Annotated in this window: 53 protein-coding genes and 1 riboswitch (1 of these 54 only partly in view); of the genes, 16 read left to right on the top strand and 37 right to left on the bottom strand. The window is 43.2% G+C overall.

Features of this window, described 5'->3' with window-relative positions; all coding sequences use genetic code 11:
• Positions 1–87: 87 nt before the first annotated feature.
• Both ACZ43I_RS00250 and ACZ43I_RS00255 read right to left on the bottom strand, forming a co-directional pair.
• Positions 88–861: an SDR family NAD(P)-dependent oxidoreductase gene (locus tag ACZ43I_RS00250; protein ID WP_344700692.1), complete on the bottom strand. Its 774-nt coding sequence runs from the start codon at positions 859–861 to the stop codon at positions 88–90.
• Between the two features lie 130 nt (positions 862–991).
• A complete protein-coding gene (locus tag ACZ43I_RS00255; RefSeq protein ID WP_344700693.1) occupies positions 992–2,071 on the bottom strand; it encodes an aldo/keto reductase in 1,080 nt (359 codons plus the stop codon).
• A gap of 178 nt (positions 2,072–2,249) precedes the next feature.
• Between ACZ43I_RS00255 and ACZ43I_RS00260 the strand changes: the two genes are divergently transcribed.
• On the top strand, positions 2,250–4,508 hold the full coding sequence (locus tag ACZ43I_RS00260) for an excinuclease ABC subunit UvrA (protein ID WP_344700694.1): 2,259 nt from the start codon (positions 2,250–2,252) through the stop codon (positions 4,506–4,508).
• 156 nt (positions 4,509–4,664) lie between these two features.
• On the opposite strand, the gene ACZ43I_RS00265 is transcribed toward ACZ43I_RS00260, so the two are convergent.
• The 3 genes from ACZ43I_RS00265 to ACZ43I_RS00275 all read right to left on the bottom strand — a co-directional run bounded on the left by ACZ43I_RS00265 (position 4,665) and on the right by ACZ43I_RS00275 (position 8,103).
• Complete coding sequence (locus ACZ43I_RS00265) at positions 4,665–5,711, bottom strand: C45 family peptidase (protein WP_344700695.1); 1,047 nt, start codon at positions 5,709–5,711, stop codon at positions 4,665–4,667.
• 196 nt (positions 5,712–5,907) lie between these two features.
• Positions 5,908–6,264, bottom strand: coding sequence for a SpoIIAA family protein (locus tag ACZ43I_RS00270; RefSeq protein WP_344700696.1), 357 nt, complete (start codon positions 6,262–6,264; stop codon positions 5,908–5,910).
• A gap of 348 nt (positions 6,265–6,612) precedes the next feature.
• Positions 6,613–8,103, bottom strand: a complete 1,491-nt coding sequence (locus ACZ43I_RS00275) for a peptide MFS transporter (protein WP_344700697.1) — start codon at positions 8,101–8,103, stop codon at positions 6,613–6,615.
• Between the two features lie 305 nt (positions 8,104–8,408).
• Here ACZ43I_RS00275 and ACZ43I_RS00280 point away from each other — a divergent pair, with 305 nt between their 5' ends.
• The 3 genes from ACZ43I_RS00280 (at position 8,409) to ACZ43I_RS00290 (ending at position 11,346) form a co-directional block, all read left to right on the top strand.
• On the top strand, positions 8,409–9,299 hold the full coding sequence (locus ACZ43I_RS00280) for an RluA family pseudouridine synthase (RefSeq protein ID WP_344700698.1): 891 nt from the start codon (positions 8,409–8,411) through the stop codon (positions 9,297–9,299).
• Positions 9,300–9,449: 150 nt separating this feature from the next.
• On the top strand, positions 9,450–10,139 hold the full coding sequence (locus ACZ43I_RS00285) for a FadR/GntR family transcriptional regulator (protein ID WP_344700699.1): 690 nt from the start codon (positions 9,450–9,452) through the stop codon (positions 10,137–10,139).
• Between the two features lie 4 nt (positions 10,140–10,143).
• A complete protein-coding gene (locus ACZ43I_RS00290) occupies positions 10,144–11,346 on the top strand; it encodes a CynX/NimT family MFS transporter (protein WP_344700700.1) in 1,203 nt (400 codons plus the stop codon).
• Positions 11,347–11,445: 99 nt separating this feature from the next.
• On the opposite strand, the gene ACZ43I_RS00295 is transcribed toward ACZ43I_RS00290, so the two are convergent.
• The gene (locus ACZ43I_RS00295) at positions 11,446–12,570 is read right to left on the bottom strand and encodes a tyramine oxidase subunit B (RefSeq protein ID WP_344700701.1); all 1,125 of its coding nucleotides are present in this window, start codon (positions 12,568–12,570) and stop codon (positions 11,446–11,448) included.
• A gap of 54 nt (positions 12,571–12,624) precedes the next feature.
• Entirely contained in the window at positions 12,625–13,086 is a 462-nt protein-coding gene (locus tag ACZ43I_RS00300) for a GNAT family N-acetyltransferase (RefSeq protein ID WP_344700702.1), read from the bottom strand.
• 219 nt (positions 13,087–13,305) lie between these two features.
• Here ACZ43I_RS00300 and ACZ43I_RS00305 point away from each other — a divergent pair, with 219 nt between their 5' ends.
• The gene (locus ACZ43I_RS00305; RefSeq protein ID WP_344700703.1) at positions 13,306–13,644 is read left to right on the top strand and encodes a PadR family transcriptional regulator; all 339 of its coding nucleotides are present in this window, start codon (positions 13,306–13,308) and stop codon (positions 13,642–13,644) included.
• Positions 13,634–14,413, top strand: a complete 780-nt coding sequence (locus tag ACZ43I_RS00310; protein WP_344700704.1) for a hypothetical protein — start codon at positions 13,634–13,636, stop codon at positions 14,411–14,413. Before ACZ43I_RS00305 ends, ACZ43I_RS00310 begins: the two co-directional genes overlap by 11 nt.
• A 119-nt stretch (positions 14,414–14,532) precedes the next feature.
• Here the strand turns inward: ACZ43I_RS00310 and ACZ43I_RS00315 are convergent, their stop codons facing one another.
• From ACZ43I_RS00315 to ACZ43I_RS00330, 4 genes are all read right to left on the bottom strand, one after another.
• Complete coding sequence (locus ACZ43I_RS00315) at positions 14,533–15,420, bottom strand: glycine betaine ABC transporter substrate-binding protein (RefSeq protein ID WP_344700705.1); 888 nt, start codon at positions 15,418–15,420, stop codon at positions 14,533–14,535.
• Positions 15,421–15,441: 21 nt separating this feature from the next.
• Positions 15,442–16,272, bottom strand: a complete 831-nt coding sequence (locus tag ACZ43I_RS00320) for an ABC transporter permease (RefSeq protein WP_344700706.1) — start codon at positions 16,270–16,272, stop codon at positions 15,442–15,444.
• Entirely contained in the window at positions 16,262–17,302 is a 1,041-nt protein-coding gene (locus ACZ43I_RS00325; RefSeq protein WP_344700707.1) for a quaternary amine ABC transporter ATP-binding protein, read from the bottom strand. Before ACZ43I_RS00325 ends, ACZ43I_RS00320 begins: the two co-directional genes overlap by 11 nt.
• A gap of 275 nt (positions 17,303–17,577) precedes the next feature.
• Positions 17,578–19,035 carry a flotillin family protein gene (locus tag ACZ43I_RS00330; RefSeq protein ID WP_344700708.1) on the bottom strand — a complete coding sequence of 486 codons (1,458 nt, stop codon included), beginning with the start codon at positions 19,033–19,035 and terminating at the stop codon, positions 17,578–17,580.
• Between the two features lie 401 nt (positions 19,036–19,436).
• On the opposite strand from ACZ43I_RS00330, the gene brnQ reads away from it, so the two are divergent.
• Positions 19,437–20,783: a branched-chain amino acid transport system II carrier protein gene (gene brnQ / locus ACZ43I_RS00335; RefSeq protein WP_344700709.1), complete on the top strand. Its 1,347-nt coding sequence runs from the start codon at positions 19,437–19,439 to the stop codon at positions 20,781–20,783.
• Between the two features lie 40 nt (positions 20,784–20,823).
• Here brnQ and thiE read toward each other — a convergent pair whose 3' ends face one another.
• From thiE to ACZ43I_RS00375, 8 genes are all read right to left on the bottom strand, one after another.
• Positions 20,824–21,444, bottom strand: a complete 621-nt coding sequence (thiE, locus tag ACZ43I_RS00340) for a thiamine phosphate synthase (RefSeq protein WP_344700710.1) — start codon at positions 21,442–21,444, stop codon at positions 20,824–20,826.
• The gene (gene thiM / locus ACZ43I_RS00345; RefSeq protein ID WP_344700711.1) at positions 21,441–22,226 is read right to left on the bottom strand and encodes a hydroxyethylthiazole kinase; all 786 of its coding nucleotides are present in this window, start codon (positions 22,224–22,226) and stop codon (positions 21,441–21,443) included. The genes thiE and thiM overlap by 4 nt, the downstream gene beginning before the upstream one ends.
• A 3-nt stretch (positions 22,227–22,229) precedes the next feature.
• Entirely contained in the window at positions 22,230–23,024 is a 795-nt protein-coding gene (gene thiD / locus ACZ43I_RS00350) for a bifunctional hydroxymethylpyrimidine kinase/phosphomethylpyrimidine kinase (RefSeq protein WP_344700712.1), read from the bottom strand.
• Positions 23,017–23,703, bottom strand: coding sequence for a thiaminase II (gene tenA / locus ACZ43I_RS00355; RefSeq protein WP_344700713.1), 687 nt, complete (start codon positions 23,701–23,703; stop codon positions 23,017–23,019). The genes thiD and tenA overlap by 8 nt, the downstream gene beginning before the upstream one ends.
• A gap of 70 nt (positions 23,704–23,773) precedes the next feature.
• Positions 23,774–23,873: riboswitch (TPP riboswitch) on the bottom strand.
• Between the two features lie 178 nt (positions 23,874–24,051).
• On the bottom strand, positions 24,052–24,999 hold the full coding sequence (locus ACZ43I_RS00360) for a metal ABC transporter solute-binding protein, Zn/Mn family (RefSeq protein ID WP_344700714.1): 948 nt from the start codon (positions 24,997–24,999) through the stop codon (positions 24,052–24,054).
• 37 nt (positions 25,000–25,036) lie between these two features.
• Positions 25,037–25,882, bottom strand: a complete 846-nt coding sequence (locus tag ACZ43I_RS00365; RefSeq protein WP_344700715.1) for a metal ABC transporter permease — start codon at positions 25,880–25,882, stop codon at positions 25,037–25,039.
• Positions 25,879–26,625, bottom strand: coding sequence for a metal ABC transporter ATP-binding protein (locus tag ACZ43I_RS00370; RefSeq protein WP_344700716.1), 747 nt, complete (start codon positions 26,623–26,625; stop codon positions 25,879–25,881). Before ACZ43I_RS00370 ends, ACZ43I_RS00365 begins: the two co-directional genes overlap by 4 nt.
• Before the next feature lie 202 nt (positions 26,626–26,827).
• Positions 26,828–28,480: a YhgE/Pip domain-containing protein gene (locus ACZ43I_RS00375; protein ID WP_344700717.1), complete on the bottom strand. Its 1,653-nt coding sequence runs from the start codon at positions 28,478–28,480 to the stop codon at positions 26,828–26,830.
• A gap of 149 nt (positions 28,481–28,629) precedes the next feature.
• Here ACZ43I_RS00375 and ACZ43I_RS00380 point away from each other — a divergent pair, with 149 nt between their 5' ends.
• On the top strand, positions 28,630–29,220 hold the full coding sequence (locus ACZ43I_RS00380; protein ID WP_344700718.1) for a TetR/AcrR family transcriptional regulator: 591 nt from the start codon (positions 28,630–28,632) through the stop codon (positions 29,218–29,220).
• Between the two features lie 92 nt (positions 29,221–29,312).
• Entirely contained in the window at positions 29,313–30,731 is a 1,419-nt protein-coding gene (locus ACZ43I_RS00385) for a polysaccharide deacetylase family protein (protein WP_344700719.1), read from the top strand.
• Positions 30,732–30,809: 78 nt separating this feature from the next.
• On the opposite strand, the gene ACZ43I_RS00390 is transcribed toward ACZ43I_RS00385, so the two are convergent.
• The 4 genes from ACZ43I_RS00390 to ACZ43I_RS00405 form a co-directional block, all read right to left on the bottom strand.
• Positions 30,810–31,469, bottom strand: coding sequence for a metal-dependent transcriptional regulator (locus ACZ43I_RS00390; RefSeq protein ID WP_344700720.1), 660 nt, complete (start codon positions 31,467–31,469; stop codon positions 30,810–30,812).
• A 201-nt stretch (positions 31,470–31,670) separates the two neighbouring features.
• Positions 31,671–32,381 (bottom strand): aggregation-promoting factor C-terminal-like domain-containing protein, encoded by a 711-nt coding sequence (locus ACZ43I_RS00395; RefSeq protein ID WP_344700721.1) that lies wholly within the window; start codon positions 32,379–32,381, stop codon positions 31,671–31,673.
• 384 nt (positions 32,382–32,765) lie between these two features.
• Complete coding sequence (locus tag ACZ43I_RS00400) at positions 32,766–34,517, bottom strand: GMC family oxidoreductase (protein WP_344700722.1); 1,752 nt, start codon at positions 34,515–34,517, stop codon at positions 32,766–32,768.
• Complete coding sequence (locus ACZ43I_RS00405; RefSeq protein ID WP_344700723.1) at positions 34,518–35,300, bottom strand: gluconate 2-dehydrogenase subunit 3 family protein; 783 nt, start codon at positions 35,298–35,300, stop codon at positions 34,518–34,520. It abuts the gene before it with no gap.
• A gap of 288 nt (positions 35,301–35,588) precedes the next feature.
• On the opposite strand from ACZ43I_RS00405, the gene ACZ43I_RS00410 reads away from it, so the two are divergent.
• Together ACZ43I_RS00410 and ACZ43I_RS00415 are read left to right on the top strand one after the other, a co-directional pair.
• Entirely contained in the window at positions 35,589–35,900 is a 312-nt protein-coding gene (locus ACZ43I_RS00410) for a rhodanese-like domain-containing protein (protein WP_344700724.1), read from the top strand.
• 178 nt (positions 35,901–36,078) lie between these two features.
• Entirely contained in the window at positions 36,079–36,750 is a 672-nt protein-coding gene (locus ACZ43I_RS00415; RefSeq protein WP_344700725.1) for an RluA family pseudouridine synthase, read from the top strand.
• A 119-nt stretch (positions 36,751–36,869) separates the two neighbouring features.
• Here ACZ43I_RS00415 and ACZ43I_RS00420 read toward each other — a convergent pair whose 3' ends face one another.
• The 11 genes from ACZ43I_RS00420 to ACZ43I_RS00470 all read right to left on the bottom strand — a co-directional run bounded on the left by ACZ43I_RS00420 (position 36,870) and on the right by ACZ43I_RS00470 (position 50,567).
• Positions 36,870–38,423, bottom strand: coding sequence for a BCCT family transporter (locus ACZ43I_RS00420; protein WP_344700726.1), 1,554 nt, complete (start codon positions 38,421–38,423; stop codon positions 36,870–36,872).
• Between the two features lie 101 nt (positions 38,424–38,524).
• Positions 38,525–40,039 (bottom strand): ABC transporter permease/substrate-binding protein, encoded by a 1,515-nt coding sequence (locus ACZ43I_RS00425; RefSeq protein WP_344700727.1) that lies wholly within the window; start codon positions 40,037–40,039, stop codon positions 38,525–38,527.
• Positions 40,039–40,989: an ABC transporter ATP-binding protein gene (locus tag ACZ43I_RS00430; protein WP_344700728.1), complete on the bottom strand. Its 951-nt coding sequence runs from the start codon at positions 40,987–40,989 to the stop codon at positions 40,039–40,041. The genes ACZ43I_RS00425 and ACZ43I_RS00430 overlap by 1 nt, the downstream gene beginning before the upstream one ends.
• 51 nt (positions 40,990–41,040) lie before the next feature.
• Complete coding sequence (locus tag ACZ43I_RS00435) at positions 41,041–41,589, bottom strand: DUF488 domain-containing protein (RefSeq protein ID WP_344700729.1); 549 nt, start codon at positions 41,587–41,589, stop codon at positions 41,041–41,043.
• A 69-nt stretch (positions 41,590–41,658) separates the two neighbouring features.
• Complete coding sequence (locus ACZ43I_RS00440) at positions 41,659–42,273, bottom strand: helical membrane plugin domain-containing protein (RefSeq protein ID WP_344700730.1); 615 nt, start codon at positions 42,271–42,273, stop codon at positions 41,659–41,661.
• Positions 42,273–45,221, bottom strand: a complete 2,949-nt coding sequence (fdhF, locus tag ACZ43I_RS00445) for a formate dehydrogenase subunit alpha (protein ID WP_344700731.1) — start codon at positions 45,219–45,221, stop codon at positions 42,273–42,275. The genes ACZ43I_RS00440 and fdhF overlap by 1 nt, the downstream gene beginning before the upstream one ends.
• Positions 45,222–45,706: 485 nt before the next feature.
• Positions 45,707–46,201, bottom strand: coding sequence for a CHAP domain-containing protein (locus ACZ43I_RS00450; RefSeq protein ID WP_344700732.1), 495 nt, complete (start codon positions 46,199–46,201; stop codon positions 45,707–45,709).
• Between the two features lie 100 nt (positions 46,202–46,301).
• Entirely contained in the window at positions 46,302–46,652 is a 351-nt protein-coding gene (locus tag ACZ43I_RS00455) for a hypothetical protein (protein ID WP_344700733.1), read from the bottom strand.
• An 80-nt stretch (positions 46,653–46,732) separates the two neighbouring features.
• A complete protein-coding gene (locus ACZ43I_RS00460; RefSeq protein WP_344700744.1) occupies positions 46,733–48,664 on the bottom strand; it encodes a fructose-1,6-bisphosphatase in 1,932 nt (643 codons plus the stop codon).
• 385 nt (positions 48,665–49,049) lie between these two features.
• Positions 49,050–50,000 (bottom strand): TDT family transporter, encoded by a 951-nt coding sequence (locus tag ACZ43I_RS00465; RefSeq protein ID WP_344700734.1) that lies wholly within the window; start codon positions 49,998–50,000, stop codon positions 49,050–49,052.
• 132 nt (positions 50,001–50,132) lie between these two features.
• On the bottom strand, positions 50,133–50,567 hold the full coding sequence (locus tag ACZ43I_RS00470; RefSeq protein ID WP_344700735.1) for an antibiotic biosynthesis monooxygenase family protein: 435 nt from the start codon (positions 50,565–50,567) through the stop codon (positions 50,133–50,135).
• A 187-nt stretch (positions 50,568–50,754) separates the two neighbouring features.
• On the opposite strand from ACZ43I_RS00470, the gene ACZ43I_RS00475 reads away from it, so the two are divergent.
• Positions 50,755–51,078, top strand: a complete 324-nt coding sequence (locus tag ACZ43I_RS00475; RefSeq protein WP_344700736.1) for an antibiotic biosynthesis monooxygenase — start codon at positions 50,755–50,757, stop codon at positions 51,076–51,078.
• A 91-nt stretch (positions 51,079–51,169) separates the two neighbouring features.
• Here ACZ43I_RS00475 and ACZ43I_RS00480 read toward each other — a convergent pair whose 3' ends face one another.
• Both ACZ43I_RS00480 and ACZ43I_RS00485 read right to left on the bottom strand, forming a co-directional pair.
• A complete protein-coding gene (locus ACZ43I_RS00480) occupies positions 51,170–52,165 on the bottom strand; it encodes an NADP-dependent oxidoreductase (protein WP_344700737.1) in 996 nt (331 codons plus the stop codon).
• Positions 52,166–52,273: 108 nt separating this feature from the next.
• Positions 52,274–52,492 carry a heavy-metal-associated domain-containing protein gene (locus ACZ43I_RS00485; protein WP_344700738.1) on the bottom strand — a complete coding sequence of 73 codons (219 nt, stop codon included), beginning with the start codon at positions 52,490–52,492 and terminating at the stop codon, positions 52,274–52,276.
• 250 nt (positions 52,493–52,742) lie between these two features.
• Here ACZ43I_RS00485 and ACZ43I_RS00490 point away from each other — a divergent pair, with 250 nt between their 5' ends.
• Complete coding sequence (locus tag ACZ43I_RS00490; protein WP_344700739.1) at positions 52,743–53,279, top strand: class I SAM-dependent methyltransferase; 537 nt, start codon at positions 52,743–52,745, stop codon at positions 53,277–53,279.
• A gap of 24 nt (positions 53,280–53,303) precedes the next feature.
• On the opposite strand, the gene ACZ43I_RS00495 is transcribed toward ACZ43I_RS00490, so the two are convergent.
• Entirely contained in the window at positions 53,304–53,843 is a 540-nt protein-coding gene (locus ACZ43I_RS00495; RefSeq protein ID WP_344700740.1) for a recombinase family protein, read from the bottom strand.
• Between the two features lie 112 nt (positions 53,844–53,955).
• On the opposite strand from ACZ43I_RS00495, the gene ACZ43I_RS00500 reads away from it, so the two are divergent.
• From ACZ43I_RS00500 to ACZ43I_RS00510, 3 genes are all read left to right on the top strand, one after another.
• Positions 53,956–55,416, top strand: coding sequence for a SulP family inorganic anion transporter (locus ACZ43I_RS00500; RefSeq protein ID WP_344700741.1), 1,461 nt, complete (start codon positions 53,956–53,958; stop codon positions 55,414–55,416).
• A gap of 3 nt (positions 55,417–55,419) precedes the next feature.
• Positions 55,420–55,833, top strand: coding sequence for a universal stress protein (locus tag ACZ43I_RS00505; RefSeq protein ID WP_344700742.1), 414 nt, complete (start codon positions 55,420–55,422; stop codon positions 55,831–55,833).
• A gap of 115 nt (positions 55,834–55,948) precedes the next feature.
• On the top strand, positions 55,949–57,671 hold the 5' portion of the coding sequence (locus ACZ43I_RS00510; RefSeq protein WP_344700743.1) for a cation:proton antiporter. Its footprint extends 89 nt past the window's final position; 1,723 of the gene's 1,812 nt are visible here — the first part of the coding sequence; its start codon is at positions 55,949–55,951; its stop codon lies beyond the right edge, outside the window.

A 57,671-nucleotide genomic window follows, 5' to 3' on the forward strand; every position in this document is an offset into this window, starting at 1 on the left:
GGACTTTTATGAAAAGTACACAAACCAATATTAAAGAAGGATAGATTCGATCAACGAATCTATCCTTCTTTTTTGGTTTCACATATTCTATTGCTGCAGTTTTCCGGCCGTGTATCCGCCATCGACAGGTATCGTAACCCCACTGATCTGTCTGGCCAAATCCGAGCATAGAAACATAACAGCGTTGCCCTGGTCCTGAGGGGTCGCCATCTCACCTCTAGGCAGGGATTCGAGCACGCCATTATACTGTTCAGGATGACTCTCCGCCCATCCTTCAATCGCTGGAGTGATTGTGGCACCCGGAGCAATTGCGTTTATCCTTATATTCTGTTTGCCGTATTCGAGTGCGACTGATTTCGTCAGTCCAACTACACCGTGTTTAGAGGCGGTGTATGGAACCATATTTGGAGACCCTTCCAGGCCGGCTCCTGAAGCGGAATTGACGATGGCGCCGCCACCTGTCTTCAGCATCGCATTGACTTGGTGCTTAACGCAGTAGAAGACGCCATATAAGTTTATTTTTATGGTCTTATCCCAGTCTTTCGCGTCCATATCTCCTATTTTGACCTGGCCTGCATTGATGCCGGCATTGTTATGGGCAAAATCCAACTTGCCGAAAGCGGAGACGGTTTCATTCACCAGTGCTTCAACCTGTGTTTCATCACTCACATCACATTTGAAGAATTGTGCCTCGCCTCCGTTGTCTTTTATGATTTTGACGGTTTCCTGGCCGCCTTCTTCACTGATATCGGATACCATCACTTTCGCACCCGCTTCTGCCAAAGCAACAGCGCTTGCACGCCCGATGCCTGAACCAGCTGCTGTGACGAGCCCGGCTTTATCCTTCATAAGTCCTGTCATGGGAACATCCCTTCCTTAAATGGTTTTACATCATTATATTATCCTAACTTTGGATTTGGAGAAAATAAAATGACATGCAAGAAAAATGGCGATCCAATCCGACAAAGGAATGCATCACCATTATCTTATCTTATAACTCTTTATCTTTCTGATCCATAAGCTTATTGTATGCTTCAAGATACGTTTTTTCTGAATCGGAAGCCCGATCCATCGCATTCATGGCTCTGTGCCATAGTGGATAGATCGGCTCTGGTTGCGTCAGATCATTTATCTGGACGATTTCATTATCCGTCAGCTGCAAATCGTACGACGCAATATTTTCCTCAAGCTGAGCCTTGTTCCTCGTACCAAGAATTACAGAATCGACATTCGGTCTGTCCCGCAGCCAGGCCAAGACGACTTGCGGAACAGTGGCGTTATGGCCGGAAGCCACGTCCTGAAGCATTTCGACGAGATCAAAGAATAGTTTTTCATCTTTGACATAAGGTTCCCCCCAACCTTCACCTTGGCGGGTACCTGGTTCTGCTTTTTTATCTCTTGAAATCTTGCCGGTCAACAGACCTTCACCAAGCGGTGACCATATCGTATTGCCGATGCCCAGTTCTTTTGCTGCGGGCAGCAGTTCATACTCCGCTTCCCGGGATTCAGGCGTGTAATAGATCTGATGGGCAATTGGTGGCATCAAATTATTTTCAACGGCGAATGTGTGGGTTTTGGCCAAGGCCCATCCACTGTAGTTGGACACACCCCAGTATCTGATCTTGCCTCTTCTGATGAGGTCATTCATCGCCAGAACGGTTTCTTCAACTGAAACCTGGCCATCCCATACATGGACGTAATAAAGGTCCAGGTAGTCGGTGCCGAGCCTATTGAGTGTCTCATCGATGGATGCCTCGATATTGATGCGGGTCGCGCCGACATCATTCGGATTATCGGTCAGCTGGAAACCTGTCTTGCTGGCGATCACCATATCTTTGCGCTTATCCCGAATTGCTTTGCCGAGCACAATTTCAGCATCACCCTTGGCGTAAAGGTTCGCAGTATCGAAGTGGTTGATGCCATGCTCCAGGGCATAGTCGACCAACGCATCTGCGGTACTCTGATCCATGTCTCCTGCGGCTTCAAAACCTTTCGTTCCGCTGAACGGAATGGTTCCGAGTGCATATTTGGACACGTTCAGACCAGAATCTCCTAGTAGTCTATAATCCATCTTCATCCCTCCATTGCTTTTTCTCTACCCTGCTCTTAATTTAGTAAAACTTGAAGACGAGATGTCATCCCATCACCCATAGAATCCTAACCATTTCATTCGATATGCTGCCGAAGTGATATATGCTAGAATACATGCAAGCAACAACTATTGGCAAAACAGCAGAAGGGGCGGTAATATGTCGAATGAAAAAGACGAAATCATTTTGCGTGGTCTTAGAGCGAATAACCTGAAGAATATCGACCTCAACATCCAAAAGGAAAAGATTACGGTTTTCACAGGCATTTCGGGTTCAGGGAAAAGTTCTGTCGTCTTCGATACACTCGCAACGGAAAGCAGACGGCAGATGACAATGAATTATCCGATGTATGTAAGAAATCAGATGCCTCGATACGAACGTCCGAAAGCGGACCTGATGAAGCAACTCAGCTCCGTGGTCGTCGTCGAACAGCGGCCGATCAGCGGAAATTCCCGCTCGACAGTCGGTACGTATATGGATGTCGACCCACTCATCAGACTTTTGTTCTCACGCATCGGCGATCCCCCGATTGAATCTGCAACGGATTTCTCCAATCAAAGTTCTTTCGGAAAATGCCCATCGTGCAACGGTTTCGGTGAAATTGTCGCTCCCGACCTCCATAAATTGGTCGACGTCGATAAATCGCTGAAGGAATATGCGGTACGGTTCAAGCCACTGTCGCCATCTGGCTGGCAAGGTAGATGGATGATTACAGGAGAATTGTTCAATCCCGATATTCCAATCAAAGAATTTTCAGAAGAAGACTATCAACTCTTCATCTATGGACCACCTGAAGGGGAGCGTGTTTTCGCCCCCTTCCACACTAAAGACGGACCGCATCCTCATGAATGGGATGGCTTGCTGCCACGCTTCACGCGCCTGTACATCAATCGGGATGTATCAAAACTCGCCCAGACTTCACTGGATGACGTGTTGGAGATGACCAGCCGGCAACCTTGTCCGACATGTCAAGGCTCCGGATTGAATCCGGAAGTATTGGCATGCAAGATCAATGGTTCTAACATCGCAGATTATGATGGATTCGAGCTGATGGAATTATTGACGGAGCTTGAAAGGATCGACGACCCTATTGGTTCTGCAATCGCCCTCCAAACAATCCCCTCCATCAGACAACTTATAGACTTGGGGCTTGGCTATCTGAGTCTCTCCCGGAAGATGGAGACGCTCTCCGGTGGAGAGGCCCAACGTGTAAAAATAGCGCGTCACCTAGGCAGCAGCCTGAACAACATCACATATATATTTGATGAGCCTACTGCGGGTCTACACCCGGAGGAAGTGGCATTGCTCATACAGATGCTGGAGCAGATTAAGGCGCAACATAATACTGTCGTCGTCATTGAGCATGACACCTCTGTCATCAAGGTTGCTGATGAAATTGTTGAAATGGGCCCAGATGCCGGGACGCATGGCGGAGAAGTCATCTATCAGGGAGATCAACAAGGCTTGGAGCAGTCCCCCGCTGCGACAACGCTCCAGCGTACAGTTGAAATCAATGAACAACCGCGTCAGGCTGAAGAATCGTTTTCCATCAAACATGCATCAATGAATAACTTGAAGGATATAACAGTCGATATCCCGAAAAATATCCTCGTTTCTGTCTGTGGGGTATCCGGTTCCGGCAAGAGTTCATTTATGCTGGAAGCATTTCCTGGGAAATATCCAGAAGCAATTATGGTCGGTCAAGCACCGATCGGCATCTCGAGCCGTTCGACACTGGCCACATATATGGGGATCATGGACGATATACGGGCGATATTCGCGCGGGAAACAGGCGAGCCTGCCGGATTGTTCAGCTTTAATTCACTGGGCGCCTGTCCAGTCTGCGACGGCAAGGGAATCACTAAGCCGGATGTCGCGTTTGCCGACCCTGTCACGGTGACTTGTGAGGCTTGTGGGGGCACAAGGTATTCCGACGAGGCATTGTCACATTCGTACAAGGGGAAGAATATCGTGGAAGTTCTCGACCTTACAATCGAGGAAGCGAAAGCCTTTTTTGAACTGCCGAAAGTGATAAAACGCATCAGTACTTTAATGGATGTCGGCTTGGAATATCTAACCCTCGGACAGACCACAAGTTCCCTGAGCGGAGGAGAAGTGCAGCGGCTGAAGCTGGCGAGCCATCTGAAAAGAGAAGGACAGATCTATATTCTGGATGAACCTTCCCTAGGTCTGCATGCGCAAGACAACGATAAACTGCTTGATGTCTTCCAACGTCTTGTGGATCAAGGGAATTCAGTCATCATCATTGAGCATAATGTCGATTTCATAGCGGCAAGTGATTGGATAATCGAACTTGGTCCGGGTGGAGGCAAGAATGGCGGTGAAGTGATTTTTGAAGGAACGCCACAGAAAATGGCTACTGCTGACACACTGACTGCAAAGTGGCTGAGGCGCTGAAGGCGTAGTTCAGCTGAAAATATGAATATGCAATAGAAAAACCATCTCTTAAGCAGGTTGATACCTTAGCTTATGAGATGGTTTTCATTGTACATAAAAAAGCTGGAGACAAGCATATCTCCAGCTTTTTAAAACCGATATTTAAAATTAACAGTTCTATAACCCCATATTGACGAACGGACGATGATAGTCAAGAGTACCTTTAATCTGTTTCACGTTGACATCTGTACCTTCGAGCCATTTCTTAAAATCAAAGATGACAGGTTTTTTGTCCGGTCCGATGACGAACCATGCTTTTGATGCTTTAGGGAAATAAACCGATGTGTGGATAGTGCCTGCAGAGGCGTCATATTTATTTGAAAATACGCCATGTTCGGGATTGTTCATAACCTTGAAAGCTTCGTAGGGATTCGTGGAATATTGCTGCTGTTCCTGTATCGTCTGCTCGCGCTGGCGTGTTTCTTCCTGGCGGTAGCGGTTCTCTTCATCAAGGAGATGGAAATGGTTTGTACATACATTTGACCTTCTGGCCACGACTTTTCTCGGAGAGGCTTCAATGACATAGGAAACGCCCTCCGGATCCAGAACTACATAACTGAACGACTGCCGGTGGGGTATCTCTTTCAATAGTGCGACAGCCTCATCCACATTTGCGCATGTTTCCAATATCAGACGGCCGATCATATTACATAGGAAGCCATCATCTGAATTTTTACTGTGGGTGAAGTTGTATCCCATCACAAGCCCCTTCTCATTCATACCATCTATACGTCCAGTAATCTGCATGGATGGGCCGATTGTAGCGTATCCATGATCTGTTGGGGCATAGAATAGATAACGGCCTTCATACCCACGCGGGTGGCTGTCGTAGTTGCGGACCATGAAGTCGCTATCAGTGAATATCGAGCATCCACTCCTGACGTATTCCAGATAATAGCCGCCAAATAACCGGAATGCTTCTTCCATCTCCGTGTCGAGGGCATCTGCGAGACCATAGATTTCATCAAGGATGGCCGGCGAGAATTGTGAGATGATGGATATGAATTTTTCCGGGTTGATGAGGAAATGCCGATCTTTTTTAGGCCCCCACTGTTTTTCACGATTTGGAAGTATCAGGGAGTCTCTGAGCTGTACGCCCTGATAGTAGCCAAAATCATAATGCGTGCCTCTATATTGGAAGACATCGCTGTAGAATTGTTTCATTATATCTCCGCCTCTAAATATTCTTCATATCAGTATACATATTTTATGGGAAAATACATTAATATTGCTTGTATAAAGTAACTGCCATCTAGTCGGCAGATCTACTCTGCCCGAACAAAAAAGCAGATGGGAAGATTTAGGCACTCTTCCCATCTGCTTAATCCGCAAGATTACACGCAGTAATGATTTTAATATTTTATTTTTGTAGCCATTCCCAGGCCTTATTGATTTCAGCCTTATCGAAGTGCTGAACTTCTATGCCGGGAAGCCAATCGACCACGCTTGCTCCCATATCCACCCACGACTGGTTGGATACGAAGGCAAACTTTTCATATTGCTTCCAATGTTTAAGGTCTACAGCACCCCCACTCAGGAAGGCATCTGCGTCTGTTCCTTCCACATCCTTTATATAGATGAGGCCACTGAGTCTTTTATCATCCCCATACTTACCATCCATAAATGCTTCCGCATTTTCTACGTCATTTTGCGTCAGTTCGCCATCCATTTCGATATATACAATATTCGGGTAACGACTGTCTTCAATCTTCATCATCGTTAAACCAACTCCTTGGATGATGTTTCTACTCTCTATGATTTTACCCGTTACTAGGCGATCTGAAACAGGAATGGGGTTGGTTACAACAGTGGAAACTGTGCGATACAAGGGCGTTATCTGCATATTATGGAACTGTATTTGATAACGCTGTTACTTATGGCCAATCCCTTTAAAACGCTTTAATAGCAGTGTTAATTGATATCTAAAAATGGTATTAAAGTGTGCATAACGCTAGTGCGACCGCCGTTATATATAAGGAAATACCCGCATCCTTTACATGCGGGTATTTTGAGTAGGACTCCGTATAGAAGTCCGATATTCATAGGTTGTTTTGATATGAATTATTTAAGTTTCACTCATCAAGTTCTTAAGTTTTGGACTTACAAGTATTAGGAGCACCCCGATACCTAGAGCAGTAAGGCCAGAATATAGGAAGTAATCTTCTGTACTGATGATGCTGTAGATTTTCACCATCTGCGCGTTGAGCCCCTGAGCCATGGCGTTCGATAGGAACCATACGCTCATCATCTGTGAAGTGAATGCCTTAGGAGCAAGTCTGGTCGTTGTAGAGAGCCCGATAGGTGAGATGCACAATTCCCCGAGTGTGATGAGCATAAAGCTCAAGACGAGCCATATCGGGTTGATCAGTTCCTGTCCGCCCGTCAACGGTATTATCATCAGAAGGTACGCTGCTGCCGCCAATATGACGCCTAAGGCGAACTTGATTACGGTTGAAGGGTTGAATCTGCCCAATTTAACCCAAAGCAATGAAAAGATCGGTGCAAATATAAGGATGAACATTGGGTTCAGTGATTGGAACCAAGCAGCTGGAATATGAAAATCTATCAATCCGTTAGTCAAGTTGGCCATGCTCAACTCCGTCTTCTTATCGGAGAATTGGGCCAGAATCGTTGAACCTTGTTCCTGGATCATCCAAAAGGCGACCGAAGCAATGAAGAGAGGTATGTACGCAAATACATTACGCTTTTCACTTTTTTCAACCTTTTTACTTTTTAAGATTACAATAATGTATATAGTCGGCAATAGGACACCGATCAGAGTGATTACATTGGAAAAATTGCTTATTTTAAGTTCATCAGTCAAATACGCAATGATGACGAGCGCTGCAATGATTACCGCAGCTATGGTCAAATACTTCAGTGCATTGAGTTTATCGCTTTTACTCAATGGATCAGGCACGTCTTTACCCAAGTCTCCAAGGAATTTATTGCCGGTGAGAACATAGATGACGAGCCCTATGAACATACCGATTGCTGCTGCAGCAAACCCTGCATGGAACCCAACGTTCACCTGCAACCACCCTATAATCAATGGAGAGATGAGCGCGCCCATGTTGATGGACATATAGAAGAGTGTGAACCCTGAATCGATGCGGGAATCATTCTTTTCATATAGCATGCCTACTGTTGTACTTATGTTTGGCTTCAATAACCCTGACCCGATTATAATGAACAGCAGGGCAACCATCAGAAGCGTGAAGTTGCCTGGTATTGCCATTAGAATATGTCCGATCATAATCAGGACCCCGCCATAGAATAAGGCGTTTCGCGTACCGGTGATCCTGTCAGCCACCCAGCCGCCGATGGTGCCGGTCATATATATTAAAGCACCATATATGGAAACGATCTGCAGTGCTGTGCTCTGATCGAGTCCAAAGCCGCCTTTAGTGACAGAATAATAAATATAGTAGGCCAGTATGGCCTTCATGCCATAGTAGCTGAATCTTTCCCAGAACTCTGTAAAGAATAGTGTAGATAGGCCTTTTGGATGACCAAAGAAACCTTTATCTGGAACGTTAGTATTTTGATTTGCCATTGTTATCCTCCTCAATATTATAAATTTAAACATTGGATATTATAATTTTCAAACTAAAATTGGTCGAAAAAGTATGAATTATGGATTATTACAATAATTATTTAGTTCAATAGAGATAAATGACTATATACAAGTATAATGTAAATTTAAGTTAAAAATGATTATCATATGATAGAAGCACAATACATCATGCAAAATTGATAGTATAGTAGTATGAGATGTAAAATATTTTAGGCTTCTGCCCGGAAGAATCATGAAATAAACGAGAATAGCTTAAAATTATGGTGAAATAAAGGAGATTTATAATGAAACGGAGAGATAATCGGAAGCAAGGAGATCTGGAATGGATTGTTGAAGAACCATCAGAGCTTCTGAAGTTTTTGTTTGCAGCTATGCCCTCCCGCAGCAGGAAATCAGTGAAGGATCATTTGAGTCATGGTCAGGTCTTCGTCAATGGAGAAGGTACAACGCAGTTCAACGAGGCACTGAAGCCAGGCGATCATGTTAAAATTCTTCCCAAGATAGCGTCGAAGAATGTAAAGATCAAAGGCATCAAGATTCTGCATGAAGATGATGACATTGTCGTAATCGAAAAGGAGGCAGGGATTCTTTCTATTGCATCAGATAAAGAGAATCAGATGACCGCGTATCGTCAATTGGCAAGTTACCTGAAGGAGGTCAATCCCAAGAATCGGATATTTGTTGTTCATCGTTTGGATCGTGAGACCTCCGGCATCATGATATTTGCGAAAAGCAAATACATTCAGCAGAAGCTGCAGAATGCATGGAAAGAGGCTGTGCCGGAACGGATGTACATTGCGCTGGTCGAAGGAAAAGTGAAGGAGAACGGCACGATCACATCATGGCTGACTGAGAATAAGGCATTGATCATGCGCTCGAGTAAAAATCCGAATGAAGGAAAAAAGGCAGTCACTCATTATAAAATAGTGAAGTCCAATCGCAATTTTACATTGCTGCAGGTGAATCTGGAGACTGGGCGTAAAAACCAGATCCGCGTGCATATGCAAGACATTGGGCACCCTATCGTGGGGGATAAGAAATACGGTTCAAGAATCAATCCAATCGGCAGGATTGGATTGCATGCGCATGCGATGACTTTCATCCATCCGACAACTAAAGAAACCATGCGATTTGAGTCGGAGATACCTAAGTCATTCACGAAAAAAATAAATTGATGAAAAATCTTTATCCTGGCATGTCTCATTAGGCATGTCGGGTATTTTTTTGACTGAATATTATGGCTATATAAATCGCATTGCGAGTAATTATGAGGCATGATAATATGACCACTATACCAATCATCCTACAAATTTAAGGAGAAAAATATGATACATAAAACGAACCGTGTTCATCTGGTAGAACAAGTGGCCATACAGATGGAAGATCTGATAGTGTCTGGCGTGTGGCCAGTAGATGAAAAAATACCGCCGGAGATGGAGTTGATGAAAGAGTTTGATGTCAGTCGAAACACATTGCGTGAAGCGATACGTGCTTTAGTCCATGCAGGGTTACTTGAATCCAGGCAAGGCAGCGGCACCGTCGTCCGTTCTGCAAATGCGCTCAGCGCGACTTTAAAGCGCTACATCAAAAAATCAGCTTTACTGGATACGCTTGATGTTCGTTTGGCTCTGGAGCAGCAGGCTGCACAATTGGCAGCCAGGCATAGGAATGAGACAGATTTGGCAACACTTGAACAATGTATTGAGGCTTGCCGACAAGCGGTACGGGATAAAGATCGTAAAAAGTTCGTCGCAATGGATACACGCTTTCATCAGACTGTAGTCCAGGCCTCTGATAATCAATTGTTGATTGATCTATATGAACCGCTCCTAGAAAACATTTCGGAATCGATAGAAGCACTGATGGATTTAAAGACACCATTAAAATATGAAGAAGAACTGCATCTTGATTTATTTGCAGCAATACAGAATAAAGACAAAAGGGCAGCTTCAGTGTATGTCGAAGAGTACATCGGCGCACTGAAAAAAGACGCCGCTGAAATGATGGAGGAATAATTGCATGGATAGGAACGGAAGATCATATGGATCAAAATTTGGTTCAAAGCGTAATTGGCTGCTGGTCATAGGAATTATTCTGGTGGGAGCCAATTTAAGGGGGCCTCTGACCTCGGTGGGAGTTCTGATCCCATTCATCAGGGAAGATCTTGCAATCAGCAATGCGGTCGCCGGCGCCATCACCACATTACCGCTGTTGGCATTCGCCCTCCTCTCCCCGATCGCCCCTAAAATCGCCAATCGGATTGGTATGGAGCGGACTGTCGCCTTATCGCTAGTTATACTTATTGCAGGAATTGCAGTCCGCTCGATTTCAGGAATCAATTTTCTTTTCTTGGGCACTTTCTTCATAGGCCTGGCAATATCAGTAGGAAATGTACTGATACCTGGCATCATAAAAGTGAAGTTTCCATATAAAATCGGTTTGATGATGGGTATCTATGCCATCTTCATGAATGTGTTCGGAGCGCTTGGCTCAGGAGTCAGTGCCCCACTTGCCTCAATGGGAAATTTCGGGTGGCAAGGTTCCTTGGGCATGTGGCTCATACTGGCTGCAGTATCACTACTGGTCTGGTTGCCCCAACTTAAAGAAAAAGAAGATAGGCAAGCGGGCGTCAAGAAAGATAAGGATAGTAGTTTACTGCGCTCTCCGCTAGCATGGAAGATTACGATATTCATGGGGAGTCAATCGTTGATTTTCTATACATTGGTCACTTGGTTGCCGGATATTCTGCAGCAGAATGGCTATGATTCCAATGCAGCCGGCTGGATGGTCTTCCTGATGCAGTTTGCCATCATCCCTGTTACTTTTGTTGTGCCAGTAGTAGCGGAGAAGATGAAGAATCAGGTTGCGTTGAGTTTCATGACGGGCGCTCTGTTCATTACCGGCTTAGCCGGATTGCTCCAAGGCAGTGCATTGCTTGTGCCGCTATGGGCAATCCTGATCGGAGTGGCAGCAGGGAGTGCCTTCAGCTTATCCATGATGTTCTTCACTCTGAGGACGAAAGATGGTAAAGAGGCTGCAACATTGTCAGGAATGGCTCAATCATTCGGTTATCTACTTGCTGCGGTCGGCCCGGTGCTGGTTGGTGCCTTGCATGATATAACAGGTGGTTGGACACTGCCCCTCACCCTCCTGATCGCTTTGGCGGTCATCATATTGATTGTAGGAACTGCTTCAGGGAAGAAAGGTCAGGTGACTGCCTAAAAGCAGACTGGAAAAACATTTAAATATCTAAGGAGCAAATAAAAGTCGTATCCATGATGGATACGACTTTTATATTTGAGTATCGGAAATACTATACGGTTACCTTGCCTGATAAGCTTTATCCCAAAGGTTCAACTTTGTTCCTATGCCTTTTTCCAAAGCATTCTGATAGACTCTATAACCCCATGCCACATCATAGACTGGCTGCCCGCCTAAGCCGTATAGGATGATATCGTCCTTAGATGTCCGACCTTCGACTTTTCCGGTGATTATATCTCCAATGTTGGTGATGATGCTAGAATCCATTTTTTCTTCCTCAATCCAATCCAGAAGCTGTCTGCCGATTACACCCATTGTAGGATTATAGTAAGGATAATGGTCTTCGTCTATTGTCGCTTCATACATGGCCCAATTATCGACGATCAGTTTCATCTTCTCAATCGCAAATTCGGGATCGAAGTCGCCGCTTGATGAGACGGTGAATAATGCACCCGGCTTGATCCATTCTTTTTCAATTGTGGGATTTGCATCCCCGGCTGTCGCTAAATTTATGACATCACTTTCTTTGATGGCATCTTCAAGAGTATTTATAATCTGGATATCAAGACTGGTAAACTCTTTGCTCAGCCTATCCTTCAATGTTTGTGCAGTAGATTCACGGGCATCAAATATTTTGACTGTTTTTATGTTCTCACATACATCCAATATGGCTTCTGCACTAGAAGTGCCGATTGATCCTGCCCCGACCACCCCGAAAATTTCAGAATCAGGATTTGCCAAATACTTCGCACCTACTCCGGGAATTGCTCCGGTCCTCCAGGCGCTTAGCAGATTGGCGGATTGGTAGGCCAGGGGCGCCCCTGTATCAGCATCATTCAAGGTCATCATCAATATGGAACGTGGGAGTCCTTTATCTACATTGGCGATGTTCGAACCGTACCACTTACAGCCGGTTACTTTGTAGTCCCCACCCAAATATGCTGGCATTGCCATGAATCTCCTATCTGGACCGTCTTTTGGCATGCTCTCATGTACTGGATTGGTCGGAAAGTCAATCAACATGCCGTGGGAGTTATCATTGGCGCCACCCATGACATAGTCTCCACTACTCAATAGACGAAAGACCGCCTCCATCTCCTTGATGCATTCGTGCATGTTGAGTACACCCGCATCAATCATATCCTGTTCATTCAAATACAAGAAATCGACTCTGGATTGTTCCATGTATATTCACTTCCTTCCATACTTCTTCACAATCACAATCCTGGTGAGTTGCGCTTACTGGCTGTATGGCTGACCCACTTCGTATCTATAAATCAGCTCTCCTTGCGGGTCACGCTTGCCAGTAAATTTAAACCCGAGTTTTTCATATAGTTCTTTGGCGACATCGTTGCCTTCGACAAAACTGAGATAAATTTCCCCGACATCATATGTTTTTGTAACAACGTCGATTAAATGCATCATGGCCTTTTGTCCCAACCCTTTACCTTGTTGGGCTGAATCTATCATGATCCTGTCTATCCAAGCTTCCTTTGGGTCCCCCACAAAACCGTACATGGCAAACCCGACCAGTACATCGTCTGCATAGATGGCGACAGGCCGCCATGCACTACATTCCCTCGCTTCTTCAAGGCACTCATCGATTGTTTCTATAAAAGATAACTGATGGTCCTTCAATTTTATTTTTCCGCTTATGATCTTGTCATCCGGTTGAATATTTTCCAATGAAATTACACTCATGTTAAACGTCCTCATCTATATAAATTTTTAGAATATGTTAGTTATGGTTTTAAAGTCTGAAACTGTTAATTCTATAATTATATCCCTGAACCATAAAATTTTCAAAATAATGAATTATTATGCATGACATAAGCTTAAAAATCCAATTATATTTTAACATTTGACAACTATCTTTTATAGAACTATATTATATTATAAGATAGTTGAAGGGAGAAAAAGATGTCAGTTTCAGATCAGATTATGAAAGGGCTGCTGGATGGTGCAATTCTTGCTTTAATTGCTGAAGATGAAACTTACGGGTATCAAATAGCTGAGAAACTTAAAGAAAAGGCATTTCCTGATATCAGTGAGGGAAGTATATACCCTGTGCTCTTGAGGTTAAGCAAAAAGGGTTATGTTGAAACACGCATGGTGAAATCGGACAGTGGTGGTCCGAAACGTAAATACTACAGCATCAGCACCAGCGGTAAAGAAGAATTGAGAAATTTTAAGGATAAATGGTTCAAGTTGAACCAGGGGATGTCTAATTTATTTGGGGGAGATGAAAATGTTAAGTGAAAAATCGGAGAAGTTCCTAAAGAAATTCCGCATTGAAATGATGGCGCGGGGTAAAGACGATGAATATAGGGACAATCTGGAAGAGGAGTTAAGAGATCATCTGATGTTGGCAGAACAAAATGGAGAAGATCTGGAAAGCGTGACCGGTGGTTCTGTAAAAAATTATATGAAGACACTTTCGATTGAATTACCAGAGACTAATCACTTGAGAAGGAAAATACTTCTGATCTTTATTTTTTTAGTAGGGATGTTCACTATACCGAGTCTAATCGGAGGAGATTTTGATTATACTCTTTCCATGTTCATCTATTATGTTTCCTTGACCTTATTCGGTCCGTTTCTGTTCTATCTGGTGATTAAGTTCATATTCATCCATTTTACTGATTTAGAAACGGAAAAAATAAGTACAGTAGGAATTGTCCTATGCGGATTGTATGGGGTAATCTACATGGCACTTCTAGTTGGTGGACTCTACTTGGCAGACCGTTATCCGATATATGAATTTATGACGCTTTCATCAAAAAGCAATATGATAGCAGGGTTATTCTTGCTTGGTATATTCGTCTTCGGAACAGTGGTGATGGGCCGATGGTTCTATGCATTTCTGATTATTGCTTTGAGCCTTCCGGCACTATCAGCAAAGATTTTTGTGGGCGGGGATCCTACAGATAAAAATTATATCATCGTATCGGCTATTGTATTATTTGTAGTCAGTGCAGTTGTAATGACAGTTCTGTTTTTCTACTCGAAAAAAGAGGTTGATGACTAATTGACTGTGTATTTTGAAGAATGGCTGCCAGTTGATCCAGCAATTTTTCCTCGATATCAAAATATCAAAAATATAAAAAATAGGCATCCAATTTTGGATGCCTTATTGTCTGGGTCAAACTATTCAGTCCACTCGGAGACTTTATCAGCGTTATCTTCTACCCAATTCGCCGCAGCGTCTTCAGGAGAAGTGCCCTCTTCTATATCAAGCATTACTGATTCCATGTCTTCTGTTGTCCAATTGAAGTTATCAAGGACTTCATAGGCATGTGGGCTTTTATCTTCGAGCTCTTGGCTTGCGATGGTAACGATGTCTTCCGCTTCGCCGAATGTGCCTTCAGGGTCTTCGAGGTATTTAAGGTCGTATTTCTGGAATTTCCAGTGTGGTGACCACCCTGTCACTACGATTTCTTCGTCATTTTCGACTGCTTGGCCAAGTTCGGTAGCCATTGCACCTGAAGAAGATGTCTGAACTTCCCAATCACTCAAGTTATCGTAATCTTCCAAAGCTCTCTCGGATGCTTGCACGACACCTGCACCCGGTTCGATGCCAGTAATCGTCTGATCGGCCTGATCACCCAGGTCTGCAATGGACTCAGCTGGGAAGTCTTTAGGTACTACCAGACCGATGGCCGCACCTTCAAGGTTAGCACCTAAATCCTCAATCTGGTCTTCATACTCGTCATACAGATCGCCATGTGTAAGCGGTAGCCATGCACTTACGGAAGCATCTGCTTCATCGGTAGCGACTGACTGCCACATTACAGCGTTATCCAGAGGCGTGATTTCTACGTTATAGCCTTCATCCTGCAATACTTTCTGCATTACATGGGTAGAAGCAATTTCAGAATCCCACTCTACATAAGATAAAGTAAGTTCTTCTTCACCCAGATTGCCATTGTCGCTTGAGCCTTCTTCATCCGCAGATTCCTCTTCGCCTGAACCGCCACAAGCAGCAAGTACTATTGATAGTACAAGCGTCAATACTAAAAGATTCCATTTCTTCATGAATATATCCTCCTATAATAATTATTTTTTTGATTGAGTAAATCTATCTATAATAATCGCTAATATAACGATTCCCAATCCAGCAACAAATCCAGTACCTACTTGAGCCCTTTGGAGGGAACTCAACACTTCTGTACCTAACCCCGGCGCACCAATCATGGAGGCAATGACCACCATTGAAAGGGCTAACATGATCGTCTGGTTCACCCCAGCCATGATGGAGGATCTTGCCAAAGGCAATTGCACTTTGACCAGTTTCTGCATCGGGGTGGTGCCGAATGAATCACTTGCTTCAATGAGCTCAGCAGATATCTGCCTGATTCCCAAGTTCGTCAGACGAATTGTAGGGGGTGCTGAGAAAATGACGGAAGCGAACACTCCCGGCACCATGCCAATTCCGAAAAACGCAACTGCGGGAATCAAATATACGAAAGCGGGCATCGTCTGCATAAAATCTAAAATTGGTTTCATGACAGTTTCGAAGCCAGTGCTTTTGGACATCAGTATGCCTAAAGGAATACCGAAAACTACCGATATCAGACCACTGATGATGACCAAGGTCATAGTATCAATCAAGTTTGCCCATAGCCCTTGGTTATATATGAATAGAAGACCAACTCCGATCAGAATAGGAGAAAGTACCTTATTCTTCATAAATATAAATGCAAGCGCCATTACTATGACTATAAACAATGTGGGCGGAATGAATTCCAGTATTTGAATGATCCAATCCATCAGTCCTTCTAAAACTTCTTTGATCGGGTCGAATATGAAGCTGAAGGAACTGGTGAGCCAATCGACAAAATCTGATGCCCACTGGGCTACCGGGAGGCGAGGCAGATTATCCAACATTGTTTTCCACCTCGTTTCCTTGAGCCAACACTTCAAACACTTTATTGAACTCTAAAATACCGATGTTTTGTCCATTCGCTTCTACTGTCAGCTCATGCACCCCATCTTTGAACAATGGATATGTTTCATAAAGTAAAGCCTCAGAATTTATGGAAGGAAGATCAGTAGAAATACTTTCCCCATCAACACGCTTCATGACATGCTTTACTTTAAGGACTTTCGAACGGTCAATATCCTTAACGAAAGACTTGACATAGTCATTCGCCGGGTTTGTGACGATTTCTTCAGGTTTCCCGACCTGTGCGATTTCCCCATCTTTCATTAAGGCGATGCGGTCACCTATGCTCAGTGCTTCATCGAGGTCATGGGTGATGAATACTATTGTTTTCTGCATTTTCTGCTGAAGTTGTAACAGCTCCTGCTGCATCTCTTTTCTGATCAGGGGGTCTAGTGCCGAGAATGCTTCGTCCATGAGTAGGATATCCGTATCATTGGCCAGTGCTCTAGCCAATCCGACACGCTGCTGCATGCCGCCGGAAAGTTGATTCGGCAACTGTTTTTTATAATTTCCCAGACCTACCAGGTCCAAAGCTTCTTCAGCCTTCTCCCTCCTCTGCTTTTTTGGAAACTTCCGGACTTCCAGTCCAAATGCCGCATTCTCCAGGATGTTTTTAAAGGGGAAGAGGGCAAAATTCTGGAAAACCATACTAAGGTTCGATCTTCTGAATTCCCTTAATTCACTAGGGCTCAGCTGTGCAACGTTTTTGTCTTTGATCAGAAGATCGCCCTCGGTTGGGTCAATCAGCCGATTGATTAGTCTGATCAAAGTGGATTTACCACTGCCGGAAAGTCCCATGACAACAAAGACTTCCCCTGATTCGATGCTTAGATTCGCTGATTTGACCGCAACCGTAGCACCAGTTTTTTTAATGATTTCATCTTTGGATGCATTATTATGCAATAATTCTTGTACTTCCTCGTCATATGTACCAAATACTTTAGTGACGTTCTTGATTTCAATTACGCTCAAAAAACTCAGTCCTTACACTTGACGTTATTTCAACACTTTAAAACTAGTACGTTCTTAAACGTACCATAGAGATTCAGCTAAATCAAATGCGCTTACCATAGAATATGGCTATAACAAGCAATAGCAGGTTGCATAGAGTAACCATATATCGAGTATCGATCATAATTTCTAACAGATTAATAAAAAGGGTCAGAACCCCCTTTAATTAAGATTTCTGACCCTTCTATCTGAAATGGTATATACAAATGTCATGGAAGGATTATTTTTATTAAAGTCTATTGGGCGTCGTCCGTGTCTTCTGATTTCGGCTCTTCGTCCCCTTCATCATTGCCATCTAAGATCTGTGATTTCCCGTCAGATAGATTATTCAGGAAATGATCCAGATCGAATCCGGTCATCTGCCCCATGCTCTCCTGAAGTTTGGCCATCGTACCAGTGACGGTATTCGGCAGTGATTTCAGCTGTTCACCACCTCCGCTGTCCATTATGCGTATGGATTCTACGTTGCTCATGGATTCACTGACAGCTCTGGCGAATTCAGGCATTATTTTGATGAACTGCTCCAGGATGATGACATCTTTATGTTCAGACATCGCCTCTGCACGGCGCTCGATTGCTTCGGCTTCCGCGAGGCTCTTTTCTCTTATGACTTGTGCTTCGGCGTTACCTTCTGCAATGCGGGCTTCGGCTCTGGCCTCAGCTTCTTTAGTTCGTGTATAGTAATCCGCCTCAGCCTGCTGCCTCCTCACTTCGACTTGTTGCTTTTCGATTTCAACGTCATTTTCCCGTTCCAGTTTCAACAGTTTTAATTCATTCTGTTTTTCCTGTTCCCGGATTTCCAACCGTTGTTGTTCCACTTCGAGACGTCTTTCTTCTTCTTCCAATTGCCCGGAAGCTTTAGCAGAAGCATTCGCCTTTTCCGTTTCAGCCAAGTTCCTTGCTTCCTTCAGATCTTTCTCTTTACGGCTATCTGCTATGTTCATTTCTCTTTTATATTGTTCATTTGAAATGGTTTCATTATCTTTTGCTTGTTGTATTTCAGTTTCACGCCTGTTTTCGGATTCTGCAATCTCAGCTTCTTTTCTGATCCGGGCGATTTGAGGACGTCCAAGGTTTTCAAGATAATTCTCATCATCCCTCAGGTCGGATAGACCAAGCGAAGTGATTTTGAAGCCCATCCGGTTCAACTGATCCTGCGCAATCTCACGGACCTGTTCATTGAAGCTCTCACGGTCCTTATTGATCTGTTCGACAGTCATCTTCGATAGGATGGCGCGGAGGTTGGAGTTCAGCACTTCAGAGATTTCATGTTCGATTTCTTCTTGTTCCTTTCCAAGGAACTGCTCGGCGTATTTGACGATGCCGTCCAGGTCATCAGCCACTTTTACAGTCGCAACCGCCTGACCGTATATTCCGACGCCTTCTAGAGTGTAGACTTTTGGCGTAGATATTTGCAGCTGGAATGATTTAAGGGAGACCTTTGTGCCCGTCTGGAACATCTTGAGCCTGTGCCCGCCCCCCCGGATGACTTTCATGTAGCGCCCTTGGTCATCCTTATAGATGTTGGTTTCTTTTGCCTCATCCCCAAGGTTTGGCCCTGTAACGATGAGCGCTTCGTTGGAAGGTACAGTACGGTATCTGGCTTTCATGAAGATGTACCATCCAACGGCAGCGATGATGGCAATTAGTATGATGGCGATTACTGCAATCAAAGTACCGGTCAATTTGAACATATGTAAGCTCCTATCCCATTAAATTATTTAAGTATCAACATCACATTATTACAAATATTTATCATTGTAAAGCACATTGGTTAGAATTGTCTGAATATATTAGAATAAGTATATATGTTTCAATAATATTGACTTTTCTGACAAAGTTCTGCTAGATTATATAAGTTGGATTACATGGACGTTGTATATGAAGATAAAGGATGGGAAAAGTTGCCTGTCCCTGAAACATCATGTCGGTTGAGTGAGGTTCATCAATATGACTCTACGGAATAGCATGGTAGAGTCGCTATCGTATCGTCCCTGAGCAGGGGCGTTTTTTAACGGGGAATGATTCGATTCCAAATAATTGGCAGCAATCCAAAAATCCTCTAGGAATCAAATTGAATCAAGGAGCTATAATAATGAAAAGATCTAATATAATATTTGCGGGATTTATGCTTTTTTCCTTATTTTTCGGTGCGGGTAACCTTATCTTCCCACCGCTTCTTGGAATGGAAGCAGGTGACGGCTTCGGCCCTGCAATAATTGGCTTTCTGATTACTGGCGTACTGCTTCCTATCATGGCGATCGTAGCAGTGGCTTTGTCCGAGGATGGCCTGGTGTCCATGGGGCAACGGGTGCATCCTGTATTTGGTGTGGCTTTTGCAGTCATCATCTATATGTCCATCGGGGCGTTTTATGGCATACCGCGTGCATCCAGTGTTGCCTATGAACTTGGGTTCAAACAGATCTTTAATGTGGAAAGCAGCCTTGTACTTGCGATTTTTTCCATCGTATTCTTTGGAATTACATACCTGATAAGCCTCAATCCTAAAAAGATAGTGGACCGCATCGGACAGTATCTTACGCCGCTTCTGTTGTTGGTATTGTCGGTGCTCGTCGTAAGGGCTTTCTTTACTTTTGAGAATCCCGGAGCCCCTGCTGCAGAAAAGTACACTGGTTCGCCATTGGTCACCGGAATATTGGAAGGCTATTTCACCATGGATGCGGTCGCAGCATTGGCATTCGGAATCGTGATCATCAATGCCCTGAAGGATAAGGGTGCAGAAACAAAAGGAGAATTGGTAAAAGGAACTTTCGGTGCAGTGCTGATAGCAGGACTGGGTCTGGTAGCCGTATACTTCTCGCTGGGTTGGATCGGGCGTGTCATACCAGGGGGAAGTGGGCTTGAAGACGGTGCAGAGATATTAACACATTCAGCGAATCTTCTATTCCCGGCGGCGGGCGGATTGCTCTTTGGCATCATTGTGCTCCTGGCATGTCTTACGACCTGTGTGGGACTGATCAGTGCCTGTTCAAGATTCTTCAACGAAATCTACCCTAATATTGCATATTCTACCTATGCGGGCATCTTCGTTCTAATTGGTTTGTTGGTATCGAATTTGGGGTTGGATCTGATTTTAGAGCTTGCGCTTCCCCTATTGGTATTCATCTATCCAATCGCGATTGTCCTGATAGTCCTCTCTTTAGTTGAGCGTGTAACGGGGGAAAGCAGGAAGATGTATCAGGCTGCGGTATTCGTGACTGCCGTCTATGCATTATATGAGGTGTTGATCAGCATCGGCATTGAATCAGAAACTGTTAGTCTCCTCCTTGGACAGACACCATTCTTCGAACAAGGTCTGGGCTGGATGGTTCCGGCCTTTATTGCGGGGGCAGCGGGCTATGGCATAGATAGATATAAAGGTAGGGCGGCCAATGGGAAGAAACGGAAGCCTGCAGTACAATTCAATGATGATATCAAATAGGTGAAGGTCCGCACGGACCTTCACCTATTATTTTTCAACATCATAGGAAGCGATGTACGGCATCCCTTATATCCGGTGCGTTTGCAATGGCGGAAATCACGCAGATGCCATCAGCTCCGTTTTCCAGGCAGGCCATGTAGTTGTCCGGGGTGATGCCACCTATTGCCACCATTGGCTTGTCGCCAATTAGGCGTCTCATATCAGCCAGACCTTTTGGCGTAATGGCCTTGCCGGCATCCGCCTTTGAGGGTGTGGCATAGACAGGCCCCGTGCCTATATAACTGACTTTTTTGAGATTGCTTGATGCCAATTCTTTTGCATTACCTACAGATAGACCGACGATCTTGTCGTTAAAATAGGGAGGGAGATCTTGGACCCTGATATCATCCTGACCGAGGTGTACCCCGTCGGCTTCAATCTGTTCGGCCAGTTCGTAGTCATCGTTAATGATGAAAGGCACTTCATAGCTATCGCATAATTTTTTTATTTCAGAAGCTGTCTCCACCAGTTCATCGCCTGTCAAGGATCTGCTGCCCTTTTCCCTGAGTTGGAACAGTGTGATGCCAGCATCCAAAGCTTTCTCAACCACGGCGGGGAGGTGCTCATCCGTATCGGAACTTCCACAGATAAAGTATAATTCAAGTGCGTTTTTATCCATCATCTGGTCGTTACATTCCGTTCTTTGAGCAAGTTGTCATCATTCAAATACAGCTCATCGATCAGCCTTGTGGCGAATGTACCTGGGGTTGGATGTTCTTGGGCCAAAGCCGCCTTCTCAGCGCACAGGTTATAATAGCTGACCGCATCGATGATGGACTGGTCATCAAACCGGTCTGAGGTTCCAAGGAATGCACAGATGATTGCACCAAGAAGGCATCCTGAGCCTGTCACTCTCCCCTGTAGGGCATGGCCGTTACCCATTATCGAAAGTCCGCTGTCAGTCATAAGGGCGTCTTGCTCACCTGTAACAAGTACAGGGGTCCTGTACCGATCATAGGCCTTGCCTGCAATTTCTTCGGCAGGAGTCTCTTCTTTAGAGTCGACCCCCTTCATATTGCTTTCAGCTCCTGATAGTGCATGCATCTCTCCGGGATTCCCCTTTATGAGTGAAACTTTATGGCGTGACAATAATTGTTCTGTAATCTCGACTCTGAAGCGTGAAGCACCAAATCCGACTGGATCAAATACAATCGGCACATCATTCCTGTTTGCTTCCTTCATCATCTCATCCATGACCTGTAGTTTGGATTGATCTGCAGTACCGATGTTGATGAGGAGTGCAGAAGCGGATTTCATCAGATCTGAAGCTTCTGCGACTTCCCCGCCTACAAGTGGCGAAGCGCCAATCGCAAGGAGCCCATTAGCCGTGAAGTTTTTGACGACATCATTTGTGATGCAGACAACAAGCGGGTTCATCTCTCTGAGTCTATTTACATTATCCATGAATTACTCTCCTTTATAGCTGAAATGGCTGACCGGTCCATTACCTTTTCCGATATTTGGGTTATGTCTGATTGCCGAAGTGATATAGCGCTTAGCGGTACGGAAACTTTCTTCGATTGATTTCCCCTTGGCCACCTCTGCTGTCATCACTGCTGAAAATGTGCATCCTGTGCCATGTGTGTTGGTTGTATCGATACGCGTTTCACTGAGTTCTATTGCGTTGTCTGCAGTAAATAAATAGTCTGTGGGGCCTGAATCCAGATGTCCGCCTGTTATTACAACGCTCTGCACCCCGATGTCATTCAGGAAAATATCGGCAGCTTTCTTGATATCCCCCTCACTACTGATTTGTTGGCCACTGATCTTCTCTGCTTCATGTATGTTTGGTGTAACGGTCAAAGCAAGGGGTAAAAGCTGTGTTCTGAGAAATTCAGCAGCATCTCCATCTATGAGTGGATCACCGCTTGTGGCAATCATGACCGGATCGATGATATAGGGGACTTGGTGGCGTTCAACACACTCTTTTATGACTGCCATCATCTCTTCGTTGGCAATCATGCCGCTTTTCATGGCGTCTGGTACTTCGTCGGAAAAGATGCTGTCCAATTGCTCCTGTAGAAACTGTCCCGGGATATTATGGACATCTTGGACGCCTATGGTATTTTGTGCGGTCAGGGCGGTGATTGCAGCCATTCCAAACACCTCTTGTGAATGGAAGGTTTTGATATCAGCCAAAACACCAGCGCCGCCAGTCGGATCGGTCCCTGCAACAGTCAACGCAATGGGCATTCTAGACATTCATATCCACCCCCGCCCAGTGTTCTCTTGTCATCGCCATATTGAAGAACCGCCTTTCATGCTCTGCACTCTCTCTGAAATTTTTGCGCAGCAGGCCTATTTCATCATCATTCATATTCTCCGCTTCTTTGTCGATGGCGTTGAACATCACATCAGCCGTCTCATCGATATTGCTACTGTAGAATTCGAACCATCCCCGGTATTGGTGGTTTTCCTGGAATACGTTTTGCGCCATCGCCTTTTCCGCCAACTTTTGATAGATGTAGGGGCACGGTGCCATGGCACTTAATGTGAATGCGATATTTTCCTTAGCATAGGCGTTATAGTACATATGTTTAATATAATGATCGGCAGAAGGATACCATTCTCCATCCTTTATGATTTCTGCATATGGCTTTCCTACAGCTCTTGCCAAAACTTCATGTGCCTCGACCTCTCCCCCAAGTATGAAACGCATCTCTTCGAGAAGATATTCCATCATGTCCTTGGAAGTGGTCTTCGAGATCAGCATGGCATAAATATTTGCGAATTCTTCAAGATATAATGCATCTGCCTGAAGATAGTGGATGAGTGAAGCGTGATCAATATCTTCATTTATGAGCCCCTGGATGAAATCATCCCCGTATATTTCGTCAATAAACTGCTCTGCATCCTGCTTCAATTGTGTACTTAACATCATAATCCTCCTATTTAGAATGATAAAAACCCATTTCCAGCGTAGGAAATGGGTTTAGTATGAAGACAGGATATGTCCGACCATCCCACATTCCTTACGCTGGCATTATCCAGATCAAGTCAAAGGGATCGGTCTGTGACCGTCTCAGCTAAAAAGCACCCCTAGTGGTGTTGCGTATTCAGTTGATTATCATGTTAGCCGACTCATTCCTCAAAGTCAAATATGGATATGAGTCATCAGACTGTCAATGTGTTTCAATGATTTCCCGGGAAATTTGACGACATCAATGATAGATAGAACATCGAGGGTCATCAACCATTAAAAAAAGATATGGCCACACGGCCATATCTTTTACTCGGCGCTCAACTCGTCATGGATCAGATTGATGTTGTAATTCAGATACTTGATATAGGTGTCCACTTCTTCTCCCGGTTTTCCAATTTCATCGGAATAGATGGGTTTTTTGGAAAAAGGAACGCCCGTCTGATCGGAGACGGTCTCCATCGGACGCGGATCGACGTTCGATTCGATGAAGAGTACAGGCACGTCATTTTCTTCAATGAATGAAACAAGTGAATTTATCTGGTTGGGTGAACCGGTATCTTCAGTATCAATTGCCCATATATACCCTTCCTTCAAACCGTAATCACTGGCAAGATATTGGAAGGCGCGTTCACTTGTAACAAGTACCCGACCTTCTTTCGGAATGTCATCTATCTTCTGTTGGTACTCCCCTTCTACATCTTTCAATCGTTTAAGATATTCGTCAGCCCGCTTCTCGTAGTTTTCTTTTCTTTCCGGGTCTTTTTCAATGAAAGCGTCACGCATATCCTCTGCCATCTTTATCCCCACTTTAGGACTGATGAAAGCATGCGGGTTGATTTCTTCTGCTTGGGTCTCTTCATCAGTGATGTACATCGGTTCGATGCGGTCTGATAGGGAGTAGACATCGTCTAGGTCCTGATTGACGGAATCGATCATTTTAAAGAACCAACCATTTCCACCACCCTCAAGGTTCAAGCCATTATAGAAAAGAATATCCGCGTCAGTGGCCTTTTTCATGTCTTTAGGAAGTGGTTCGTATTCATGGGGATCCGTGCCGGTCGGTACGAGGTTATGAATGTCGACATCCTCGCCTCCAATCTCACGGGCGAGATCCTCTAGAATCGTAAAGGATGTGACCACTTTCAATTTATCATCCTCATTCGCTTCACCCGCAGCACTGCTTTCATTTGAACAAGCATTCAACACTAGTACGACCATCAACAGGCCGATCAGATAAGTAATCTTATTCTTCATGTTTAATCTCTCCTAAAAATTTATAATGGCTCATCAATTATGATTTTTTCATCTTGCGAAGCTTTGGCCACAGTACGCCTTGCCTTGGAGAAAAAATCAGCACCAATACAAAGAGGATGGCAGAAGCAATCGCTATGATAGGGCCGGACGGCAGATCATGCATGTAGCTGTAATAGATGCCGACCACTGCAGCGCTGGCTCCAAAAATTGAAGATAATACGATCATGATGGATAGGCGGTTCGTCAGCAGATAGGCGGTCGAGGCCGGCGTAATCAGCAGGGAGACTACCAGTATCACCCCGACTGTCTGCAGGGAGGCGACTGCAACAAGTGTCAGCAGTACCATCAGACCATAGTGGATGAAACGGGTGTTCAAGCCATAAACCCGTGCCATCGTCTCATCGAATGTTGCAATGAGAAGTTCTTTATAGAAGACCACGATAATGATGATGACCAGAAGGCTGACCCCTGCAGTGATCCACATATCAGAAGTCCTGACGTGGAGGACGTTACCGAACAGTATCTGCGTCAAATCTGTTGCACTCTGCGCTTTTGTAATCAGTATGATCCCTAGAGCCAAAGCAGTTGAGAACACTATTCCGATTGAAGCGTCTGTCTTGATTCTACTGTTTTGGCTGATGCCACCTATACCCACAGCAGCGATCACTCCTGCTACTACAGCACCATAGAAATACGAAATACCCAACATGTAAGAAATGGCGATGCCAGGCAGTACTGCATGCGAAATGGCATCCCCCATCAACGACATTCCGCGCAGTACGATGAAACTGCCGATTACACCGGATATGATGCCGACCATTATTGAAGTGATCAAGGCTTTCTGGAGGTAATCATAGAACAATAGGTCATTCAAAAAACTCATGATAGTTTACCTCCCATGTTCTCTAAAACAGCTAATGGCGCATTAAAAGTTTTCTCCATCAGATCTGGGGTGAACACTTCAGCAACCGGCCCTGCAGCAACCAGACCGCCATTCACTAAGATCAAGTCATCAAAATAATCTTCTACTTTGGTCAGGTCATGGTGGATGACGAATAGCGTTTTTCCCTGATCCCTCAATTCCTTCAGAATTTTGATGATGACTTCCTCACTGTGGATGTCGATTCCAACAAATGGTTCATCCATGAATAAGATATCGGCATTTTGAGAGAGACTTCTCGCTACGAACACCCTTTGCTGCTGTCCACCTGAAAGTTCACCTATCTGTTTATCGGCGAATTCTTCCATTCCGACTTTTTTTAATGCTTCCATGGCTATTTTCTTTTCTTTCTCTTTAGGGCGGCTGAATAGGCCCAATTTAGGATAGGTGCCTTGTATCACCGTGTCTTTGACCAGGATGGGGAAATTCCAATCTATATGTGATCTTTGAGGAATATAGGCGATATTCTTACGGATTTTATCGATGGATTTTCCAAATATCTGTACTTCCCCCGAATCTTTTGGCACCAGATCAAGGACTGATTTTACAAATGTTGATTTTCCGGAACCGTTCGGTCCGATAATGCCGATCAGTTTGCCCGAATCCACTGAAACATCAAAGTTTTTTATGGCAATTTTATTAGAATATGAAACGGTTAAATCTTTAACGTCGAGTGACTGCTCCAAAACGTGATCCCCCTATTACTATACATCCCTCTGGGATAGTGAATATTAGGGATCCCTAAGTTAGGGCTCCCTAAACTTAATTCACTATAACAAAAGTAATTGGTTTTTACAAATAAAATTACTAAAGATATGCAAATTTACAGTCATTTAAGTAAATTACATCAAAAAGGGGCCTACTTTGTTTAGTAGGCCCCTGCTAGAATCAACTTTCAAATTTGCTTAGTTTATTGACTTTTTCTTCATACTTCGGCATTTTATTCTTCAATAGCAGCACTAATGATATGAGGATGAAAGCTGCCAGTATCGTCACGAGCAATACATAGATCACCGTACTGAAATTATAATCGAATCCTTGATTGAACACTGCATCCCTGAAACCGGTTACTACAAAGGCCATCGGCACCACTTGATAGAGTCCTTGGTAGAAATCGCTTGAGGTCTCGATCGGGAAAGTACCGGCACTTGATGATAATTGAATGATGAGCAGTACAATGCCTAAAAACTTCCCGAAATTCCCAAAAATCATGACAAGCAGTCCAATCATTGCAATGGAGGCAGTCGACCACACTAGCATGGCCAAGAAAAATTTCCCGTGACTGGCGATTTCAATCTGCATAATCCAGACAATTACAATATATAACAGTGTCGACATCAATAAGGCATGGCTAAGGAACAGTGAGATTCTGCTCACCCACTGGCGTAGTACAGATTGTCTGTCTTCAAAAATCTTATTCATCGGATAGACGACATTGAAGGTGATGCTGCCGATGAACAAGCTTACTGCAATGATGAGCGGCGCAAAGCTCTGGGCATAATTCTGAGTATCTACAATACTTTCAATATCCAGATTGACGGGTGTGGCAATGGCTTTTGCACCATCTTCTGTAAATGCAATATCGTTTTCGTCCAACTGGGATAAAACTTCGTTGAACCTTGTATCAATTTCATCGAGTGCACCAGCAAGTTCTCCCGAACCTTCTACCAAATTCCCTGTGCCAGACTCAAGCTGTGATAAACCGGAATTCAATTCGCTAGCTCCTTGAGCCAACTGGGAACTGCCCGCTTCAATTTGCCCTGCACCGTCTTCCAGTTCTCTTTGTGCACCCAGGACCGCCTGGGCATTGTTGCCGAGAATTGGTGAAAATTGTTCCAATTGTCCTGTGAACTGCGTTTCACCATCATGAAGTGCTTTTGACGACTGACTGAGCTGAGCGGCCCCCTCATTAACCTCAGCAGAGCCCTGATTCAATTGGGCAGTGCTTTCTTCAGCTTCGATCAATCCATCATTGAGATCATGGGCGCCATTTTTTAAATCAGCCAATGCCTGCTTGGCTTCATCACTTTGTTCCGAGAGGTCATTCAGTTGGCCGATGAGTGTAGATGTATAAGTTTCAGTGACGCTCGTTTTTACAGTATCCGTCAGCATGGAACCTGCCTGTTCAGACATTATCGAGCCGATGAAATTATGCCCTGGGTTCGTTTTCAACACCATATCTACTGGTTTCGGATCATCACTCAAAAAAGTCATTGCATTGTCGGAGGCATCTTCAGGAATCCGCAGATAACCGTACGAATCCCCTTTTTGCAGCGCTTTTTTGGCCTCATTCAAGTCGGTGAACTGCCAATCAAGCTGATCATTCCGCTTAAGTTCCTCTTCTATTTCTGCGCCTAGATCAATATCTTCGTTACCCTTATCTTCGTTCACGACATGGAAAGCCATATCATCAGTACGATCATAGGGATTCCACATGGCACCGAGAAAGATGGATGCATATATGACTGGTAATAAAGAAATGACGAGAAGGGAAGTTAGAAGCATTGGTTTTTTGAAGATAAATTTAAAATCTTGGAACATTGAATCACCTTTCCATTATTTGTGCTAAAATATAATTAATGAACACTGTGTACAATAAAATATTATATGTCGTTTTACTTATTGTTCAATGGTTAATATAATCCATTGTGTAGGATAACCAACATAATACTAAGAAAGGTTGAGTATTTTTGAAGAAAGATCTAAGGGTACAGAAAACATTACAAAGCATAGATGATGCAATCATCAAGCTATTGAAAGAGAAGTCATTTGAAAATATTACGATAAAAGATATAAGTGATGAAGCGATGATCAACAGAGGAACTTTCTATAGCCATTACAGCGACAAATATGAGTTGATCGAGAGTTTTCAAGTCGCGCTTGTTTCTGACATCGAGGCATTGTTGTACGGTAACATTGTGGGTGAAAGCTACAGTGAAATTGCAGAAAGCCAGATTAAAGAGACTATCCTGAAAGTTTTTGAGTACCTTAAGGAAAACCGAATACGCGTGTTGACGGTAGCCAACAGTGTGGGTACCACAGAGTTTGCAAAGTATTTTTCCCGTCATATGTATGATTTCTATAAAGTGAAGAGTGAGGAGTTCGGTGTGGATTTGAACTCGGAAGGGTTTACGGATTACTTGATAACATATGTGACGAATGCACATATGGGCATATTTTTGAAATGGCTCAAAAATGACTGTCAGGAATCAACCGAAGAGATGGCGGGTCTAATTGAAACATTCACCATAAATGGCGTGTTTAAGGCAGTTGATATATGAACCGCTGCTGATAAGCTGAATAAGGGTTTGTCCGAGCAATAGCAAGATAAATATGTAAACCCAGACTGAAGAGTGGGCGGAAGGTGACTGAATTGAAGAAACTACTGTATCTATTTACCATTATCATTATATTGGCGGCATGCCAATCCCCCGAAAAGGCAGAGCAGAATACAAGTTCTGTAAAAGGCTCCCAAGGCGAAGAAAACAATCCGGAAGAGACAGAACAAAAAGAATCTAAGTCTATCGAAGAATCGAATTATCCAGGGATAGATATCATTACTGAAATTGAAGACACTGAAACATTGAATGCCAGCACGCAATATCCTGAAACCGCTGTTGATTCCATTGATGGTGCAATCAAGCAATATATTGAGGCTGAGAGGGGCTATTTCAATAAGCAACTTGAAGATTTTGAAGCGCCGCCTTCAGGCCAAGAGGCAATTTTCAACCTCAGCTATGAGACCGAGCGCGTAAATGACAACCTTTATACATTCGACTTTACTACGTATATGTTTACATATGGGGCCAATGGCGAGACGAGAAAGAATATAATAATGGCTGATGTAAAAGAAGGAGAAGTGATAGAAGGTCAGGAAATATTCGATGATACTGCAGAAAATAGGGGATTACTCTATGATTATATTCTTGAATATGCAGAAGAAGATGAAGACTTGAGCCGCTATCTATTTGAAGATGAATTGAAGGAATGGATTGAAGCACCGGATAATGACTTTAATAATGTTTATATAACCAATGTTGGATTGAGTCTGTCATTCAATCAATATGAAATAGCAGCGGGTGCTGCAGGGAGCATTGAGGTTGAGATACCTTCCGATAAAGCACGCAATCTTGTAAAAGAAGAATACACTCAATTCCTGACTGTGTCTGACGAGGAGGATGACACAGAGAAGGAAGAGGATGCAGAAGCGAAAGTATATACTGAACGATCCATTGATAAACAAGCAAAGAAAGTGGCACTTACTTTTGACGATGGCCCCCATCCAGAGCATACTTTGAATATATTGAACACACTTGACCAGTATGATGCAAAAGCAACATTCTTTATGCAAGGTAAAAGGATAGAGTATTACATGGATGTTGCGAAAGAGGTAGCGGAGAGAGGTCATGAGATCGGCAACCATTCGATGAACCATCCAGATTTCACCACACTTTCCTTTGAACAGATCGATATTGAAGTATCCCGGACCAATCAATTGATAATGCAGGCGACAGGGTTGAAGCCTACGGTCTTTAGACCACCGTATGGAAGTACGAATGAGGAAATCAATAATTTCATCGACATGGAGCCAGTGCTTTGGACGATAGACACGGAAGACTGGAAAAATAAGGACCCTAATATAATTGAGAAGAGAATAAGGGTTAACATGCATGATGACGCTATTATTTTGATGCATGATATTCATGGAACAACGGCTCAAGCACTGCCTGATATTTTGGAATATTTGTCTTCTGAAGGATATGAATTTGTAACTGTTTCAGAATTGGACTAATAAATTACCCCGCCGATATCATAAATTGATATCGGCGGGGTTTTAATCTATCTATTATTCATTAATGGAAAAGAATGATCAGCTATCAGATTGTTCTACGAATAGATACTGCGAAGCGGAACTGCTTAGCTCTATATCAATCCCTTGGGTTAGATTCTTGACCAACAGTGAATCATTGGCTAAGTCACGGCTGATGACTGTCAACTTATCTCCGACATTCAGCTTTTTATTTTTAAAATAGGATACGAGATCACTTTCATTGACTATTCTGGAAATAAACAATGTTTCTTCATCCCCAGCTTCTGACAGACGGTAGATATGATGTTCCTGATTGTCTATCAAATTCAATGGAATGGCACCTCCATGAGGGCAATATTCAGGGTGTCCAAGGTACCTCTCCAGACGATCAGCTAGAATATTGCTGGTGGCATGCTCCAAAACTTCAGCTTCATCATGGACTTCATCAATTTCAAACCCCAGATTATCGACAAGAAACACTTCCCATAGACGATGTTTATGGATAAGGTGTTTTGCACGCTCAGCCCCTTCGGGAGTCAATAGACTGCCTTTATAAGGAAAATATTCGGTCCACCCTATTTTTTCAAGACTGACCATCATTTCCGTGACTGTAGGCGGGGATGTACCCAAACGCTCTGCTATTTCCTTGTTAGACACTTTTGTCACCTGGCCACCCAAATCAAAAAGTGCTTTAATATAATCTTCTTTTTTAGGACTCATCTCGACTCTCCTTATATTCCGGGCTGGGAATAGGCATATTGGTATTTGTCTTATGACAACATCTGACCATTATTATAGTTTATAAATGGCGTGAGGACAAAGTTTATATGTACAGCGCAAGATTGGAACGTAAGAAAGAAAAAACCCTTACCACATGGAAATCATCCATACGATAAGGGTTGATATATGCTAGCTTACATCCTACCACCAGTTATTTTGCTGACGGAAAGCCATAGCTGCTTCTACAGAACCGTAACGCTCTTGAGCGTAGTTGATCATGCCTTTTGTCTGTGTTTCAACAGATCCAGTACCCCAGTGTTCTTTTGTTTGACCTAGGCCTCTGTAGCCGAGGTGATTGACTGCACTCGGGTTACCGCTTGATTCTGGCATAACGATATTACTCCACATTGCTTGCGTACCACCGGCAGCAAGGAATTGCTCTTTTACTGAACCGTTAGAAGATGCTTGTGGGCTTGGAGCAGATTGTTTTTGAGTCTGAACTGTTTCTTGGACAGGTTCAGGTGTAGAAGTTTCAACAGTTTCTGTTTGTTGAGGTGCTTGCTCTTGAGTATTGTTTTGAACTGTTTCCTGTGTATCGTAGGATTCAGTTACTTTTGGTGCAGGCTCTTGAGTCTGTGCTTTTGGCTGAGGTGCTACGCTTACGCTGTTATCGTAGTTGCCATAAGACCAAGTGTACTGTGTACCGTTGGACTCGAAGTTGTAGTCCACACCGTTAAGAGTGAAGTTATACTCATATGCGCCTTCATGGATTGGAGAGTTGTTCAATTCAGCAGCGCCGTTCTGAGCCATTGCCGCAAGTTCTTCTTTGTTGATGTCCTGAGCAGAAGCTTCTGCAGATTGGCCAGTAGCGAGTGAAGTGATTCCAAGTCCAAGTGCCATAGTAGTAGTCAATATTGTTTTCTTCATTAAATTTCATCCTCCAAAAAGGTATATATTAAACGTAGTCTTACCGTTGCGTTCATCAAGATTAAGGTGTTTATTTCTAAGACAATGAATAATATATCATGGATTAGAGGATAGTGGGTTACAGTCCAATAATAAGGAGATTACAATTTAGGGCTGTTAGTGTAATATTGACATCTTACTGTATTATTTCTGAATATTATCATGCGAAATATACGATATTGCCCTTTTTAATGGAATTTATAGCCGAAAATAGAAAAATTGGATGATAGTTGGTCTGAAATTAAAAATAATCCACATCATAGGGATGTGGATTATAACATGATCTGTATTCAGTTTGAGGGTGCCCTCTAAAGTTCAAGGCGTGGAGGGTTAGATATACTTGCGGCCTCTTGCAGTCGCAAGTTGTTCTCCTTCTTCCATATATTTTTCGATGCCTTCGGCTGCCCGATATGCCAATGCACCAATGGTAGGTGTCGGGTGGTGGCCGCCGAACTGCGGGAAGGCAGATCCGCCCACGACGAACAAGTTATCTACATCCCACATCTGAAGATAGTTATTTACTGCAGATGTTTCAGGGTCATCGCCCATGACGACACCGCCGGTATAGTGTCCACCGGAATATACATGGTCGAATTCATCTGGCACTTCCCCATCTTCAATGATGTCAGCACCCATTTCTTCCATGATTTCGTGACATTTTTCGATACCGAATTTACCGATGTTCCTTTCCTGATCGCCAAATTTGTAAGTAGCGCGTAAGAGAGGGTCACCGTACTCATCTTTATATGTTGGATCAAGATCGAGATAGTTATGCCAGTAGGACATGGTAATCGCTGTATACCATATTACCAATGAGCGGTAGGCATAATGGAGTGATTTGTCTTTGTACTCTTTTCCCCAGCTTGGTGTATCTCCCGGTACATGGCCACTGCTTGAAATAGCCCCGAACCCATATTGCCTCAATTCAATGGCACCGCCGCCGATGAAATCAAGGTCCGAGTGGTCGAAGTTATCTGCAGCATAATCGTTTACAGCAGCCCCGAGTGCCCCGGCCCCCATATAAAGGTTGAATTTCTCATTTTCGAAATAACCACGTGCGCCATGGAAAGCAGAGTTATACTGGCCATTGAAATTACGACCGATAGTCCCTTTTTTCGTCTCGGGGTCGTATTGTTCACCAATATCCGAGAGCATCAGCAGACGATTATTTGAAAATGCGAATGCTGCCAATACGACTACATCTGCAGGTTGTTCATATTCGTCACCAGTTGCTTCATCGACATACATGACGCCAGTCGCTTTCTTGGAATCATCATCGTACAGTACACGACGTACATTCGCGCGTGTCCTCAGTTCGAAGTTATCTTGTTTTGAAGCGGTTTTTACTACGGTTGCGATAGGATCTGATTTAGCCGAGAAATCACACCCAGCACGTGTACAGAATGAACAGTACATGCAGGCGTTGAGCTTTTCACCGTCTGGATTCTCATAATTTTGTGAGAGGTTGCCTGCTGCAATCTGGAAAGGATGTAAGCCGAGATTCTTTGCCGCATCCTTAAAAAGCTTCAGCGAAGGTGTTTCTTTTAGAGGTGGATTTGGCCATGGTTTTTTCCTCTCTGGTGCCATTGGGTCCTGCTCTCCTGAAATGCCGGCAGTATATTCCCACTTCTCGTAGTATTTCTCCATCTCATCATAAGTAATGCCCCAATCCTGAAGATTCATATCTTCAGGAATTTTATCTTCACCGTAACGGTCAATCGTCTGGCTCCGTATTTCGAATTCATATGGCCAATAGCGGTATGAGGCACCAGCCCAGTGTACACTAGCTCCGCCGACACCAGTTCCAAGCTGCATATCTTCCATCGTGCGTACCGGCAGAGCGGTTTCATCGATTTCATTTCTTGAAGTGATGGTGTCGCCAGAGAGTTCCTGCATGATTTGATAGCGGTTATCAAACCTCAGTTCATCTTTGACGCCAATATAATCTTCTCTGGTTTTGTCGGCACCTTTTTCCAGTGCTACGACCTTTTTCCCGGCTTTAGCCATCTCGGCGCTTACGATGCCTCCGGCCCATCCCATACCTACTACAACGACGTCCACCTTATCTAACTTTTCGGCCATCTATATGCCACCTCCCTGATATTGCCTCAATGCTTCCGGCTCCAATGATTGGAACTCTTTTGATTCTATTTCATTAATCCAACCCATACGGGGTCCAGGATATTCGATCATTTTCCATCCTTGCATATCCTTATTGCCACCATAGGCAGGATCAGAATAGACTCCTTCTATCGTCATATTTCTGAGCAAGTTAAAGAAGAATTCAGAAGTTACACCTTTAATGTCAACATCCCCTGCTTCGAAACTTTTCAGGATATCATCTTGTGCCGCTCCGTCAAGATCCGGGAACGCCTTATCATGTTTTTCATTGCTCACTTCATCCAGACGTCTCAAACCGAAAAGGAATATGTCCCCACGTATCAGTTTTGCCTGAAGTCCATGTGTGTCTGAAGCCATCGGTTTAAAAGGTCCCATTGTGTAATCTTGGCTGTTCTGCCCGTAGAATCCACTCATCTGTCGATCTATGAAGTAAGGCACGCCGAGCGCAATAGCCCCAGGGCCATTATCATCTTCAGGATAGATGCGTTCAGTAGCTGCAGCCAGCGTTTCGAAATCTTCACTTCGGCTGAAGAAGGTACGCGCAGCCATATTGCCGTCTTCGGCACCAGAATCTGATCCAGTTGTTTCATTGGAAGTTGCTGTTTCTTCATCATCAAGTAGATTGGTTTGATCCATGACGACACCACCGAGTAAAGAACCTCCAATGATTCCACCGGTAAATACCCCGGTAGTCTTCAAAAAGTCACGTCTTGAAAATTGCTTTTCATTATCATTGCCGCTCATTGTCATTCTCCTTCCATAAGGTTATTTAGACATAAATTGGACATATCCATACTCTAAGTCTAACTTTAAAATTGATGATGTCAATGAACATAATAAAGTAAAAAACAATATATTGATGGGCTATTAGGAAATGATTAAGTGTAGGGACACAGTTAATATAGATAGACTTATGTTAAGACAACTATGGTTCATAAAATTGAGTTGCCAGAGCAGTTTTTTAAAATGATGCCAGTTGTAAAAATAATACCGGGTAGGGTATAATGATATTTAATAGAAAGGGGGATACAGATGTTTTCAATCTTTAATCCAGTAAAATCTGTTTCCATAGAAGAGTTAGCTGAAGTATTGCAAAGGAATAGTAAGCTGCTCGATGTAAGAACTCCTGGGGAATACCGTTCCGGTCATATCAGAAAATCCATCAATCTGCCATTAAATAAAGTATCTGATTACAAAGATGACTCAAAACCAGTCTACATCATCTGCCAATCCGGCATGAGGAGTAAGAAAGCGACGAAAGTTCTCAGGAAAAAAGGTATAGAAGCAATAAATGTACGCGGGGGAATGAACCAGTGGCGGGGTAAGAAAGTGACTGGGAAATAAGAAGAAACTGGCATTGGCACATAAATTAATACTCGAGTGACTATAAAAGAGTGAATGATTCCACAATAGTCAGGATTGTAATTTGAGTAATGCGTGGTACATTGGAAAGTAATGGTTTACTCGGTGTAAAAGTATGTTTCGGCATCAATGGCCATATAAAAATAAAGGGAGTACGGATATGGATATTAAGGTTCTGTATGAAGATAATCATCTTCTTATTGTTGAAAAGCCAGTGAATCTATTGGTTCAAGGAGATGATTCGAAAGATGAAAATCTATTGGATATACTAAAAGAATACATTAAGGAAAAGTACAACAAGCCGGGGGATGTCTATCTGGGGCTTGTACACAGGCTTGATCGGCCTGTGGGAGGGGCGATTGTGTTTGCTAGGACTTCAAAAGCCGCTTCAAGATTATCCGAGGCATTAAGAACGCATCAGATCTACCGTAAATATGTTGCCGTAACGCGTGGACATTTGTCTGAAAATCATGGAAGATTGACTGATTATCTGCGGAAGGACCGCAGCAAAAATATTGTAAGTGTAGTCAAATCAGATAAAAAAGATGCTAAACAGGCAGTGATGGATTACAAAGTTCTAAAAAGCAATGAAGAAGGCAGCCTGATTGAAATCGAATTGAAGACAGGACGTTCCCACCAGATAAGGGTCCAGCTGGCCAATCAGGGGACCCCTCTTTATGGTGATCAGAAGTACGGCCGAAGTATAAATAAGCCGGGTCAGCAGATAGCACTTTGGGCCTCTAAACTGAGTGTGAAGCATCCTACTAAAGACGAAATGGTCGTTGTCGAATGCCCGCCACCGGAAACATATCCCTGGTCCTATTATATGTAAGTAATGAAGAAACCCAGTCCATATAAAACCCCTTCCTATGTCAAGAAACTGACTTAGGAGGGGGTTTTATGATAAATTCTGTGTGGTTTTTGTGTTTGGGTTGATGGCGGCATTTATAATTAATCTTCTTCTTTTGATCCAACCTTCAAATCTTTGGCTTCAAATACTTTAGTCCTAGCCGGATAACGGGGATGATCTTCCTTTAATGACCGGAACAGTGACCACATCATAAAGATGATGACAAGTGAAAATGGTAGTGCCGCGATAATCAGTAGGTTTTGTATACCTTGTGTGCCGCCCGTGTAGATCATGATGAGGGCGAAGGCGGATAAGGTGATGCCCCAGATGATCTTGACTATGCCACTTGGAAAATTATTTCCATTTGTCGTCAACATCCCGATCACGTATGTCGCCGAGTCGGCAGATGTGATAAAGAATACCGCGATGACGATAAGGGTAAGCAGACTCAACAGGAAACCTAAAGGATAATTCTCAAACATTGCAAACGTCGCAGTTTCCGTTGCGAATCCTGAAATATCCGCTATGCCATTCTCCTGCAGATTGATTGCCGAACCTCCAAATACCGCAAAGAATATGAAGCATACGAGTGTCGGAGCAAATAAAACGCCCAATATGAATTCTTTGATGGTCCGCCCTTTCGACACACGGGCGATGAAGATACCGACAAATGGAGCCCAGGAAATCCACCATGCCCAGTAGAAAACGGTCCAATTTTCAAGCCATGCAAATGCATCACTGTCATTCATGGGCAGTCTCAAGCTCATATCGAAGAATCCGGAAATATAATTCCCAAGAGAATTGGTAAACATATTAAGGACATAAAGTGTAGGGCCAACAAGGAAAAGGCCGATCAGTACTACCACTGCAATGACCATATTGAAATTGCTCAACATTTTAATCCCCTTATCGATCCCAGACCAGGTCGACCATGTGAAGAGCAGAGTCGCTACGGCTATGATGAGGAATTGGACAAGAAAATTAGCGGGAATCCCAAACAGGAAGTTGAATCCCTGATTGATCTGTAAGGCGCCAAAACCGAGGGTTGCAGCTACTCCCGTCACTGTAGCGATTACAGCAAGCACATCCAGGAAGGTGCCTAGGGCACCCTGCATCAATTTTTTCCCAAACAAAGGCGTTAACGTGGCGCTTACGAGGCCTTTATAGCCTTTGTGAAAATTAAAGTAGGCAAACACAAGTGCCACTATGCCATACACCGCCCATGCGTGTATGCCCCAGTGGAAGAAGGAGAACTGCATAGCCTGATCAATGGCTTGCTGCGACCCGGGGGATGCAATAGGTGATGAAGAAAAAGCATGGCTGATTGGTTCGGCTGTGGTCCAGAAAACTAGCCCTATGCCCATTCCGGCACTGAAGAGCATCGCAAACCATGAATGGAGGGAAAATTCAGGTTCTTCTCCTTCCTTACCAAGGGTGATGTTGCTGAATCTGGAAAAAAGAAGATAGATACAGACAAAAAGTATGGCCAATACCAACAGCAGATAGTACCAGCTGAAATTTGTGGATATGAGTGATGTTACATACTGCGTAGATGACTCCAGTCTCTTAGGTACGGCTGCTCCCACTGCCACGAAGAGGATACAGATGGCTAAAGCCCACCAAAATACTGAACTAATTGATTTTTTATCATTCAATTCAACCACTCCTATATATGAAAGAATATGATGTTTCCCGGGAAATGCCCATGGAGGTTGGAATGCCTGCTGATCTATCAGCAGGCATTCCAATCACATGGCTATTCTACCAAGTTGGCTTTAACAAGATAATCTTTTGCAACGCGGTAAGGGTCTTCATTTTCAACCGCAACTCTATAGTTCATCTCCTGCATTTCTTCGTTCGATATTTTACCTGCCAACTTGTTCAATGGTTCTACTATTTCGGGATGCTCCTCCAAATAGGCCTCCTTGAAAAGAGGTGCACCTTGGTAAGGGGGGAATACATTCTGGTCATCCTCCAGGATTACCATCCCGAATTGTCTGAGTTCAGCATCAGTTGAATATGCATCGACAAGATTGATGTCACCACTCTCCACCGCCTGGTACCTCAGGCTCGGTTCCATTGTGCGTACATTGTTGAAGTCGAGGTCATACGTTTCTTTTATGGCTGGATAGCCATCTGTCCTGTCGCTGAATTCAAGTGTGAAACCAGGTTTTATCTCATCTTCTATACTTCTTAGGTCCCCTATCGTTTCAAGATCATTCTCTTCTGCAAACTCTTCCTTTACGGCAAGTGTATAGGTATTATTGTATTCCATCGGTTTAAGAAGCGTCATATCAAATTCATCCTCCAGGCTGGATTTGGCCTGTTCATAGACAGCTTCTTCTTCTTTGGAGTCAAGCTCTTCCTTAGTCAACTCGCCAAGGACTGTCCCTGTAAACTCAAGATAGCCGTCAATGTCATCGGATTTCAAGGCACTGAATAGGAAAGAAGTCTTACCGAGTCCATCTTCGACTTTAACTGCATAGTCTGTTTCTTCTTCAATAAGTATTTTATACATATTTGTGATGATGGAAGGCTCTGTTCCAAGTTTTCCGGCGATGGTCACTGTTTCTTCCTTTTGGGAGAAGAGCGGCCCTACTGAGATCAGCAACATGGCCAGAAGTATTGCACCGAGCGTAATGGTTATTTTCTTATAGGATAGATTCTGGATTATCCGAAGCGCAACATCAAAGAATATCGCAAGCAATGCTGCAGGAATAGCACCGAGTATAATCAGGGAAGTGTTGTTGCGGTCGATCCCGAGTAATATCAAGTCCCCGAGACCGCCAGCCCCGATTAACGCCGCGAGTGTCGCTGTTCCAATGATAAGTACCATGGCTGTACGTATACCAGCCATTATGACAGGCATTGCAATGGGAAGTTCAACCTTTGTCAGACGTCTCATTGGCTTCATGCCTATCCCGCTCGCTGCTTCAACCAAGGAATCATCCACTTCATCGATGCCCGTAAATGTGTTTCTGAGTATTGGCAGCAATGCGTATATGACGAGGGCAATCACTGCCGGCACTTTACCAATGCCAAACAAAGGTATCATCAAGCCGAGCAGTGCGAGAGAAGGTATCGTCTGCAAGACAGCTGCAGTATTGATGACTGCTTCCGATAGCTTTTTTGTTTTCGTAAGTGCGATGCCAAGTGGTACTCCTATAAGGACTGCAATAAGTAAAGCGATGAATGAAATCTGGATATGTTCTATCAAAGTGGTGAGGAGTTCGCCTTTTCTATTGCTGAAAGTTTCGAAAAAAGTACTCATTAGCGCTCCTCCTTGCTGCTAGACATGTACCTGAAAACATCTTTGGGACGGATCCGCTTCCTGCCCTGGTCAGTAAGGACGATTACACTGTCATTTTCCGACAAGCGATCAAATGCATCACGAAGAGAAGCATTGCCTGAAAGTTCAGGAACACCGATATTTTCCTCCCCATCTAATGGGGGTATTTCTTTAGCCAATTCGCCTAAAGCCACTTGTTGCATACGATAATTATCCAGGTCGCCAATGAATTCCCTGACGAAATCATTGGCAGGTTGTGACATGAATTCGTCAGGAGTGCCGATTTGTTCAACTCTACCTTCCCGCAGCAAACAGATTCTGTCACCAAGTTTCAAAGCTTCCTGAATATCGTGTGTGACAAACACAATGGTTTTTTTAATCTTTTTCTGAAGGTCTACAAGATCATCCTGGAGTTTTTCCCGACTGATCGGATCAAGTGCGCTGAATGGTTCATCCATGAGGATGACAGGCGGATCTGCTGCAAGAGCCCGGACGACCCCCACCCGCTGCTGCTGACCCCCGGATAGTTCACCCGGATAGCGATTTTTAAACTGTTTGGGTTCAAGTCCGACCATATTCATCAGCTCGTCTATCCGGGCGTCAATCTCCTTGGTGGACCACTTCTTCATCTGTGGTACCTGAGCTATATTTTCTTTGATGGTCATGTGCGGGAACAATGCAATCTGCTGTAGGACATAACCGATATCCCACCGCATTTCATAGATCGGATATTCACTGATTGGATTATCCTTGAAATAGATATATCCATTTGATAAGGAAATAAGCCGGTTGATCATCTTCAAGGTGGTGGTTTTGCCACAACCTGAGGGACCAATCAGCACAAAGGTCTCGCCTTCTTCAATATTGAAACTTACATCGTCGACCGCTAACTTGTCGCCGTACCGCTTGGTAACATTTTCAAATTTGATCATAGAGTCTCTCCTAGTTAAATGACTTATTAGGTATGTGAATGGATAGGAAGGTCAGGTCTCGGCAGGATAGACGACTGTACCATCTTCTTCAATAATGGGCATGGCGCCCCACTTCCCGAGCTCGTGTTCAACAACCTGGGGGGCGTCCTTGTCATAGATCAGATGGTGCACATCCCAACCGTTTGCTGCCATCCAATTGCTGATTATAAGACGATGACAGCGTGCAGGGTGCCTTTCAGAACACATGCAGGCTACTTTATAGTCATCAGCTATGGCTTTGATTTCCTGCATTCCCTCCATAAATTCATCCGTCAAAGTGTAATCGGCGTAATTATGGAACGATTGATTGTGCCATCCATCGTTCAGGTTACTCCCTACTACGGAGGATGTGCTTTTTCTACCACCGAGAAGCGGGTGATGACGATAGGTTATATGTGAGTCTTCAAGCCATTCGCTCATTTGTTCTATATCAAAATGAGGGTGTTTACGGCTATGAGGAAATGCTCGTATATCAGCAATATAATCAATCTTTTCATAAGCGAGCAGTTTTAGGAATTCGGTTTGGCTATTTGTGGAATGCCCCACTGTATAAACGTCCATAACAGCCACTCCTCCAGTTTAACATTCTTGATTCATTAGAAGTCCCCTGGCAATAAGCAGGGGACTTTGTTAATTTTTAAATTTTAAAAGCAATGGCACACTTACAGCAGCGGCACCTAATACTAGTGGGTACCATTTCATGGATGAATTTGATCTGCTTGTGCGCGTGCTTCTTTTGCTGGAATCGGTGACAGAATTCTCTTTTTTCGTAGTTTCCTCCTGCCCCAGTCCTTTTAATATCTGCAGTGCCATATTGAGTCCTGCCACGACTTCCGGATCTTTCAATGCGGCGAAGAGCTCCCTGTAGCCGGAAGATCGATTACTTTTGTCATATTTGGCAGCCTGGGCAATGCCATTATTCAATTTATGGGCAACGGGCTCCAGACTATCCATATCGAGGCTACTGAGAAGTTCAAAAAGTAACAGCAGGTTATGGATTGAATGAGGCGCCCTGGAACCGTCCAAGGCCGTAACAAGCCGAGTGACGATTTTACTGCTTTGACCAAGCGAGGCATTTGCGATATTGAAAAATTCACGCTCACGCATTTTTTCCATCATCTCAAGAACATCGTTCAATGAGTCTTTATGTTCTATAAACAACTCTTCGATTTCGTGCAATGCCTTATCATGCTCAACTTCCGGGTCGACTTTCATTTTATGGATGACTTTTGTCGCTTTAGCCATTATTTATTCGACCTTCTTTCCTTTACGATATCACCTGGGAAGATATAGTCATCCCGTGCCCACTTCTCCTCGACGCGTACCCCTATCTGAGGCTGAGGATTCCCATTACGGTGGTTGATTCTAGGCATTGGGCTTTCCCCTTTCGGTTCGAGAACTTCCATTTTAACGGAGACTTCCTTATAGGCAGGGGTATCCGTATCTTTATCGGAATGGGAACTGGTCAAGTAGTTTATCGCTCCTTCACCATTGGTGTTCATCGGCAGGTAAAGTTGATTGCCGAACACCCGGTCTGTAACGATGCAGCTTACTTTGACGCTACCGTAAGGCGAGGTCAATCTGACTACTGTACCATCTTCCAGATTACGTTCCCTGGCAAGTTCATGTGAAACTTCCAAGAATACTTTCGGAGTTTTTCTGGTGATGCCTTCAGATTTATAGGTCATATTCCCTTCGTGGAAGTGCTCGAGTATACGGCCATTGTTGACATGTAGATCATAATCTTCACCAAATTCCACTGGCTTTGTCCAATCGACCGGCCACAGGCGGGCTTTGCCGTCAGGGAATGGGAACTTGTCTTCGAATAGAAGAGGAGTATCAGTACCATCTGCATCTACAGGCCACTGCAGACTATCATATCCTTCAAGTCGGTCATAACTGACACCTGCAAACATCGGTGTTAATGAAGCTGCCTCATCCATGATTTCTGAAGGATGGCCATAATCCCAATCAGCTCCCATACGGTTGGCGATTTCGACGATGATCTGCCAATCTGGTTTAGAATCTCCGAGTGGATCCAAAACTTTATAGAGGCGCTGGAAACGTCTCTCTGTATTGACAAAAGTTCCATCCTTCTCAAGGCTCGGACTGGCAGGGAGAACGACATCGGCGTATTCACATGTTTTTGAGAAGAATATATCCTGAACTACGAAGAAATCGAGTTTTTCAAAAGCTGAATGTACATAGTTGATATTAGAATCAACGATGCCCATATCTTCCCCTTTCAGATACAAAACATCTAATCTGCCATCATGCATGGCATCAACCATTTCATGGTTGTTCAAGCCAGGTTCCTTAGGTATGTCAGTACCCCAGCTCTTCTCAAAGCGGCCTCTTACTTCATCATCACTAACAAACTGGTACCCTGGGAAACGGTCCGGCATGCTGCCGAAGTCACTTGCTCCCTGAACATTATTGTGTCCACGCAGAGGATATGCTCCGGCACCTGGTTTCATATAGTTGCCTGTAACGAGCAATAGGTTCGATATCGCTGTACTTGTATCACTGCCCCCACCATGTTGTGTGACACCCATGGCCCAAAGTATGGAAGTGGTTTTGGCCTGGTGGATGGAGGTGGCTATCTCAATCAGTTCATCTTTCGACATTCCTGTGGTTTCGGAAGCATAATCCAGTGTGTATTTATCTAGACTCCTGATGTACTCTTCGACATCGTTGACATGCTCACTCAAGAAGGTTTCGTCATGCCACCCCTGATCGATGATATATTTCGTGACAGCAGATAGCCATACTAAGTCACTGCCAGGTGCGGGTCTGACAAACAAATCCGCGCGATCTGCCATTTCATGTTTGCGCAAGTCTGCGACAATCACTTTTTGGCCATAGAGTTTCTGGGCACGCTTGACACGTGTTGCGAGTACAGGATGTGATTCTGCCGTGTTGGACCCGATTGTAATGACAAGTTCAGCTTGACCGATGTCCGTTATGCTACCGGAGTCCCCACCGTATCCGACCGTACGCCATAGACCCATAGTAGCCGGAGATTGGCAATATCTGGAACAATTGTCGATATTATTTGTACCGATGACACCTCGTCCTAATTTCTGCATTAAATAGGATTCTTCATTCGTACATTTTGAGGAAGAGATGAATGCCAACGCATCTGGTCCCTTCTTACTCATTGTTTCTTTGAATTTACTTTCTATAAGGTCAAGCGCCTCTTCCCATTCTGCTTCGCGGAAGGCATCGCCTTCTCTTATCAGTGGTTTTTTCAGACGTTCTTCACTATTGACGTAATCCCATCCAAACTTCCCTTTAACACACGTGGAGATACCGTTAGCAGGGGCCTCTTCCTGAGGTTCTATTTTTAATATCTCGCGGCCTTTCGTCCAGACATCGAAAGAACAGCCGACTCCGCAGTAGGTACATACGGTTTTTGTCTTTTCGATTCTTTCTTCGCGCATCTGGGCTTCCATATCTGAAAGGGTCATCAAAGAGCCATAACCAGTTTCTACATCTTTAGTGATGTTGACCATTGGTCTGAATGATTCTTGAGCCATTCCGGTCAGGAAGCCGGCCTCTCCTTCCATACCAGTCTCCATCATAGCGTTACAAGGACATACCGTCGCACAATGTCCGCAGTTTACACACGATGATTCATCTATCGTCGTATCATTGTCCCATATGACTCTTGGTTTTTCGAGAGTCCAGTCAATCAGGAGTGTTTCGTTGACCTGGAGGTCTTGGCACGCCTCCACACAGCGTCCACATAGAATACACTGGTCAGGATCATAGCGATAGAATGCATTTCGATTGATTTCCGCCCCTTTTGTTTCATGGGGAGTATCCTGGTGTTCGATTCTCATCTCTTTTACTGTATTATGTATCTCACAGTTCCCGTTGTTGAAATCACACACTGTACAATAGAGCTCGTGATTACCGAGTATGCGGTCCATCGCGATAAGTTGCGCTTCATGAACATCATCGCCAAGTGTTTCCACTACATCTCCAGGCTGTAATTCTGTGGAACACGACCGTACAAACTCTCCATTGACTTTTATGATGCATGTATCACATGTTTCAATCGCACCAAGGCTTGGATGGTAACAGAGGTTAGGTGGTTCCAGGTTAGTATTTTTCAAATGATCCAATGCTGTAGTATTTTCTTCGATCGATTGTGTACTGCCGTTTAAAGAAACATCGAATGGCTGCATGATAAGATTCCCCCTTATTAGACAGATTTATAGAGTATTTCCCTTATGAAAACGAATCCAAACATTTTTACAAGCCTTTATATAGAAAAAGACTTTTCAGGATGTGAATAGCATAAGAGTTGCTTATCATTCTACTATTAATGTAAATAAATAGAAAGTTCGAAATTGACAACGAAATTAAGGGGAGCAGACCAGCCAGGATACTTAATGATAAGGAAGTGTCGGAGTTCGGTGATCTGGGAATCAAGGGAGATGATGCGGAAAAGTTGAAGCGGGTTTAAATAAAGGAGTCAAATTTATAACGCCATCTATTGAATAGCAATAAGGTAACGGGACAGAAATGCTTAAAACACTATTAAATAAACGTTCTCAAATAATAAATAATGTCATGCATTATAAATTTAAGTAATGCATGGCGTTATAAATACAGGAAATGAGATATATTGCTAAATATTTTGCTGCCTGTTGCCAGAGAAATAAAATTCCTATGTTCCAATACTTTTCGGACGAGGATTTTCTTTGGGATGGATATAGGAATACTGGTCGACTTTTTCGGAAGGTATAAGTCTTTCTGTTATTTCATAAGGGGTATTGTAGTTCATTTCAAAAATGACGAGTGAACCATCTTCTTTTACCGATTCTATATAAGCGACATGTCCCAGTTCCCCACGTTCCGTTTGTAGCACGGCCCCAGGAGCGGGTTTTTGGTCTACATTATAATCATCATCGGTTGCATTCGAAGCCCACAACTCAGCATCATGCCAGTCCACCCCTATCATATTGCCGTCTTTTTTAATTTCTTCAAATACATAAAAGGTGCATTCTCCTTTCTCGTAAGCGTTGTACGCCATAGGATCAGGAAGGATTATGTATTCTATATTAGCCCACAATCCATCTTCCATCTGTTTGTCTACATAATAAAGACCAATTGCGAGCGAGGTTATGGCGATGGCTGTAAACCATTTTTTCACGTGGAACATCTCCCTATAATTAATGGTGTTTGGTGGTCTAAATCAAGTACTTAGAAGTGCAGTTATTTTAAAAAAGCAGCTGATGGCAGCTGCTTTCCTATCTATTCATTCACTTTTTACTGAATGTTTCAATTAGACTCAATAAGCTGAGCGATGCCCATTTAAGAGCATTCTTGCTACCTTCGAATCCATGTCCTGCTTTAAGGTGCTTAAATACCGCAACAACTAAGACGCCACTGATCATCAGCGAACCGATACGATTAAATGATTTGCCAAGGAATGACGCAAACAGGAATAGTGAACCGATTGCTTCGAGATAACCCGCAACCTTCATCTGGTCTGGGGTAACATTAAATTCTTTTTCGAAATCCTCGCCCATTTGACCTTCATTTTCTATTTTTGCCAGGCCGCCTTCAATGACATTTTTGCCTATGTAGGCATTTAATAAATACTGTATCATTAACAACATCTCCTTTCATAATCTATAGTTTCTCAGACTGGATGAATAATGTCACTAAATGTGCTTACTTAATGTAAGTACTAACGGATATACCGATACGACATCAGCTTTTGTAACATATCAATCTCTTCCTGCAGTCGTATGCCGATATTTGTATCCTTTATTTTTTTTCTCTCAACTTCCTCATCAACGACTCGCCTGACGGAAAGTGCATCTGCTCCATGCTTCAGCACATTTTCTTTGGAATTGAAGTGCTGATGAGCCACTAGCTGCATGCCATATGAGTTGAATAGGAGGGTATAGCCAGCTATGCCGGTCGTTTTCTGGTAAGCTTTCGAAAAACCTCCATCGATGACGATCATTTTCCCATTGGCCTTAATTGGATTTTCTCCATCTCTTTCTTTAATAGGTGTGTGCCCATTGATGATATGTCCGCTAACAGGGTCCAAATCAAATTCTTCAAGCATTTTTTGGCACATCTCCACATCTTCCCTCAAGTGATAATAGGGGTTCTTCTCTTCTTTATGGGAGCTTTTGTCAGCGATGAAATACCGTTCAAACGTTGTCATTGCACGTTTTCCGAACAAGGAAGAATATTTTCCTGTCCATAGATACCAAACAAGGTCGGTGGCAAGATCATCCGTCTGTTCGATATTGGAGAATGATTTGCGTAGATAGTATTCAAATTTATCAAGTAGCTCCCGTCCTTTATAGACAGATCCATCTATTTCCATGGCTTCCATATCGCCGTTTTCATCAACCGGAATACATCCATGTATAAGCAAATTGCCATTGTACTTAAGGTAGAGGTTCCCTTTTTTCATAAGAAAATTCATATGCCGTTTTAACTTTTCAGATTGTTGTAAGGATAGTAGCAGTTTATCAATGACTTCCGCCTCTTCTTCAAGAAGTCGGGTCGGATCATCAGGGTCGACTGTAGAGAAGCAGGTATGCTGCAGAGAATAAGTTTTCCCATAAACTGTTATTTTTTGATTGTCGTAATCCACTTTTTCAAGTACCAGGCGCTCGTCCATATCAAAATACGGACGACGTTTTATTATGGGGGCCTCCAGTTTGAATTGTATCATCGCGATGGCTTGATGGATTTTAGTAATCTGTAGCTTTTCCTGTTCCGGAAGGGCAATGTCGGAGTGCTGTTTTGGATGGAACTGGGGATTATCATCATAATATTTCTCAGCCAAATTCAAAAGAGGCCGTAAGTTTATACCGTAGGCATCTTCAATGATATCCAGGTTATCATAGCGGGCACAGATGCGGATGATGTTGGCAAGGCACACTTTAGAACCTGCGTAGGCACCAATCCACAATACGTCGTGGTTGCCCCACTGGATATCGAGTGAATGGTAATCAATGAGCGTATCCATTATCTTATCGGGCTCCGGACCACGATCATATATATCGCCTACAACGTGGAGGTGGTCTACGACTAGGCGTTGAGTAGTATAGGAGAGACCGGTTATGAGTTTCTCTGCTTGTCCAAGCGCAATGATTTTATCTACGATGGTTTCATAATAAGATTTTTTGTTTGTATCTTCATCACTTTTGTAAAGTAGCTCTTCAATGATATAGACAAACTGTTTTGGGAGAGCTTTTCTAAGTTTAGAACGTGTATATTTCGAAGAGGCATATGAAATCAATTCAATCATATGATGTATTTTGGTTCTATGCCATTCATTTAATGCTTGTTTTGAAGCCATCTGATCCTTGACCAGCTTTAATTTTTCTTCAGGATAGTAGACGAGGGCTGCAAAATCACTTATTTCATTTTCAGTCATGCGGTGTTTGAAGACATCGTGGATCTTAACGCGTACGTTACCTGACCCATTCCTTAATACATGCTGAAATGCTTGAAATTCACCATGGAGGTCGCTGACAAAGTGCTCAGTTCCTTTTGGAAGATCCAGTATTGATTCAAGATTGATGATTTCGGTCACTACTTTTTCTTCGCTATCGAACTTGTCGGAGAGAAGGTCCAAGTATCGGGAAGTCATGTCTCTTCCCTTACCTGCCCCCTCATTGAAACCGTTACCAATAGAATTCGCCATTAAATACACTCCCATTTGTACGTTATATCCCCATTATACTTTAAATGACCATTTTCATAAATCGAATTTAAATAATTATATACAGATCATTTCCATGGAGAGTCTGTCCAAAAGTGGATTCAACTCATATGAGCAATGGTGTTATAGACATTGTTTTTAAAATACCAAAACATTACGGGAGTGTATAACGCTATAATAACGTCGATATATCTATATATGTTCAAAAGGGGGTTAATCAAAATTGATCCTTCAGCCATTTATAATTAAAAAAGAAATGAAAAAAGGCCTATATAGGCCTCTTTTTATGGTAAGTATACGAATAACCCGTTCATTAATTATAGGAATTTCTATCGTTACCATAGCATTGGAAGATAAAAATCGAATAGCGCACCAACACATAATTTACGATGACTACAGCTAAAGCCAATTCGAAGATCGAAGCGAATTTCAGTACTTCATTAGCTAGCTCCTTATCATCAACCAGTTGAAAGACTTTGATGATCGAGGTGGCTGAGATGACTACAGGGAACGTGAGGGCAGCATAGCTTGGATGAAATTTATACTGCATGATTTTAGGCAACATGAAAATAATGAAAAAATATAGTAGTTGCGATAGAGCGAGCAGTATATAGACGATACTCTCCGATGGTTGGTCTATAACAGATAGATAACCGGTCAAACATAATGATCCCGGGGCAGCAATAATGGCGATTAGCGGCAAAGTCGATTTTGTAGCCTCTCTTTTAACCAATTGGCTTATGACGATCGGCAAAAGTACAAGATAGAAGGCAAGCGCAAACCAAATGATGATTCGTCCAAATTCTGGACCGAAATTGCTTGATGTGGCTGGAATGACCCCGATACCTACAAACGTAACAAACCACCCTGGATTAATGTATTCCGACCTTATGTTTCTGGGTGCAAGGAAGTATAAAGTGAAGAACCCCATAAGGCTGAAGTGAAGTATTATAGCAATCCACCATATGAGCAATATAATCGAATCATGCACGGTAAAGCGGCTTAGTGTATGACAGAGCATCATCATGGACATGGGGAAGGTTGGAGAAATGGCTGCAACGATCGGGTTATTCAATGTTTTTAAAGTTTCTTTACCTGTAATGGTGATCTTTAGGAAAAATAAAAACATCATCAGTATCCCAATTACGGTGAAAGTCCATCCAATCCTGTCATAGTGTATTGAGAAAAAAAGATGGCCGAGCGATACTAAGCCAAGTATCAATCCACTTATGGAGACGGGGATTTGGGTAAGGAAATGTTTCATATCATGGCACTTCTTTTCTAATTTAATGATGAGGCGCAGTGTAAATGAACACAATGATATATTGTAACTAATCGACCGATGATTATCAATCTGAAAATTTTGCTCAAATATAAAGAGCGTAGAGTCCAATTTCTAATTTTGTATATGGAAACGTATATTGAAAGAGTGCTTCCGTGCCACCACTTCACGATCGAGTCCAGAAGAAGTGCCTCTTTTTTTATGGGTTTTCTGATACTGGCTCGATTCCTGCCAATTATGAAAATCCTGAGCGCTATCCCATAATGTCAGAATGACATAATAAGGGCCAGACTCACCTTTCATAACACGGAGTGCTTTAAAGCCTGTCACAGTAGCAAGGTTCGATTGACGATTCAAAAAGCGTGCTTCAAAAGCTTTTTCCATACCAGTATTGATATAGACATTATTCAAGACGCAAAATCCTTTTGTTTCCAAAGACCCTTTACTTTCAATTATTGAGTAGCTTTTTTCTTCAGAATTATTTCGTATTGTCGCCTTTTCTTCTCCTACTGAAACCTGATAGTTATTCTCTACATCTGTGAGAATCATATTGTCACCTCTTCGTTTGATTAGTTAGACACAGATATGACTGTTCCATATTGAGAATAGTAGATTAATCTGCATCATTTCTAGAAAGCGTATCATTTCTGTGGAAGGCTTATCCTGTCACGCATCATTCCATTCATGATATATTAAGTATACAATATATTATCTTTAAGGAGGCTTATTCGATTAAATGATTAAAGTAGTCAACGAGATACGTATTGAAAAAGGAAGAGTTGAAGAGGTAGCCAAACGTTTTTCCACGGCAAAGTCTGTCCATACTTTTGATGGTTTTGTACTGATGGAAGTTCTAATCAAAGAAGACACGGAAGACTATGATGTAATTGAGGTGTGTACAACTTGGGAAGATCATGAAAGCTTCGAAGTGTGGAGGCAGGATCGCGCCACAAGAAAAGCGCATGAATCGAGTGATTCCAAATCGAAAGAGGAAAATAATCCGATTCTAGGGGCAGAGCTTTCAATCTATGAAGTTTATGTACAGCATCGGCCGGAATAGCTTTAAACCTTATAATAAAATCATTATCGAAATGACAATGACGATACAAAAAAACGCCCATAAAATGGACGTTTTTTTGTATCGCAATGCATTATATCTTAACTACCTGCTTACCTAGGTTCTTACCTTCAAAAAGGTTATTGAACGCTTTTGGCAGATTTTCGAATCCTTCTTCAACGCTTACTTCTGTGTGGATCTTGCCGTCCTTTACCCACTCAGCAAGTGTTTGTCCGGCTTCTTGGAAATCATTGGAATAGTTACCGACTACAAAGCCCTGCATCAAAGCTTGGTTTTTAATGAGTATAGGCTGGATACGTGGACCGACATCCTGTTCAACGTCATTATAGTTTGAAATTGTGCCGCACACCGGGATACGTGAGAAAGTATTCAGGTGCTTGAACACAGCATCTGAGATTTTGCCACCGACATTTTCGAAATAGACATCGACTCCATTAGGTACAGCTTCTTCGAGGGATTTTTCGAAGTCATCCGATTTATAATCGACCGCAGCATCGAAACCGAGTGTATCCTTCAAATAAGCCACTTTTTCTTTACCGCCAGCAATACCAACGACTTTGGCACCTTTTATTTTAGCGATCTGGCCGACTACGGAACCTACTGCACCTGAAGCCGCAGAGACTACGACTGTTTCACCGGATTGCGGCTGTCCGATCTTCAGAAGACCATGATAAGCAGTCTGTCCTGTCATCCCCAGCGTGCTTAGATAAAGGTGTAGGGGAACATTAGCATCCTGCACTTTTTGGATATTATCCGTTGTAATGGTGATATAACGCTGCCAAGGCATTATGCCGACTACGTAGTCGCCTTCAGCAAAACCTTCTGCTTTCGAAGCAAGGACTTCACCGACTACATGGCCATGCAAAGGTTGATCGACCTCAAACGGTGCGACATAGGATTCTGCATCAGACATGCGTCCCCTCATATAAGGGTCGACAGATATATAAAGTGGTTTGATCATGACCTCATTATCTGATGGGTCTTTTTTAGATATCTCTTCCAACCGGAAAGTATTATCGTCTGGCGTGCCCTTTGGGCGGTTTGCAAGTACAAATTGCTCATTTTTCACTATAATTGCCTCCGTTCAAAATGAATTACATATTCATTTTAACTGGCGGATACTGAGACGGCAAAGAATCTGATTGAATAAGAAAATCCCCCGTTAGGGAGATTTAATCTAGCTTGATTTAACATTATGAACTTCGTAGCCCAACCTTTCTACAACATTTCTTATCTCATCGGGAGTAATTTTACTTTCGTCATGTTCAACTTTGACTTTACTTGAATTGAACAGTACTTTTGCGACTTCAACTCCATCTCTTTTGGATAGGTTGCCTTCAATTTTTTTAATGCAGCTTGGACAGGTGAACGTTTCTGTCTTCAGATTGGTTTTCACTTGATCTCTCCTCCTGTTAAGTTTGTATTCTTATCTTCTATCTATAGTATATAGGTAGAGCACAAAATAAAAATTGACGAGCGTCAACTAATGCGAAGAGTTCAATTTCAAGAAATTGATTTGGAATGATATGCTCGTATGTATATTCAGATATTGGAGGGGAATGGTTTGAACAATTGGGATAAGAAGTTTGATGAAGAACACTATATCTATGGCATAGAGCCGAACGAATGGTTAAAAGAAAACATTTATGAGAAGGGGAATCTGGAAGAAGGGGAATCTGGAGGTTGCCTTACTTGCTGAAGGAGAAGGACGCAATGCGGTGTATTTGGCGAAATTAGGCCACAAGACCGCAACATATGACTACTCCAAAGTCGGATTAGCTAAAACTGTCCGGTTGGCAGAGTCAGAAGGTGTCGACCTAGAGACCCATCTGCAGGTCCTCACAGTGGCGGATGCCCTTCCTAAAAATTTCTATGACCTCGCAGTCAATATATTTGGACATGTGCCCTCAGAAGGAAAGGAGAATATGCTTAAAAACCTTATAGACTGTGTGAAACCAGGTGGGAAAGTCATATTCGAATTCTATTCGAAGCGACAATTGGAGTTCCAGACCGGTGGACCGAAGAGAAGTGATATGCTTTATGACCTTAAGGAATTGGAAAAAGAGTTTTCATATTACGACATAGAGATCATTTCTCTCGACGAAAAGATCGTGGAACGTCACGAAGGGACCATGCATCGGGGTAGAAGCGCTGTTATCCAAGGCTATCTTAAGAAAAAATGAAGGGGTGGCTTAGCGAACCCTTACCTAAAGATCGAGATGGCGATATAGTGTCGCCCTACTGATATTTGTTTCGCTCTTTATTTCGTTCAAGGTATATTTTTTCGACATATACATTTCCAAAGCCCTTTTCATATTGTCATCATTTCTTTTGGGTCTTCCCGAAGGTTTGCCTTTGGACGCTGCCGCTGACACCCCGATACGTGTCCTGAACTTGACGACATCACTTTGAAATTCAGATAAAAGGTGGAGTGTATCCCGAAAGTTATACGTGGAGTGCCCGTTAATCTCCAATGATTTATTAAGGATGATGATGGATGCTTTTTTCTCTTCGATGATATCTACAAGGTCCACCAGCTGTTTTGTGGAATCGGCAAGTATGAATAAATCAGTGGTATATACATAATCTCCACTTTGAAGTCTGGAAAACAAATGATCTAACTGTGTGCGTTTTTTGTTTTTGGCGTGCTGCTCCTCGAATATTTCATCTGCATGCTTTTCTAACTTTCTTTTCTGTTCAATCTTCGAGTCGTTAAGTCCAACATCTCTGATATAACCATAGATCATGCCCGACCCTCCTTATCTCTATAAAGCGGTCATAATTCCAAAAAGGGGTATACTTATGAAACTTTGATGATTATAATAAGCTCTATAGAATTATAAAATAGGAGCGTAGAAAATGATAGAGGCATTAAAGAAAGAATGGCTGACCGACCCCAAAACCAACATTCTGGCGGGGATACTGGTGGCGCTTGCTCTTATTCCTGAAGCGATCGCATTTTCCATCATTGCCGGAGTCGATCCGATGGTTGGGTTATATGCTTCATTCATAATAGCAGTATCAATATCAATATTAGGCGGTCGTCCCGCGATGATCTCTGCCGCCACCGGTGCAGTAGCGTTACTTGTTGTGCCGCTTGTGAGTGAGTATGGCGTAGAGTATCTATTGGCTGCAACACTGCTGATGGGAGTGATCCAACTGGTACTTGGCATCCTGAAGATTGGTAAGCTGATGAAGTTCATTCCGAAATCCGTTATGCTCGGGTTTGTCAATGCGCTTGCCATTATGATCTTCATGTCTCAGATTGAACATATTTTTGGTATCTCAATATCGACATATGTCTATGTTGGTGTCACCCTGCTGATCATCTATGGTGTGCCCAGGTTTTTCAAGGCGATACCAGCACCACTTATCGCCATCATTGTGCTGACCGCCGTCTACCTCTTTATGGGGGCTGACTTGAGGACTGTTGGAGACTTGGGAGCTATAGAACGTTCTCTACCAAATTTCATCATACCTGACGTGCCTTACACGATGGAAACGTTAAGGATCATTCTACCATTTTCCATATCAATGGCTATCGTCGGATTGGTTGAAAGCCTGCTGACTGCAAAAATTGTCGATGATGCTACAGATTCCTACAGCAGTAAGAATAGGGAATCCCGCGGACAGGGTATATCAAATATCATTGCAGGTTTCTTTGGAGGCATGGGTGGTTGTGCCATGATAGGACAGTCAATAATTAATGTGAAATCAGGTGCAACTACCCGCCTCTCGACTTTTACAGCGGGAATGGTGCTCATCTTCCTTATAATCGTCCTTGGAGATCTGGTCGTTCAGATACCTATGCCGATTTTGGCAGGGATAATGGTGATGGTGGCAATAGGTACGTTCGATTGGGGCTCTTTCCAGTATGTCGTAAAAGCGCCACGGACTGACGCCCTTGTGATGATTGTGACAGTCGTGATTGTCCTTTTCACCAGTAACTTGGCAATGGGTGTGGTTGCAGGAGTGGTATTGAGTGCATTGTTCTTTGCAACTAAGATCTCCAACATCACCGTAGATCGTTCAGAATCAGGGAACCAAGTAAACTATCGTTTCAATGGGCAGATATTCTTTGCTTCAGTTGATACAATGATGAACCAACTCGATTTGGATGACCATGATAAAATAATAGAACTTGATTTCACTTCAGCACACATATGGGACGACTCTGGTGTAGATGCTGTAGATACGATGATAACAAGGCTTAAACGAAGAAATAATCAAGTGCGCATCAAAAACTTGAACAAAGACAGCCGGAAAATCATTAATGAACTAAGTATGATAAATAAAGAAGAGCTTAATATGGGGGGATAAAACATGTATAAATCCATTCTGTTGGCAGCTGATGGCTCAGATAATAGCTACCGGGCTGCTAAGGAAATCAGTAAATTCCATTTCGAAGGTACAGTGGTTACCATTCTTAATGTCATAGCCTATAGCGACTCAAAAACAGATGTGCTCCATGGGTCCAATAATAGGAGTCTGGAACGTGAGCGCCTGGCAAAGATATCAAATATCACAGAGTACTTCGAAGCGGAAAATATCGCCTATGAAGTACTATTCGAGCATGGCGAACCTAAAGAGACTGTGGTGAAAGTGGCAAATTCAGGGGATTATGACGTAGTTGTCCTCGGAACCCGGGGACTCAATAGTCTTCAAGAAATGATGCTCGGCAGTGTCAGCCACAAAGTGGCCAAACGCGCACAGATTCCTGTCATCATCGTTAAGTAGGGAAGATGTATAAAAGCGCAGAATCAAAATAGGATTCTGCGCTTTTATTTACATTTTAATACTGAATTTTTACGCTTAATGATATAGTCTTAAGGAAACAGGAAGGGTGAGCAGAATGAATATAGAGATACCACTCATGCTCATTGTCGCCCTATTCATCACACTTGGCATTGCGAGTCAATGGATTGCAGCAATGATCAAATGGCCGGCAATAGTAGTAATGTCCATAGTAGGTCTCCTTGTAGGTCCGATATTTCAGATAGTAAACCCTCAGGAAATGATGGGCAGCGAGCTTTTTGGAACAATTGTTTCTCTAGCGGTTGCAATAATCCTTTTCGAGGGCAGCAGCAATCTGGATTACCGTGAATTGAGAGGAGTATCCAAAGCTATAGCAAGGATCATCACAGTTGGTGCTGTGCTCGCATGGCTACTCGGTGCGATGGCCATGTACTTTATATTGAACTTCCCATTATCGATATCATTTGTACTTGCAGGCCTCTTCATTGTGACCGGCCCTACGGTCATCCAGCCGTTGCTTAAGCAGGCTAAGGTTAAAGACTCGGTGAACTCCATACTTAAGTGGGAGAGTATCATCCTCGACCCTGTAGGACCGATGTTGGCGCTATTTGCATTCTATGTCTTTCAGATTTTAGGACAGGACTTCGGTCTTGAGTATTTTCTCGAATATATTATTGGGTTCAGCGTAGCATTTGCTCTTGGTTTTGGAGCATCCTATCTGTTTATATGGATGATTCAAGGCGATTTCATACCACAAAATTTGATGGCACCCATCCAGTTTGTATTTATCCTGCTGCTATTCAGCCTGAGTGATGCTGTACTGCATGAATCAGGGTTATTATCAGTGACGATATTTGGGCTGGTGATGGCGCGACTCAAAAACTACAGTCTTATTTATAAGCAATCGAATCATTTTATCGATGAGATGACGCTGATTCTTGTTTCTACGGTCTTCATTCTAATTACTTCTTCTTTGACACGTGAAGTTTTAAGTGAGGTGCTGAGCTGGGAGTTGGTGCTGTTCTGTCTCGTCATGATTATAATTGTAAGACCTGCCTATATTTTATTATCTACAATAAACACTGAGATATCATTTAAGGAAAGTGCATTCATATCATTTGTGGCACCAAGAGGTATCGTTGCACTGGCAGTTGCCGAATTCTTCTCAGGGCTATTCAACGATCAGAATGTACCAATGGCGGAATATATCGCGCCTGTTACATTTGGCTTCGTTTTTGTGACGGTCGTCTTCTATGGCTTCAGTTTTAAGCCGCTGAGTAAATTATTAAAGCTGTCGAGCATAGAACCACCGGGTATCATAATTATCGGTGAGAACCGTTTCTCCCTTAAACTTGCTTCAAAATTACAGGAACATGAGATTCCAGTAATGGTATCCGATCTTTTGAATTCGGACGCAAAACGTGCTAAAGAACTAGGCTTGGAAACTTTTGACGGTAACCTGCTGTCTGAAGATGAACGCATACAGGCCGACCTTACCCCTTATGAACAGTGTCTATTGATGACACGCTCCTATACATTCAACCATTTGGCATTTAATGAGCTGTCCCAGGAGTTTGGCTTGAAGAATGTTAAGATGTTCCCTTATCCGATCGATCATGAAGAGATGCGGAATCGGGTCGAGCAAGTTATCAGACATCATATTCTATTTGATGAATATTTTACGTATTATTGGTTCAATCAATTCATAGACGAATATGAGATTACAGAATTGGACCCTTCAGAAGTGGAAACAATTGCTGAAGATGACATCATCCTGTATTATATCGATTCTGCAAAAAATGTGACATTCAAGACGATTA

The organism is Salinicoccus jeotgali, assembly GCF_055379195.1.

Bases quoted from the DNA above. Each gene is read 5' to 3' on its own strand.
- ACZ43I_RS00435 (WP_344700729.1), bottom strand. From the start codon at position 41,589: ATGGACGTTTATACAGTGGGGCATTCCACAAATAGCCAAACCGAATTC.
- ACZ43I_RS00400 (WP_344700722.1), bottom strand. From the start codon at position 34,517: ATGGCCGAAAAGTTAGATAAGGTGGACGTCGTTGTAGTAGGTATGGGA.
- ACZ43I_RS00315 (WP_344700705.1), bottom strand. From the start codon at position 15,420: ATGAAGAAATGGAATCTTTTAGTATTGACGCTTGTACTATCAATAGTA.
- ACZ43I_RS00275 (WP_344700697.1), bottom strand. From the start codon at position 8,103: ATGGCAAATCAAAATACTAACGTTCCAGATAAAGGTTTCTTTGGTCAT.
- ACZ43I_RS00300 (WP_344700702.1), bottom strand. From the start codon at position 13,086: ATGAGTGTAATTTCATTGGAAAATATTCAACCGGATGACAAGATCATA.
- ACZ43I_RS00320 (WP_344700706.1), bottom strand. From the start codon at position 16,272: ATGTTGGATAATCTGCCTCGCCTCCCGGTAGCCCAGTGGGCATCAGAT.
- ACZ43I_RS00280 (WP_344700698.1), top strand. From the start codon at position 8,409: ATGAAACGGAGAGATAATCGGAAGCAAGGAGATCTGGAATGGATTGTT.
- ACZ43I_RS00470 (WP_344700735.1), bottom strand. From the start codon at position 50,567: ATGATTCTCACAGATGTAGAGAATAACTATCAGGTTTCAGTAGGAGAA.
- ACZ43I_RS00505 (WP_344700742.1), top strand. From the start codon at position 55,420: ATGTATAAATCCATTCTGTTGGCAGCTGATGGCTCAGATAATAGCTAC.
- ACZ43I_RS00295 (WP_344700701.1), bottom strand. From the start codon at position 12,570: ATGGAACAATCCAGAGTCGATTTCTTGTATTTGAATGAACAGGATATG.
- ACZ43I_RS00415 (WP_344700725.1), top strand. From the start codon at position 36,079: ATGGATATTAAGGTTCTGTATGAAGATAATCATCTTCTTATTGTTGAA.
- thiM (WP_344700711.1), bottom strand. From the start codon at position 22,226: ATGGATAATGTAAATAGACTCAGAGAGATGAACCCGCTTGTTGTCTGC.
- fdhF (WP_344700731.1), bottom strand. From the start codon at position 45,221: ATGCAGCCATTCGATGTTTCTTTAAACGGCAGTACACAATCGATCGAA.
- ACZ43I_RS00390 (WP_344700720.1), bottom strand. From the start codon at position 31,469: ATGAGTCCTAAAAAAGAAGATTATATTAAAGCACTTTTTGATTTGGGT.
- thiE (WP_344700710.1), bottom strand. From the start codon at position 21,444: ATGATGGATAAAAACGCACTTGAATTATACTTTATCTGTGGAAGTTCC.
- ACZ43I_RS00475 (WP_344700736.1), top strand. From the start codon at position 50,755: ATGATTAAAGTAGTCAACGAGATACGTATTGAAAAAGGAAGAGTTGAA.
- ACZ43I_RS00305 (WP_344700703.1), top strand. From the start codon at position 13,306: ATGTCAGTTTCAGATCAGATTATGAAAGGGCTGCTGGATGGTGCAATT.
- ACZ43I_RS00290 (WP_344700700.1), top strand. From the start codon at position 10,144: ATGGATAGGAACGGAAGATCATATGGATCAAAATTTGGTTCAAAGCGT.
- ACZ43I_RS00310 (WP_344700704.1), top strand. From the start codon at position 13,634: ATGTTAAGTGAAAAATCGGAGAAGTTCCTAAAGAAATTCCGCATTGAA.
- ACZ43I_RS00405 (WP_344700723.1), bottom strand. From the start codon at position 35,300: ATGAGCGGCAATGATAATGAAAAGCAATTTTCAAGACGTGACTTTTTG.
- ACZ43I_RS00260 (WP_344700694.1), top strand. From the start codon at position 2,250: ATGTCGAATGAAAAAGACGAAATCATTTTGCGTGGTCTTAGAGCGAAT.
- ACZ43I_RS00455 (WP_344700733.1), bottom strand. From the start codon at position 46,652: ATGATACAGTATTTATTAAATGCCTACATAGGCAAAAATGTCATTGAA.
- ACZ43I_RS00255 (WP_344700693.1), bottom strand. From the start codon at position 2,071: ATGGATTATAGACTACTAGGAGATTCTGGTCTGAACGTGTCCAAATAT.
- ACZ43I_RS00460 (WP_344700744.1), bottom strand. From the start codon at position 48,664: ATGACTTCCCGATACTTGGACCTTCTCTCCGACAAGTTCGATAGCGAA.
- thiD (WP_344700712.1), bottom strand. From the start codon at position 23,024: ATGTCTAGAATGCCCATTGCGTTGACTGTTGCAGGGACCGATCCGACT.
- ACZ43I_RS00330 (WP_344700708.1), bottom strand. From the start codon at position 19,035: ATGTTCAAATTGACCGGTACTTTGATTGCAGTAATCGCCATCATACTA.
- tenA (WP_344700713.1), bottom strand. From the start codon at position 23,703: ATGATGTTAAGTACACAATTGAAGCAGGATGCAGAGCAGTTTATTGAC.
- ACZ43I_RS00250 (WP_344700692.1), bottom strand. From the start codon at position 861: ATGACAGGACTTATGAAGGATAAAGCCGGGCTCGTCACAGCAGCTGGT.
- ACZ43I_RS00410 (WP_344700724.1), top strand. From the start codon at position 35,589: ATGTTTTCAATCTTTAATCCAGTAAAATCTGTTTCCATAGAAGAGTTA.
- ACZ43I_RS00495 (WP_344700740.1), bottom strand. From the start codon at position 53,843: ATGATCTATGGTTATATCAGAGATGTTGGACTTAACGACTCGAAGATT.
- ACZ43I_RS00490 (WP_344700739.1), top strand. From the start codon at position 52,743: ATGAGAAGGGGAATCTGGAAGAAGGGGAATCTGGAGGTTGCCTTACTT.
- ACZ43I_RS00285 (WP_344700699.1), top strand. From the start codon at position 9,450: ATGATACATAAAACGAACCGTGTTCATCTGGTAGAACAAGTGGCCATA.
- ACZ43I_RS00265 (WP_344700695.1), bottom strand. From the start codon at position 5,711: ATGAAACAATTCTACAGCGATGTCTTCCAATATAGAGGCACGCATTAT.
- ACZ43I_RS00430 (WP_344700728.1), bottom strand. From the start codon at position 40,989: ATGATCAAATTTGAAAATGTTACCAAGCGGTACGGCGACAAGTTAGCG.
- brnQ (WP_344700709.1), top strand. From the start codon at position 19,437: ATGAAAAGATCTAATATAATATTTGCGGGATTTATGCTTTTTTCCTTA.
- ACZ43I_RS00375 (WP_344700717.1), bottom strand. From the start codon at position 28,480: ATGTTCCAAGATTTTAAATTTATCTTCAAAAAACCAATGCTTCTAACT.
- ACZ43I_RS00365 (WP_344700715.1), bottom strand. From the start codon at position 25,882: ATGAGTTTTTTGAATGACCTATTGTTCTATGATTACCTCCAGAAAGCC.
- ACZ43I_RS00465 (WP_344700734.1), bottom strand. From the start codon at position 50,000: ATGAAACATTTCCTTACCCAAATCCCCGTCTCCATAAGTGGATTGATA.
- ACZ43I_RS00425 (WP_344700727.1), bottom strand. From the start codon at position 40,039: ATGAGTACTTTTTTCGAAACTTTCAGCAATAGAAAAGGCGAACTCCTC.
- ACZ43I_RS00450 (WP_344700732.1), bottom strand. From the start codon at position 46,201: ATGTTCCACGTGAAAAAATGGTTTACAGCCATCGCCATAACCTCGCTC.
- ACZ43I_RS00270 (WP_344700696.1), bottom strand. From the start codon at position 6,264: ATGATGAAGATTGAAGACAGTCGTTACCCGAATATTGTATATATCGAA.
- ACZ43I_RS00440 (WP_344700730.1), bottom strand. From the start codon at position 42,273: ATGGCTAAAGCGACAAAAGTCATCCATAAAATGAAAGTCGACCCGGAA.
- ACZ43I_RS00360 (WP_344700714.1), bottom strand. From the start codon at position 24,999: ATGAAGAATAAGATTACTTATCTGATCGGCCTGTTGATGGTCGTACTA.
- ACZ43I_RS00500 (WP_344700741.1), top strand. From the start codon at position 53,956: ATGATAGAGGCATTAAAGAAAGAATGGCTGACCGACCCCAAAACCAAC.